Annotated in this window: 53 protein-coding genes (1 of these 53 cut by a window edge); 30 read left to right on the top strand and 23 right to left on the bottom strand. The window is 60.9% G+C overall.

All coding sequences use genetic code 11. From position 1 onward, the window contains the following. The coding region (locus tag ACUXUR_RS23245; RefSeq protein ID WP_445504728.1) for a flagellin at positions 1 to 612 on the top strand (612 nt) is incomplete at its 5' end. A gap of 83 nt (positions 613 to 695) precedes the next feature. Here the strand turns inward: ACUXUR_RS23245 and ACUXUR_RS23250 are convergent. The 8 genes from ACUXUR_RS23250 to xylB (ACUXUR_RS23285) form a co-directional block, all read right to left on the bottom strand. Continuing rightward, a complete protein-coding gene (locus tag ACUXUR_RS23250) occupies positions 696 to 1688 on the bottom strand; it encodes a hypothetical protein (protein ID WP_445504729.1) in 993 nt (330 codons plus the stop codon). Between the two features lie 69 nt (positions 1689 to 1757). Then, positions 1758 to 2174 carry a hypothetical protein gene (locus tag ACUXUR_RS23255; RefSeq protein ID WP_445504730.1) on the bottom strand — a complete coding sequence of 139 codons (417 nt, stop codon included), beginning with the start codon at positions 2172 to 2174 and terminating at the stop codon, positions 1758 to 1760. A 239-nt stretch (positions 2175 to 2413) separates the two neighbouring features. Next, positions 2414 to 3664, bottom strand: a complete 1251-nt coding sequence (locus ACUXUR_RS23260) for an AGE family epimerase/isomerase (protein ID WP_445504731.1) — start codon at positions 3662 to 3664, stop codon at positions 2414 to 2416. 19 nt (positions 3665 to 3683) lie between these two features. Then, a complete protein-coding gene (locus ACUXUR_RS23265; RefSeq protein ID WP_445504732.1) occupies positions 3684 to 4634 on the bottom strand; it encodes a carbohydrate kinase family protein in 951 nt (316 codons plus the stop codon). Positions 4635 to 4698: 64 nt separating this feature from the next. Next, entirely contained in the window at positions 4699 to 5637 is a 939-nt protein-coding gene (locus ACUXUR_RS23270) for an ABC transporter substrate-binding protein (protein WP_445504733.1), read from the bottom strand. 85 nt (positions 5638 to 5722) lie between these two features. Continuing rightward, complete coding sequence (locus ACUXUR_RS23275) at positions 5723 to 6754, bottom strand: ABC transporter permease subunit (RefSeq protein WP_445504734.1); 1032 nt, start codon at positions 6752 to 6754, stop codon at positions 5723 to 5725. Further along, a complete protein-coding gene (locus ACUXUR_RS23280) occupies positions 6751 to 8280 on the bottom strand; it encodes a sugar ABC transporter ATP-binding protein (protein ID WP_445504735.1) in 1530 nt (509 codons plus the stop codon). Before ACUXUR_RS23280 ends, ACUXUR_RS23275 begins: the two co-directional genes overlap by 4 nt. Positions 8281 to 8535: 255 nt before the next feature. Then, on the bottom strand, positions 8536 to 10020 hold the full coding sequence (xylB, locus tag ACUXUR_RS23285; protein WP_445504736.1) for a xylulokinase: 1485 nt from the start codon (positions 10018 to 10020) through the stop codon (positions 8536 to 8538). 181 nt (positions 10021 to 10201) lie between these two features. Here xylB (ACUXUR_RS23285) and ACUXUR_RS23290 point away from each other — a divergent pair, with 181 nt between their 5' ends. The 12 genes from ACUXUR_RS23290 (at position 10202) to ACUXUR_RS23345 (ending at position 23848) form a co-directional block, all read left to right on the top strand. Beyond that, complete coding sequence (locus ACUXUR_RS23290; RefSeq protein WP_445504737.1) at positions 10202 to 11875, top strand: GMC family oxidoreductase; 1674 nt, start codon at positions 10202 to 10204, stop codon at positions 11873 to 11875. A gap of 150 nt (positions 11876 to 12025) precedes the next feature. Further along, entirely contained in the window at positions 12026 to 13027 is a 1002-nt protein-coding gene (locus ACUXUR_RS23295) for an AraC family transcriptional regulator (RefSeq protein WP_445504738.1), read from the top strand. A 191-nt stretch (positions 13028 to 13218) separates the two neighbouring features. Beyond that, positions 13219 to 14646 carry an ABC transporter substrate-binding protein gene (locus tag ACUXUR_RS23300; protein ID WP_445504739.1) on the top strand — a complete coding sequence of 476 codons (1428 nt, stop codon included), beginning with the start codon at positions 13219 to 13221 and terminating at the stop codon, positions 14644 to 14646. Between the two features lie 108 nt (positions 14647 to 14754). After that, positions 14755 to 15636: a carbohydrate ABC transporter permease gene (locus ACUXUR_RS23305; RefSeq protein ID WP_445504740.1), complete on the top strand. Its 882-nt coding sequence runs from the start codon at positions 14755 to 14757 to the stop codon at positions 15634 to 15636. Next, a complete protein-coding gene (locus tag ACUXUR_RS23310; RefSeq protein WP_445504741.1) occupies positions 15633 to 16487 on the top strand; it encodes a carbohydrate ABC transporter permease in 855 nt (284 codons plus the stop codon). Before ACUXUR_RS23305 ends, ACUXUR_RS23310 begins: the two co-directional genes overlap by 4 nt. Before the next feature lie 3 nt (positions 16488 to 16490). Further along, positions 16491 to 16697 carry a DUF2160 family membrane protein gene (locus tag ACUXUR_RS23315; protein WP_445504742.1) on the top strand — a complete coding sequence of 69 codons (207 nt, stop codon included), beginning with the start codon at positions 16491 to 16493 and terminating at the stop codon, positions 16695 to 16697. 11 nt (positions 16698 to 16708) lie between these two features. Further along, a complete protein-coding gene (locus tag ACUXUR_RS23320; protein ID WP_445504743.1) occupies positions 16709 to 17752 on the top strand; it encodes an NAD(P)-dependent alcohol dehydrogenase in 1044 nt (347 codons plus the stop codon). Positions 17753 to 17764: 12 nt separating this feature from the next. Then, positions 17765 to 18835: an ABC transporter ATP-binding protein gene (locus tag ACUXUR_RS23325; protein ID WP_445504744.1), complete on the top strand. Its 1071-nt coding sequence runs from the start codon at positions 17765 to 17767 to the stop codon at positions 18833 to 18835. A 72-nt stretch (positions 18836 to 18907) separates the two neighbouring features. Further along, positions 18908 to 19633 carry an SDR family oxidoreductase gene (locus ACUXUR_RS23330; RefSeq protein WP_445504745.1) on the top strand — a complete coding sequence of 242 codons (726 nt, stop codon included), beginning with the start codon at positions 18908 to 18910 and terminating at the stop codon, positions 19631 to 19633. A 51-nt stretch (positions 19634 to 19684) separates the two neighbouring features. Beyond that, positions 19685 to 21169, top strand: a complete 1485-nt coding sequence (locus ACUXUR_RS23335) for a mannitol dehydrogenase family protein (protein WP_445504746.1) — start codon at positions 19685 to 19687, stop codon at positions 21167 to 21169. A 45-nt stretch (positions 21170 to 21214) separates the two neighbouring features. Beyond that, positions 21215 to 22684 (top strand): xylulokinase, encoded by a 1470-nt coding sequence (xylB, locus tag ACUXUR_RS23340; RefSeq protein ID WP_445504747.1) that lies wholly within the window; start codon positions 21215 to 21217, stop codon positions 22682 to 22684. A gap of 33 nt (positions 22685 to 22717) precedes the next feature. Continuing rightward, positions 22718 to 23848: a zinc-binding dehydrogenase gene (locus ACUXUR_RS23345; protein WP_445504748.1), complete on the top strand. Its 1131-nt coding sequence runs from the start codon at positions 22718 to 22720 to the stop codon at positions 23846 to 23848. Between the two features lie 21 nt (positions 23849 to 23869). On the opposite strand, the gene ACUXUR_RS23350 is transcribed toward ACUXUR_RS23345, so the two are convergent. Next, a complete protein-coding gene (locus ACUXUR_RS23350; RefSeq protein WP_445504749.1) occupies positions 23870 to 24442 on the bottom strand; it encodes a peroxidase-related enzyme in 573 nt (190 codons plus the stop codon). A gap of 122 nt (positions 24443 to 24564) precedes the next feature. On the opposite strand from ACUXUR_RS23350, the gene ACUXUR_RS23355 reads away from it, so the two are divergent. After that, complete coding sequence (locus ACUXUR_RS23355) at positions 24565 to 25365, top strand: enoyl-CoA hydratase (RefSeq protein WP_445504750.1); 801 nt, start codon at positions 24565 to 24567, stop codon at positions 25363 to 25365. A 14-nt stretch (positions 25366 to 25379) separates the two neighbouring features. Here the strand turns inward: ACUXUR_RS23355 and ACUXUR_RS23360 are convergent, their stop codons facing one another. After that, positions 25380 to 27020 carry an acyl-CoA synthetase gene (locus ACUXUR_RS23360; protein WP_445504751.1) on the bottom strand — a complete coding sequence of 547 codons (1641 nt, stop codon included), beginning with the start codon at positions 27018 to 27020 and terminating at the stop codon, positions 25380 to 25382. Positions 27021 to 27301: 281 nt separating this feature from the next. Continuing rightward, positions 27302 to 28531: an ABC transporter substrate-binding protein gene (locus ACUXUR_RS23365; protein WP_445504752.1), complete on the bottom strand. Its 1230-nt coding sequence runs from the start codon at positions 28529 to 28531 to the stop codon at positions 27302 to 27304. Positions 28532 to 28871: 340 nt separating this feature from the next. On the opposite strand from ACUXUR_RS23365, the gene ACUXUR_RS23370 reads away from it, so the two are divergent. From ACUXUR_RS23370 to ACUXUR_RS23395, 6 genes are all read left to right on the top strand, one after another. Beyond that, positions 28872 to 29783 carry a LysR family transcriptional regulator gene (locus ACUXUR_RS23370; RefSeq protein WP_445504753.1) on the top strand — a complete coding sequence of 304 codons (912 nt, stop codon included), beginning with the start codon at positions 28872 to 28874 and terminating at the stop codon, positions 29781 to 29783. A gap of 204 nt (positions 29784 to 29987) precedes the next feature. Continuing rightward, positions 29988 to 31088, top strand: coding sequence for an ABC transporter substrate-binding protein (locus ACUXUR_RS23375; RefSeq protein ID WP_445504787.1), 1101 nt, complete (start codon positions 29988 to 29990; stop codon positions 31086 to 31088). Between the two features lie 88 nt (positions 31089 to 31176). After that, positions 31177 to 32250, top strand: a complete 1074-nt coding sequence (locus ACUXUR_RS23380; protein WP_445504754.1) for an ABC transporter ATP-binding protein — start codon at positions 31177 to 31179, stop codon at positions 32248 to 32250. Beyond that, the gene (locus ACUXUR_RS23385; RefSeq protein ID WP_445504755.1) at positions 32247 to 33194 is read left to right on the top strand and encodes an ABC transporter permease; all 948 of its coding nucleotides are present in this window, start codon (positions 32247 to 32249) and stop codon (positions 33192 to 33194) included. Before ACUXUR_RS23380 ends, ACUXUR_RS23385 begins: the two co-directional genes overlap by 4 nt. After that, complete coding sequence (locus ACUXUR_RS23390; RefSeq protein ID WP_445504756.1) at positions 33184 to 33984, top strand: ABC transporter permease; 801 nt, start codon at positions 33184 to 33186, stop codon at positions 33982 to 33984. The genes ACUXUR_RS23385 and ACUXUR_RS23390 overlap by 11 nt, the downstream gene beginning before the upstream one ends. A gap of 36 nt (positions 33985 to 34020) precedes the next feature. Then, complete coding sequence (locus tag ACUXUR_RS23395; RefSeq protein ID WP_445504757.1) at positions 34021 to 35475, top strand: gamma-aminobutyraldehyde dehydrogenase; 1455 nt, start codon at positions 34021 to 34023, stop codon at positions 35473 to 35475. Here the strand turns inward: ACUXUR_RS23395 and ACUXUR_RS23400 are convergent. The 6 genes from ACUXUR_RS23400 to ACUXUR_RS23425 all read right to left on the bottom strand — a co-directional run bounded on the left by ACUXUR_RS23400 (position 35472) and on the right by ACUXUR_RS23425 (position 43076). Further along, a complete protein-coding gene (locus ACUXUR_RS23400) occupies positions 35472 to 36605 on the bottom strand; it encodes an adenylate/guanylate cyclase domain-containing protein (protein WP_445504758.1) in 1134 nt (377 codons plus the stop codon). The genes ACUXUR_RS23395 and ACUXUR_RS23400 overlap by 4 nt on opposite strands. Positions 36606 to 36611: 6 nt before the next feature. Then, on the bottom strand, positions 36612 to 36977 hold the full coding sequence (locus ACUXUR_RS23405; RefSeq protein ID WP_445504759.1) for a response regulator: 366 nt from the start codon (positions 36975 to 36977) through the stop codon (positions 36612 to 36614). Further along, the gene (locus ACUXUR_RS23410; protein ID WP_445504760.1) at positions 36977 to 40639 is read right to left on the bottom strand and encodes a PAS-domain containing protein; all 3663 of its coding nucleotides are present in this window, start codon (positions 40637 to 40639) and stop codon (positions 36977 to 36979) included. Before ACUXUR_RS23410 ends, ACUXUR_RS23405 begins: the two co-directional genes overlap by 1 nt. Continuing rightward, positions 40636 to 41628, bottom strand: a complete 993-nt coding sequence (locus tag ACUXUR_RS23415; protein ID WP_445504761.1) for an ABC transporter substrate-binding protein — start codon at positions 41626 to 41628, stop codon at positions 40636 to 40638. Before ACUXUR_RS23415 ends, ACUXUR_RS23410 begins: the two co-directional genes overlap by 4 nt. A 220-nt stretch (positions 41629 to 41848) precedes the next feature. Beyond that, positions 41849 to 42307 (bottom strand): homocysteine S-methyltransferase family protein, encoded by a 459-nt coding sequence (locus tag ACUXUR_RS23420; RefSeq protein ID WP_445504762.1) that lies wholly within the window; start codon positions 42305 to 42307, stop codon positions 41849 to 41851. Between the two features lie 67 nt (positions 42308 to 42374). Continuing rightward, positions 42375 to 43076, bottom strand: coding sequence for a Crp/Fnr family transcriptional regulator (locus ACUXUR_RS23425; protein WP_445504763.1), 702 nt, complete (start codon positions 43074 to 43076; stop codon positions 42375 to 42377). Between the two features lie 182 nt (positions 43077 to 43258). On the opposite strand from ACUXUR_RS23425, the gene ACUXUR_RS23430 reads away from it, so the two are divergent. The 5 genes from ACUXUR_RS23430 (at position 43259) to ACUXUR_RS23450 (ending at position 49057) form a co-directional block, all read left to right on the top strand. Beyond that, on the top strand, positions 43259 to 43486 hold the full coding sequence (locus ACUXUR_RS23430) for a hypothetical protein (RefSeq protein ID WP_445504764.1): 228 nt from the start codon (positions 43259 to 43261) through the stop codon (positions 43484 to 43486). Between the two features lie 45 nt (positions 43487 to 43531). Beyond that, complete coding sequence (locus ACUXUR_RS23435; RefSeq protein ID WP_445504765.1) at positions 43532 to 44152, top strand: class I SAM-dependent methyltransferase; 621 nt, start codon at positions 43532 to 43534, stop codon at positions 44150 to 44152. 356 nt (positions 44153 to 44508) lie between these two features. Further along, positions 44509 to 45390 carry a FecR domain-containing protein gene (locus ACUXUR_RS23440; RefSeq protein ID WP_445504766.1) on the top strand — a complete coding sequence of 294 codons (882 nt, stop codon included), beginning with the start codon at positions 44509 to 44511 and terminating at the stop codon, positions 45388 to 45390. Between the two features lie 65 nt (positions 45391 to 45455). Then, complete coding sequence (locus tag ACUXUR_RS23445; protein ID WP_445504767.1) at positions 45456 to 48206, top strand: EAL domain-containing protein; 2751 nt, start codon at positions 45456 to 45458, stop codon at positions 48204 to 48206. Between the two features lie 101 nt (positions 48207 to 48307). Beyond that, positions 48308 to 49057 carry an extensin-like domain-containing protein gene (locus ACUXUR_RS23450; protein ID WP_445504768.1) on the top strand — a complete coding sequence of 250 codons (750 nt, stop codon included), beginning with the start codon at positions 48308 to 48310 and terminating at the stop codon, positions 49055 to 49057. Between the two features lie 143 nt (positions 49058 to 49200). On the opposite strand, the gene ACUXUR_RS23455 is transcribed toward ACUXUR_RS23450, so the two are convergent. Then, positions 49201 to 49428 (bottom strand): hypothetical protein, encoded by a 228-nt coding sequence (locus ACUXUR_RS23455; RefSeq protein ID WP_047191162.1) that lies wholly within the window; start codon positions 49426 to 49428, stop codon positions 49201 to 49203. 428 nt (positions 49429 to 49856) lie between these two features. Here ACUXUR_RS23455 and ACUXUR_RS23460 point away from each other — a divergent pair, with 428 nt between their 5' ends. After that, a complete protein-coding gene (locus tag ACUXUR_RS23460; RefSeq protein ID WP_445504769.1) occupies positions 49857 to 50663 on the top strand; it encodes a DUF1194 domain-containing protein in 807 nt (268 codons plus the stop codon). 6 nt (positions 50664 to 50669) lie between these two features. Here ACUXUR_RS23460 and ACUXUR_RS23465 read toward each other — a convergent pair whose 3' ends face one another. Then, positions 50670 to 51776: an extracellular catalytic domain type 1 short-chain-length polyhydroxyalkanoate depolymerase gene (locus tag ACUXUR_RS23465; protein ID WP_445504770.1), complete on the bottom strand. Its 1107-nt coding sequence runs from the start codon at positions 51774 to 51776 to the stop codon at positions 50670 to 50672. A gap of 244 nt (positions 51777 to 52020) precedes the next feature. Next, positions 52021 to 52260, bottom strand: coding sequence for a hypothetical protein (locus tag ACUXUR_RS23470; RefSeq protein WP_445504771.1), 240 nt, complete (start codon positions 52258 to 52260; stop codon positions 52021 to 52023). 245 nt (positions 52261 to 52505) lie between these two features. On the opposite strand from ACUXUR_RS23470, the gene ACUXUR_RS23475 reads away from it, so the two are divergent. From ACUXUR_RS23475 to ACUXUR_RS23485, 3 genes are read left to right on the top strand one after another with little or no spacing between them, the layout of a single operon-like run. Further along, positions 52506 to 52742, top strand: a complete 237-nt coding sequence (locus ACUXUR_RS23475) for a hypothetical protein (protein ID WP_445504772.1) — start codon at positions 52506 to 52508, stop codon at positions 52740 to 52742. A gap of 2 nt (positions 52743 to 52744) precedes the next feature. Beyond that, a complete protein-coding gene (locus ACUXUR_RS23480) occupies positions 52745 to 53047 on the top strand; it encodes a hypothetical protein (RefSeq protein WP_445504773.1) in 303 nt (100 codons plus the stop codon). A gap of 5 nt (positions 53048 to 53052) precedes the next feature. Then, positions 53053 to 53556 (top strand): phage holin family protein, encoded by a 504-nt coding sequence (locus ACUXUR_RS23485; RefSeq protein WP_445504774.1) that lies wholly within the window; start codon positions 53053 to 53055, stop codon positions 53554 to 53556. Between the two features lie 61 nt (positions 53557 to 53617). On the opposite strand, the gene ACUXUR_RS23490 is transcribed toward ACUXUR_RS23485, so the two are convergent. Genes ACUXUR_RS23490 through ACUXUR_RS23500 form a run of 3 tightly spaced genes read right to left on the bottom strand, consistent with a single transcriptional unit; the run spans position 53618 to position 56729 of the window. Further along, complete coding sequence (locus ACUXUR_RS23490; RefSeq protein WP_445504775.1) at positions 53618 to 55498, bottom strand: DEAD/DEAH box helicase; 1881 nt, start codon at positions 55496 to 55498, stop codon at positions 53618 to 53620. A 52-nt stretch (positions 55499 to 55550) separates the two neighbouring features. Then, complete coding sequence (locus tag ACUXUR_RS23495; protein WP_445504776.1) at positions 55551 to 55889, bottom strand: hypothetical protein; 339 nt, start codon at positions 55887 to 55889, stop codon at positions 55551 to 55553. Positions 55890 to 55949: 60 nt separating this feature from the next. Then, on the bottom strand, positions 55950 to 56729 hold the full coding sequence (locus tag ACUXUR_RS23500) for an IclR family transcriptional regulator (RefSeq protein WP_445504777.1): 780 nt from the start codon (positions 56727 to 56729) through the stop codon (positions 55950 to 55952). Between the two features lie 175 nt (positions 56730 to 56904). On the opposite strand from ACUXUR_RS23500, the gene ACUXUR_RS23505 reads away from it, so the two are divergent. After that, positions 56905 to 57259, top strand: partial view of an ABC transporter substrate-binding protein gene (locus ACUXUR_RS23505; RefSeq protein WP_445504778.1) — the 5' end (the start) only. The gene runs 827 nt beyond the window's last position; the window shows 355 of its 1182 coding nt (coding positions 1–355); its start codon is at positions 56905 to 56907; its stop codon lies off the right edge, out of view.

A 57259-nucleotide genomic window follows, 5' to 3' on the forward strand; every position in this document is an offset into this window, starting at 1 on the left:
GCCAGCCCGGTGCAGGGCACGGTGACGGCAGTTGCCGCTCCGGACCCGGACGGAGCCGGCGCCGGCACCGCCACTGCAGGTGTGGTGAAGCTGGCCGTTCCCAGCTTCAAGGAAGGGGACAAGATCCAGTTCCGTTCCGGCGACGGCGCGGTCCAGGAATACACCCTCACCGCGACCGATACGGACATGGCGTCGCTGGTGACCAGCCTCACCAGCGATTTCGGTTCGGCGGACCTGACGTTTAGCGCGGGTGCTGGTGCCGATGCCGGCAAGCTGATCCTGACGGGTAATGCGGACGGCTCGAACGCCGTGACCCTGAGCTATGTGCCGGGCACCACTGGCCGGGCTCTGGCCACGATCGACGACGCGATCGCGAAGGTGACCGAGGGTTCGGCGATGCTGGGTGCCAACAAGGCCCTGCTCGAGACCCAGGAGGAGTTCATCAGCGTGCTCTCCGACTCGCTGACCGCCGGCGTCAGCACCTTCGTCGATGCCGACATGAACGAGGCCTCGACCCGCAACCAGGCGCTGCAGACCCAGCAGCAGCTCGGCGTGCAGGCGCTCTCCATGGCCAACCAGAACAGCTCGATGATCCTGCGTCTCTTCCAGTAAGAGCCGCATGACTTAAGCAAACCAGGGCCCCGCCTTATTCAAGGCGGGGCTCTTCTTGTGGTAAAATCTTGACTCTCGCGCCTTCAAGATCCGAACATGCCCTTGATTGTGCGTGCCAAACCACCCAGACCGATCTTCGCCATCCAGATCTCGAATGTGCTCGGATTGCCGGAGTTAGTGGCTTGGCCGCGGCTTTTCAGCCAGGTGCGTCGGCTCGTCGGGAGCTGCGCCATGTCGACATCCTTATAGCCGTGCGGCGGTGCGTAGGGCGCGGCATGTCCCGGATGGCTGACATACTGGGCTTCGCCCGGATCCATTACGAACCCCGGATCACGCTTGCTCGGGGCTTGGGACGCTCTCCGATAGATACGATTTCCATAGAACACGGTGCCCAGATACTGACCGTCGATGCGGACAATGTCGTTGTCGCTCCAGGGGAACCAGCCGATCCAGTTTCCTTTTTTGTCGAACAAGTAACGGTCGGTCTCCGAAAGGCGGAAGGCAATCCATTCGCCCGTTGACGAGAAATAGTATTTTGCCCCTGGCGTGGCTTCCTCGCTTTTCGGGCTACGCGCGGGTTTGACGCGCGGAGCTTCGGGGGCAGGAGCCTCCTGAGCATCCTTACTCTCCACCGGTCCAGTGGGAATGGATGAAAGCGGCGGCCGTTTTCCATCATCCTTGGGATTGAGCGGCAGGAGTGAGTGGGTCGATACCCAGCCGATCTCCCGATGCTCCGGAACGACATAGGCGCGACCGCCTTCGAGTTTTTCGATACGACAGGCAAATGTTCTTTTGTCGCCAGGCGGGCGGTACAGAGCAGTCGCTCCGACGTGCAATTCGTCGTCTTCCGCACCGTTTGACGATGGAGCTTCAAGGGAGCGTTCAGCTGCCGAACCAACCTCCACGGCGCTCTGATTGGCTGCTTTCGAGCGTTCAACGGCGGCAACGACGAGCCGGGCGACTTCGCGGTGGCGGTTGGTGACTGGCTTTGCTTCCGATCTTGCCCGCTCCGGATACCAATTGCCGCCGATATTGGCGAGCACCTCTGCCACGAGTTTGATTTCTTCTTCCGTCAATTCGCATTCCCCCACAGCGAATCAAGTCTATCGCGTCTCTTCCGGAGCCCGGCAGGCTTGTTGTTTGATCTATTGTCCCGATGATCCCGGCTTCGGCAGGGAGAGCGTTTGGGTGGACACCCAGCCTATCTCCCGTTGCGCCGGGACGAGATAGGCGCGACCGTGTTCCATTTTTTCAATCAAGCAGGTGATCGCTCTCTTCTCACCCGGCGGGCGGTAGACGACGGCTGCACCGACGTACAGCTGGTCGTCTCCCGCGAAGTTGAAGGCATTGGCCTCATCGAGATTTTCTGAAGGCGAGCCGTCCATCGATCCGGCATCCCGATCTGCGCCACTGCGTTTCTCAAGTTCGGACAGGATGAGCTGGGCGACGATGCGATGGCGCTTGCTGATCGTTCGAAGTGCGGGACGTGTGCGCTCCGGGTACCAGTTGCTGCCCACCTTCGCGAGCAACTCGGCGACGGCTTCTACTTTGTCTTCGCTCATACCTGTGAGAGCCCTGCTGATGGAAACATCACACGAATTGGGCATCCAATCTATAAGCTCAAGCTGTGTCGAGGCTGACTTCCAGAATTGAGAATTTCAGGACGTGGACAAAGGTCAAATAACGCGTTGAACATCATTGCGTGTTCTGTTGGGCGGAAAGGCGTTGTTGCCGTCAGCCCTGACAGTGGGGCCCAGGCGGAAATGCCCTCCCGGGGCATGCTGGAGGCCGCTTTGTCCTCTTAACCGTTCGCCTGCGAAATTACCCGCGTCAGGCTTCCCGTCGCGGGAAAGAGAGGGATAAGGCAGGCCTGCAGGGCATGATAGAGATCCGGTTTTCCCGTGAACAGAGTGCTCGCCGGCTGCAGGTCTTCGGAGAGTTCCGGATGCCAGCCGCCTCGCTCATGATCGATCAGGTGACGATCCGCAAAACCCCATAGGTGCCGATACCACGCCTCGTGAAACTCGCTGGGACTATGCTCGATGAGAAAGGCCGCCGCGCCGATGGCTTCGGCGCAGGGCCACCAGAGTTTCTGCGGCAGGCGCGGCCGGTCGTCCCAGTCAAGCGCGTAGAAGAAACCGCCCCTGTCGCGGTCCCAGCCGAGCTCAATGGATTGCCGGAATAATTCACGGGCAGCGTCTGGCATCCAGTCATGATGCTTGCCGCCGAGAACCCAGAGCTGAAGCAGAAGCCGTGCCCATTCGAGCCAATGGCCAGGCGTCGTGCCGTAGGGACGAAACACATCGTAGCCGCGGTAATCGCGGTCCAGAGCCCAATCCGCATTGAAGTGCTCAGCCACCCGGTACCCGAGCGATGCGGCATGACGGCCGATGATGAGGCTCGCGATGCGCTCAGCCTTATCGAGATAGGATTTCTCGCCCGTCGCCTCGAAAGCCGCCATCAAGGCTTCCGTCAGATGCATGTTGGAGTTCTGACCGCGATAGGAGCTGATCGGCGACCAGTCCCGTGCGAACTCCTCGGCGACCGCGCCGTGCTGCTCTTCCCAGAAGCGATTTTCGAGAACCTGCGTGATGTCTGCGAGAAGCCGATCGGCGAGCGGATGCCCGACAACTTTCGCACTGGAGGCCGCAAGCAGCACGAAGGCATGCCCGTAGGCCTGCTTCGTATCGTCCTTCGGTCCATCGTTGTCCAGCGACCAGACATATCCTCCCTTCTCGGAATCCCGGTGGTGGTCCCAAAGATAGGTCATGCCGTGATCGACGATCGTCTCGCATCCGGGGCGGCCGAGCAGGACACCGATGGAGAAGCAATGCACCATGCGGGTGGTGTTGTGGATCTGGCGAACGGGATTGCCGCCATTCATGGCGTGTCCCTCGCTGTCGAGATCAAAGAATCCCCCCGCCGGATCGATGCTGCGATACTGGAAGAAATCGAACAGGCTGTTGGCCTGGTCGGCAAGCCACTGGCGGTGGAACGGACGTGTGCGCCAGCTCGCGCCGGTCGCGGGAAGAGGAGGGGAGGGCATCTGCATGATAGTATCTGACCTCTGTTTAAGCGCGCTCTGCCATGAAGCGGGTGACTTCGTCCCATGCCGGCGGATTGGCGCCTCGCCGTGTGCAGACGATAGCCGCCGCTGCCGCCGCGAAATCGAGAGCTGCCGTGACTTGCGTCTCACTGAGTTCGGCAATGCCCTGCGATGTCAGCAAGCCATTCGCATCGAACCAGGAGAGCAGACCGGCATGGAAGGTATCTCCTGCGCCAACGGTGTCGACCACATCCACGCGAGGCGCAGCACGCTCGATGACGGATTCGCCGAAAATGGCCAGCGGACCCGCCGCTCCACGCGTTACGATCACGAGCTTCGGACCACGCTGAAGCCAGGCCCGAGCAGCCGCGACGAGGCTCTGACCCGGATTGAGCAGTTCGATATCCTCGTCGCTGGCCTTGACGATGTTGGCATAGGCAAGAAGCCGCTCGAAACGCTCTCGATAAATTTGCAGGTCGCCGACCACGCGAGGGCGGACATTGGGGTCGAGCGAGATCACGCGCGATCCGGCTTCACGGCGCAGCAGGGTTTCGATGGCGCTGGCGATGGGCTCGACGCCAAGCGCATAGGATGCAGCCGCAATGGCATTGATGTCGGAGGGCAGGTGCGACGGCAGGGCCTCCGGTCTGAGCGCGCGGTCCGCACTGTCCGGGGCGTAAAAGGAATATTGCGGCTGTCCCGAAGCACTGGTTGCAACGACGCTGAGCGTCGTCGGGTTCGGACAGCGCTGCAGATAGGATGCGCTCACGCCCGCCTCCGCGAGCTTGCCCGCCAGAAAGACGCCGAATGCATCTTCCGACAGGGTGGACAGGAAGGCGGCAGGGCGGCCCAGGCGGCCGATGCCGATCGCAACGTTGAAGGGGGATCCGCCCGCCACGGCCTCCGCCGCGAGGCCGGTCTGAGAGGGGCCTCCGATAAACAGGTCGATCAGGGCTTCGCCACAGACCAGGATCATTCTAGCTTCCCCATAGGAAAGCGGCGTCGGAACCTCCGACGCCGCACGATCAAGCACGCAAGGCTCAGGAGCGGGGTGCGGACCAGCCCTGATACTGATTGACGTTGTCGCGCGTGATCAGTTTCGAGGGCATTAACGTCACCGTGTTCTCAGGCTTCTTGCCGTTCATGGCATCGTTGCCCAGTTTGACGGCCAACTGCGCCATCGCATAGGGGTCCTGGCTCGATGAGGCCTGGATCATGGGGCTGCCGGGATCCTTCAACGCAGCCTCGATATCCGGTGCGCCATCGACCGAGGTGATGATGATGTTGCTGCGGTTGAGCTGTTTCGCGGCGAGATTCGTGCCGATGGCCTGAGGATCGTTGATCGCGAAAACCGCGTTGATGTCCGGGAAGCGGGTGAGGTGGCTCTGCATCACCTGAAGACCGCCTTCACGGGAGCCCTTGGCATCCTGATCGTCCGAGAGAACCTTGAGGCCGGTGTTCTTCGCGAACACTTCCTTGCAGCCTTTCACCCGGTCGATGACCGCCGAGACCTGGGGGCCGTTCTGAATGATGACGTTGCCTTTGCCCTGAAGCTTGTCGACGATGTATTGGCAGGCGATCTGTCCGGCCTGGACATTGTCGGTGGTCACCGTCAGATCTGCGCCTTTGGCCGCCGTGTCCACGGCGACGACCATGATGCCGGCGGCCTGCGCCTTCTTGATCGCAGGCTCCAGCGCATTCGGATCGCCCGGATTGAGGAGGATCATATCGACGCCGGCCGCGATGAAGTTGTCGATCTGGGTGAACTGCTTGTTGAGATCGTAATCGTAGCCGACCGCCGTCACCTTGACGTTCGGGTTGATCTTCTTCGCCTCGGCTTCCGCACCGCGGGCGAGCGCCACGAAGAACGGATTGCCCATGGAGCCGAGCGAGATGCCGATGGATTTCAGCTCCTTGGCTTCGGCGGAGCCGGCCATGAGGGCCGCGGCGGCAACGGCCGCGAGAAGAATGCGCTTCATATGTGTTCCTCCACGTCGTTTCGGTCTTTGTTGCGCCGCGTCGGCCCGACCAGCTCCGAACGCGGTATTCCTGCGGCACATATTTTCAAGTGCGCGCGGAGCCTTTCAGGCGATAGCGGTCGAGAGCCACCGCACCGATGATGACGAGACCCTTGATGATGAACTGCCAGATGTCGGAGACGCCGACGAGAATGAGACCGTTCGACAGGACCGCGATGATGAGCGCGCCGATGAGCGTACCCCAGATCGAGCCGATGCCGCCGACGAAGCTCGTGCCGCCGAGGATGACGGCGGCGATGGCGTCGAGTTCGTAGGACTGCCCGAGTTGCAGGCCGTTGGCTGCGTAAAGGCGTGCTGCCGACATCACGCCGCCGAGGCCGCTGGTGAGGCCGGAAATGCAATAGACGAAGAGAAGCACGGCCCAGACCTTGATGCCGGTCAGACGCGCTGCGTCCGGATTGCCGCCGACGGCGTAGATATGAACGCCAAGCACCGTGCGGCGCAGGATGAACCAGGACACCAGCACGACCACGATGGCGATCACCACCAGCCAGGGAATGCCGAAAAGATAGCCGTTGCCGATGAAGGCGAAGGGAAGTTCAGGGTTGAACTGCGTGGTGTCGTTGCCGAGCAGGCGCGCGAAACCGCGCACGGCGGTCAACGAGCCGAGCGTCACGATGAAGGGCGGGAGCCGTCCAAAGGCGATGAGGGCCCCGTTGATGAATCCCAAGGCAAGACCCATCAGCAGAGCGGCCGGGATGCCCAGCATGCCCCAGTCGGGGATCTTCGATCCCAGAACCGCAACCATCGCGGCAGCGGCAAGGATCGAGCCGACCGACAGATCGATGCCGCCGGTGAGAATGACGAAGGTCATGCCGGCCGCAAGCACGGTATTGATCGAGGCTTGCTGCGCCACGATGGAGAGATTCTGGAAGCTCAGGAAACGACCCGACATGAGCTCGAAGACGATGCCGAGAATGATGAGCACCGGCAGCATGCCGATGGCCTGCAGGGTGGATCGCCATGCAAGGCGTCGCTGCAGGCTCCGCGTACCTGAATCGACGACAGCCGCTCCTGAAGTCTGGAGAGATGCGCTGGTCTCGTTAGGAGATGTCATGCGGCGGCTTCCTCTACCCCCGTCGCGATGGCGACGATGTTTTCCTGCGTGATCGGCGGATGACCCGCCCCACCGACCTCACCGGCGATCCTTCCTTCGCGCATCACCAAGACGCGGTCGCAGATACCCACGATTTCCGGAAGTTCGCTGGAGATGACGATGACGCCGACGCCACCGCGCACGAGTTCGTCGATCAGCCGATAGATCTCGGATTTCGCGCCGATGTCGACGCCGCGCGTCGGCTCATCGAGAATGAGCACCCGGGGCTTGGTTTCGAGCAGGCGCGAGAGCAGAACTTTCTGCTGATTGCCGCCGGATAGGCTGCCGACGGGGACTATATCTCCCGCAACACGGATCCCGAGAGCTTTGATGGCAGAAGCTGCCCGTGCCTTGGCCTTTTTGAGATTCAGCACTTTTCCGGCACGTGAATCCCGCCCCAGCACGTTCAGATTGACGTTCTCGCGCACAGTCATGTCAAGGAAGAGGCCAAGGTGCTTCCTGTCCTCGGTCAGATAGACGATGCCAGATTCGATCGCATCCTCGGGGCGATGGATCGCGAGAGGCTTTCCCTGAAGGGTGATCTCGCCGCTGGTTCGGCGGTCGGCTCCGTAAATGAGGCGGGCAAGCTCGGTGCGCCCGGCCCCGACGAGCCCCGCAATTCCGAGCGTCTCGCCCAGATGAAGATCGAAGGAGCACGCGTGTACGCGCTGGCCATCTCCGACATTGCGGACGGAGAAGATCACCGGACCCCTGCTGCCTTTCGCATCATGGTCTTTCTTGTAGAAGGAGGACAGATCGCGGCCAACCATCATGCGGACCAGACGCTCAGCCGAGATCTCATCGCGTTCGAGCGTGCCGACATAGGTTCCATCCCGCAGCACCGAAACGCGGTCAGCGAGTTCATAGACCTCTGCCATGCGGTGGCTGATATAGATGATGGCCATGCCTTCCGCCCGAAGCTGCCGCACGAGCGCGAACAGGGCTTCCGTCTCTCGGGACGAGAGGGACGTGGTCGGCTCGTCCATGATCAGGATGCGGGCATTGGCGATGAGCGCGCGGGCAATCTCCACCAGCTGCCGTTCGGCCATCGACAATTCGCTGACCTTCGTCGAGGGACCGAATGTCACCCCCAGCTTGGCGAGCACGGTGCGGCAGGCATTCTCCATCGAGCCGCGGTCGATCATGGGGCCGCTGCGATGCTCGCGTCCCAGCAGCATGTTCTCGGCAACCGACAGGTTCGGGGCGAGGGAGAGTTCCTGATAGATCGTCGAGATGCCGTGATGGAGGGCGGCGAGGGGAGAGTGGATGTGCACCGGCTTGCCGTCGATGCGGATCTCTCCGCCGCTATCGGCATGATAGGCCCCTGAGAGAATCTTCATCAGGGTCGATTTGCCGGCTCCGTTCTCGCCCATGAGGGCATGGATCTCACCGGGGTAGATCGTGAGCGACACATCGGAGAGGGCTCGCACGCCGGGGAAGGTTTTCGAGATCCCCGACATTTCGAGGATCGGAGATGATCCTGTCATAGATCCTCCCTGGGCAGCATCCCGCCAGTGTGGGCGACGGGAGTTTCATCTGGAAGGAGAGAGGCGTCGGAAGGCCGCTCATGGACAGCAAGGAGCACGCCGTTCCCGGCTGCGCCAGGAGCGGCTGCGGTGGAATATGGGGATGTGACGACAGAGCCCCGGTCCACGGTTCTTTCCTCCCTGACGTCCTCGGCTTGATGATGAGGCGGTTTGTTCGTTCAGGATGAAAAAAGATTAGGGCCGCTCAAATCACTTTCAATCGCCGCCCGTCAGGGCGTGTTTGAACTCCGGCTTGAGGGCACGATAGAGGCGACGGAAGCTCGCGATCTGTGGGCGATAGAGTTCCACGAGGTGAGATTCCGGTTCGATCGTCTCAAGCACTGCAGGCGCTGAGCAGACAGCCTCCGGGGGCTCCCCGGTTGCTGCCAGTCGCGCCAGCCGCGCGGCGCCGAAGGCAGGCCCTTTGTCGCCGCCTTCATAGCGGACAAGGGGGATGTTCAGGACATTGGCGAGAATGCGTGTCCAGAAGACACTGCGGGATCCGCCGCCGATCAGGCCTACGTAAGAGAGTTGCGTGCCTGCGTGCTCGAGGCACGCCTTGGCATCGGCGAAACTGAAGGCGACACCTTCCAGAACGGCCTGGACCAGATCCGCCTGTTGCGTCTCGGGAGAAAGTCCGAAGAAGACGCCGCGCGCATAGGCGTCGTTGTGGGGCGTGCGCTCTCCTGCGAGATAGGGCAGGAAGAGCATGGAGGATGGCTTGCGGTAGACCTCTTCGGTCTGCCGCAGAAGGTCGGCGATATCCGTCTTGAGCAGTCCCGCCGCCCAGGCAAGGCAGCTTGCTCCATTGAGCATCGCCGCCATCTGGAACCAGCGATCGGGAAGAGCATGGCAGAAGGAATGCACCAGGGCCTCGGGTGCGGGGCTGAATGCCCTCGTCGTGACGAAGAGTTGGCCCGACGTCCCGAGCGAGATGAAGGCCGCCCCGTCCTCGATGGCCCCCAGCCCGACCGCGCCCGCCGCCACGTCGCCCCCGCCACCGGCGACGACGATCTCGCCGCTCAAGCCCCATTCCCTCACCAGGTCCGGGCGCAAGCTGCCGGAGGGGTCAGATCCCTCGAGCAATGCGGGCATGTAGGAGCGATCCAGCCCTGTTGCCGCGAGTGCCCCGTCGGACCAGGATCGCGCGGCCTCGTCCAGCCACCAGGTGCCTGCCGCATCCGACATGTCGGTTGCGAGGCGGCCTGTCAGTTTCAGCCGGATGTAATCCTTCGGCAGAAGAATCTTGCGGGCAGTCCGAAAGGTCTCCGGCTCATGCCGCTGAAGCCAGAGGAGCTTCGGAGCCGTGAGGCCGGGCATCGGGAGCACACCCATCGCTCGGGAAAGGTCGGGGTACTTGCTCTGAAGCTCTTCCGCCTCCTGGAGAGAGCGGCCGTCGTTCCAGAGAATGGCCGGACGCAGGGGCTGATCATTGTCACCGAGCAGGACGGCGCCGTGCATCTGTCCCGAAAGTCCGATCCCCTTGATGTCCGAGAAGGCTTCCGGAGCCCGGCGACGCAGGTGCGAGGTGGCGGCCTGGACTGCTTGCCACCATCCTTCGGGATCCTGCTCGGACCAGAGATCGCGTGGGCGGGAGATCGCAAGAGGGATCTCCGCCTCGGCGATGGCAAGCTGGCGCTCATCGACGAGGATCGCCTTGACCGCCGAAGTGCCGATATCGATGCCGAGATAGTGGGACACGCCTGCGCTCCATGAAGGCCGTCAATAATGCTGACCCGGCTTGTCTGCGACCCATACTTTAATTTCGCATTGCGATCAAAAAAGTACAGATCGGGTGCAGTTATGGCTGTAGTCGGCAATAGATCGGCATCGTAGGCTTCCGATCACATCCTTCGTTGAGGGAGAAGGAGGTCGGCACCTCATGGCGGATTCAGGTCTAACACCGAGCTACGATTTCATCATCGCTGGCGGAGGCTCCTCTGGATGCGTGGCGGCCACGCGGCTCGTTCGCGACTTCGGCTATCGCGTGCTTCTGATCGAGCGAGGACGGGCTAAGACGACCTCCATCATGCGCATGCCGGCGGGCTACATGAAATATCTCGCCCGGGATGACTTCCTCGAGATGCACCAGACCGAGCCCCAACAACGTCTCGGCGGACGGGCGCCCATTGTGCCTCAGGCCAAGGTTCTCGGCGGTGGCAGCGCCGTGAACGCGATGGTCTATATGCGCGGTCAGCGGGAGGACTACGACGGATGGGCGGCCTATCTCGGAGAGGGGTCCGGCTGGTCATACGCCGATGTGTTGCCTCACTTCAAAGCGCTGGAGCGGAACACCAAGTTCAACAATGCCTATCATGGTATAGACGGAGACCTGTTGGTCTCCGATCCGGGCAGCCTGTGCGACATGACCGAGGATTACATCCTCGCGGCACAAGGGCTGGGCCATCCCTATAACCCGGACTTCAACGGCGAACGCCAAGCCGGCGTCGGCGTGATGCAGCATACGATGGGCCGTGCGGCCAACGGGCGGATGGTGCGCTGCGACGCCGTATCGGCGTTCCTGTCCCAGGTCATGGCCGATCCGCGCCTGACCGTCGTCACCGACGCCCTGGTGACGAAAATCCTGATCGAGTCCGGTCGCGCCACCGGCGTGGAATACAGCATCAACGGCGATCGGGTGCGCGCCTATGCGGACCGCGAAGTGCTGGTGGCGACCGGAACGTACAACACCGCGAAGCTGCTCATGCTGTCGGGCCTCGGTCCGGCCAACGATCTCAGGGAGCATGGTGTCCGAGTCGCGGCCGACCTCCCTGGGGTGGGGGCCAATCTGCAGGATCATCACGAGGTGCCGCTGATCGCGTCCACCACGCGGCCGAGCGGATATTTCGGTCAGGACAAAGGCTGGCGCATGGTGCGCAACGGCCTGCAGTATATTCTGTTCGGCACCGGGCCGGTCACGACGACCGGGATCGAAGCCTGCCTGTTCTACGATCCGGATGGCGGCGAGCGCCCAACCATTCAACTGTATTGCGCACCCATCGTTTATCTCGACCGGGACGTATCGAGCGCCAAGCCGACCTATGGCGTGACGCTGACCTCATGCCTGCTGCGGCCGAAAGCGCGAGGAAGCGTGCGGCTGCGCTCCTCAAATCCTGCGGACAAGCCTGTCGTCGATGCGAATTTCTTCGGCCATTCAGACGATCTGCGCCTAACGCTGGCCTCGCTCCGACATGCCCGAAAACTGCTGGCGACAAAACCGATCGGTCCGAAGATTGCGCAGGAACTGCTGCCGGGGGCCGATGTCGAAAGCGATGACGCTCTTATCCAGTACTGCGGGAAAACGGTCAAAACCAATTACCACCCTTCCGGTACGGCCCGAATGGGCCCCGATGACGACCCGATGGCCGTGCTCGACAACAGAATGCGGGTTCGCGGCATTGATGCCCTGCGCGTGATAGACTGCTCTGCTATACCGTTCATTCCATCCGCGAATACCAATGCGGCAGCATTGATGCTTGGGCATCGTGCGGCTGAGTTCGTGGCGACCTCGAATAACCAGCTTGCCGAGGATCGACACTACGAAACCTTATCCTAAAACTAAGACTGGCTCCTGAAGCTTGCGACAAGCCGACGTATTCGGCTCAACCGGACAACCGCGGATCCGTCAAAGGAGACGTGGAACGATAACCGCCAAAGAGCGGACATAAGAGGAAACGGCCTGCTGTACCTATGGAGGGCGGCAAGAATGGAACGCAAATCAGTCCCTGTGTACGAGGTTATTGTCTTTCCGCCATCCGCATCGTTCCGATGGAACGTTCATGATTATCCCCACCACCTGGCGAAGTGGCATTACCACGTAGAATATGAGCTCCACCTGATCCAGAATTCTTCCGGCACCATGATGATCGGCGATTATGTCGGTCCCTTCGAGCCCGAGTGCCTTGTCCTGACAGGCCCGAATTTGCCTCACAACTGGTTGAGCGACACCGGCAACCTGACCATTCCAGATCGGGACATGCTGATTCAGTTCAGCCCCGAATGTGCCGACCGCATCTGCACGAATTTTCCCGAGTTCGAGGAGGTGCAGCGGTTTCTGTCGGAGGCCGCATTCGGCCTGTTGTTTTCGGGAGAGACGGCCCGAAAGGGGGCTTCTCTGCTCCGGCAGGTCGGCCGCGCCCAAGGGGCCCAGCGCATGATCCTGTTCCTGGAACTCCTGGCGACCCTGGCCAGGAACCCTTCGGAGCGGAAAACGCTCTCTCACCGCGCTCCCGCCGCAACCATACCGTCGCGCCCGTCAGAGAAGGCGGAGCGCGCCATCAACTACATCCACAACAACTACTTCTCCGATATCCATCTGACGACCGTTGCTCAGCTTTGCGGCATGGAGCCGAGCGCCTTCTCCCGCTTCTTCAAGAAACAGACCGGTCATACCTTTGCAAAATACGTCAACCAGACGCGCATCTATTCGGCCTGTACGCTGCTCGCCCACACGGATCGATCCGTGACCGAGATCTGCTTCGATGTCGGCTTCAACAATATCGCGAATTTCAACCGCCAGTTCGTGAAGTTCTGCGATCAGACTCCGTCTGCGTACCGGCGAACGGCGCGTCGATGCACGACGCCTGCTCCGGCCTCGATCCAGGACAGCATTTTTATGCCCGTCAGATACGGATCCAACGCCTCTCTGGACAAAAAAGTACAGATCCCGATGAACAGAGGCGTGGAAGCCTTGGCTGGCGCTCAATAGATTTTCTGCAGAGGCCGCGCGGGACATGCGTGCGACTTCCGAGAGGCAAATTCAGAAGAACATGTTCTGATTTGCTCGCCTCGCCTGACAAAACAATACGGCTCGCCCCCGAAGGAGGGGCGTCGCATCTTTGATCTCGAGGGTAACGACCGCAGGTCTTCCTTGAGAAGGAGTTCGGGAGGGAAAACGCGATGTATCACTTCAAAAGCCTGATAGCTTCGACACTCACGGCGGCATTGCTCTCAAGCACGCCGGCATTCGCCGATTTCTGGTCGGATGCGGCGAAAGGAATGGAGGGCACGACCATTCGAGGCATCTCCGAGAGCACGCCTCCGTCCAACTATGCCAAGGATGTGCTGGGTCCTGCCTTCACGAAGGCGACCGGCATCAAGGTCGAGTTCGAGGCGACATCCTGGGATCAGATGTACGATAAGGCGATCAAGGACATGGAGGCCAATACCGGCATCTACGACTTCGTCTATATCGAGCAGGACATCATCTACAGCTATCTCGCCCGCAACTTCCTGGTTGATCTCACGCAAGCGCTGAACGAGAACCCCAATCTCAAGTCGCCGACCTTCGATCCGGCGAAGTTCACGAGCTTCATCGACAATTTCAAGAACGACAAGGGCGACCTGTTCGGCGTTCCGATGGAAGCCTTCATCAAGATCTACCTGTACCGTAAGGATCTGTTCGACGATCCCAAGATCAAGGAAGCCTATAAGGCCAAGTACGGAACGGATCTCGCACCGGCCAAGGATCACAAAGAGTATCGTCAGATAGCCCAGTTCTTCACCGAATGGGGCAAGGCGAATGGCCAGGAGCTCTTTGGAACCACCGTTCAGGCCGCCTCCGGTCATCCCGCGTCAGTCTATGAGTTGGTCGAAAGCATCTTCCCAACCTTCGGCATCTATAACTGGGGTATTGACACCAAGACCTATGGCGCTTCGGTGGCCAATGGCGGGCGTATGAACAGTCCTGAGGCCAAGGCCGCTCTGACCTGGTGGATCGGCAATCTTGCTTACGCACCGCCGGAATCGACATCGAGCACTTGGGACGAGGTCGCGGCAACCTTCGCAGCGGGCCGGGCCGCCCAAGGGCTGGTCTATGGCGAGAATGCTGCCTGGATCGCGACTGACGACAAGAAGTCGACGGTGGTCGGCAAGGTCGGTGTGGCGCTTCCGCCTGTGGAGCCTGGCGTCATGGAGCAGGCCGCCTCGGGACAAGGATACATCGGCTACTATGACGGTGGCGCCTTCGGCATCCCGCATTCGTCGAAGAACAAGAAAGCCGCTCTTCTCTGGCTGCAGTATATCGGCCAGGACTCCGTCCAGACGGATTGGGCGCTTGCCGGCTCTCGCATCACGCACAAGGCGACCTACGACGATCCGAAGGTGCAGGCGCAGGACAAGAAGGTCGACGGCTACTACACTTTGATGCGCGAGAAGGGACCGCTCTTCCGCGGCGCTCCTCCTTTCCCGTTCCACAACCAGGTCCGCGAGGCGATCGCTCCCTTCATCTATCAAGCGATCACTGGCGAGCTGAAGCCTGACGAGGCGCTCGACAAGGCCGCCGCGGCAGCCGATGCCGAATTGAAAAACCTCGGCTACCGCAAGTAATGCGCCCTTCCTTTTGGGCTATCAAGGCCACCGTGCTTTTGGTGCGGTGGCCATCAAATCCCAAATTCTCCGGTCGAGTTTGCGTGACCGGATGGTAGGAGCATCAGGATGCGTGCGAATTCGGTGGGATGGCTGTTTCTCGCGCCGACCCTCCTCATTTTGTTCGTCTTCGGGGTCGTTCCGTTCCTCTATGTTCTCGTCATCGGGTTCATGAACTGGAACAGTTTTGCAGCGAATCCCGAAATGCAGTTTGCCTGGGCCGAGAACTTCAGGCGCCTCGTTTTCGATGATCAGTTTCTGTACTCGCTCTGGCTGACGCTCAAGTTCGCCTTCTTCGCGGTCCTCAGCGAGATCGTGCTCGGCTATTTTCTCGCTCAGCTCTTCATGAAGGACTTCCCGGGCAAGGGCTTCTTTCGCACCATCCATACGCTACCGCTCGTGATCGCCCCGATCGCCGTCGGTGCCACTTGGCGCCTTCTGACGGTGCCCGGCCTCGGGCCGTTGCCCTTTTACCTGAACCGGTGGTTCGGGTATGAGTTCAACATCAGCCGGTATATCGACCAGGCCTTCTTCACGACGGTCGTCATGGACGTGTGGCATTGGACTCCGCTCGTCACGCTGACGCTGCTCGCTGCGCTGTCGTCCCTGCCGAAGGAGCCTTTCGAGCAGGCCCAGATCGACGGCGCGAACCGTTTTCAGATCTTCTGGCATATCACCCTGCCGCTGCTGAAGCCGGCCATCCTCGCGACCGTGTTCATTCGCATGATGGATGCGCTGCGCACCGTCGACGAGGTCTGGATGCTGACCGGCGGCGGGCCGGGCGCTGCCACGCGGTATATCGGGCTTCACATCTGGCGTGTCGTCTTTCCGAAGACCGACTACGGCTATGGATCGGCGATGTCGCTGATTACACTCTATCTCACGATCGTCATGTGCTGGATGCTCTATGCGGGTCTGGTGGCACGGCGCGATTTGAAGAGGGCGGAATGATGCGCCGGTTACGCAAGAGAGCTTCTGCATCGCTCGTGTCCATTCTGTTCTGGACGCTGTCGAGCCTCATCACGCTGGTCCCGATCTACTGGATGTTTGCAGTCTCCGCAAAGAGCCGCGTTCAGCTGTTCGGAAGCCCGAGCTTCGTCATTTCGAGCTTCTTCACGGAGAACTACACGGGCACACTGGCAGATCAGGCCTTCCAGCGGTATATGTTCAATTCCGTGGTGGTCGCCACGGCGAACGCATTGCTCGTCGCCACCCTGGCCCTGCTCGCAACCTATGCTCTGTCCCGGTACAAGCTGCCGGGTAAGGAGAATATCTTCTTCTGGACCATCACGAACCGCATGGCGCCTCCGGCGGTGTTCCTTCTCCCGCTGTTTCTCCTCTATACTCAGGTCTTTGTCGTGGCTGACGTGAAGCTGTTCGACACGAAGATCGGCCTGATCTTTCTGTACTGCGTCTTCAATCTCCCCTTCGCAATCTGGACCTTGAGAGGGGTGATCGACGGAATTCCGAAAGAACTCGACGAAGCCGCCTTCGTGGACGGAGCCAATACGTGGCAGGTCTTGACGAAGGTCATTCTGCCTCTGGCGAAGCCGGGTCTCGCGGTGACCGGAATTCTCACCTGGGTTTTCGCGTGGAACGAGTACCTGTTCGCGGCAACGCTGACCAGCGTGCATGCGCGCACCATCACGACGGGCCTTGCCGAGTTTGTGACCGTCACCGGCACGAACTGGGGAAGAATGGCAGCGACTGCGATGCTGACCCTTGTGCCGGCTCTTCTCGTGCTTGGTTTCGCGCAGCGTCACATCGTGGCCGGTCTCACCTTCGGCGCCGTCAAGGAGTGATGCATGAGTGACGACATCGACACACCTGTTGTGGAGCGCCGTGGCTTCCTTCCGATTGAGACGAATGCCTTTGATCGGGTCTTCATCGCGGTTCTCCTGTTCGTTGCCTTGCACCTGTTCTGGATGCGCTTCCTCGAGGCCGATCTTCCCCTCATGGTGGCGACGGTTCTGTCGCTGATCCTCGGGGTCATCATTGTCATGCGCGGGTAGGAGGACTTTCGATGAAAGCGCTCGTTCTTGAGGAAAAGGGAAAGCTCGCCCTTCGTGATCACGTCGTCGAGGAGGAGCTGGGGCCGCGCGATGTCCGTATCCAGCTGAAGGTCGTGGGCGTCTGCGGCAGCGACGTCCACTACTACACGCATGGCGCCATCGGTCCGTTCGTCGTTCGGGAGCCGATGGTCCTCGGCCATGAGGCGGCGGGTGTCATCACCGAAGTCGGATCCGCTGTCCGCGAGTTCAAGGTGGGCGATCGTGTCTGCATGGAGCCCGGAATTCCTGATCCGGCGAGCCGTGCAACGAGGCTTGGCCTCTACAATCTCGATCCTGCAGTCAGGTTCTGGGCGACGCCACCGATCCACGGCGTTCTCAGGCCCAGTGTCGTCCATCCTGCCGATTTTACCTTCAAGCTGCCGGACAACGTGTCTTTCGAGGCAGCCGCCATGGTCGAGCCCTTGGCCGTTGGGGTGCATGCCGCGATCAAGGCTCGGGTCAAGCCCGGTGACATCGCTGTCGTCGTCGGAGCGGGGCCGATCGGCCTAGTCACGGTTCTCGCGGCGCTCGCTGCCGGCTGCGCCCGTGTCATCGTCAGCGATGTCGATGATGACAAACTGGCCATTGCCGCGAAACTGGGGCCTGTCACCCCGGTCAATGTGCGCAACCGCGATCTCGCGGAGGCGGCACGCGCGGAAACGGACGGGTGGGGGGCCGATATCGTCTTCGAGTGCTCCGGCAACGAGAAGGCCGCGGCCGATGTCTTCGATCCGCTCTGTCCGGGCGGCTGCGTCGTCTATGTCGGCATTCCGCTGGAGCCCATCGCTTATGACGTGGCCAAGGCCCAGGTGAAGGAAGCCCGTGTCGAGCACGTGTTCCGTTACGCGCATGTCTTCCCGCGCTGCATCGCCATGCTATCATCGGGTTCTATCGACGTGAGCCCCCTGATTACCCGCACCTTTCCCTTCTCCAAGAGCATCGAGGCCTTCGAGTACGCGGCCTCGGCCCCTAAGGGGGAGGTGAAAATCCAGATCGATATGCAAGATCAAGCCTGACGAGGATAGAACATGGCGCCAGTCTCCATCAGCAATGTCAGGAAGCGTTATGGATCTGCCGAGGTGATCCACGGCGTTTCCGTGGATATCAACGACGGCGAGTTCGTCATTCTCGTCGGCCCTTCGGGCTGCGGGAAATCAACTCTGCTGCGCATGGTCGCCGGTTTGGAAGAGATTTCCTCCGGTGATGTCCGGATCGGCGGAAGGGTCGTGAACGACAAGCCGCCGAAGGACCGGGATATCGCGATGGTGTTCCAGAACTACGCGCTCTATCCTCATATGACCGTCTACGACAACATGGGCTTCTCCCTCAGGCTGAAAGGGCGGCCTGCGTCGGAGATCGATACGAAGGTCAAGCGTGCGGCGGCCATTCTCGATCTTGAGAAGCTGCTCGACCGGTATCCGCGCCAGCTTTCAGGTGGGCAGCGCCAACGCGTCGCCATGGGCCGCGCCATCGTGCGCGATCCGCAGGTCTTCCTCTTCGACGAACCGCTCTCCAACCTCGATGCCAAGCTGCGCGTGCAGATGCGTGTGGAGATCAAGGAGCTGCACCAGCGGCTGAAGACCACCACGATCTATGTCACGCACGACCAGATCGAGGCCATGACCATGGCCGACAAGATCGTCGTGATGCACGATGGCGTAGTGGAGCAGATCGGCGCGCCGCTGGAGCTCTACGATCGGCCCAGGAATCTGTTCGTGGCAGGCTTCATCGGCTCTCCGGCGATGAACTTCATCGACGGGCAGGTCTCGGTCGTCAATGGCCAGCCGATTGTGAAGACGCATGACGGCATTTCTCTTCCGGTCTCTATTGCTCCGGCACAGCTCAAGGATGGGCAAAGGATTGTCTATGGCATCCGCCCGGAGCACATCACCTTGGGCGGAGGCGGGCACGCCGCAAACGTTTCGGTGATCGAACCGACAGGGTCGGAGACGCAGGCCTTCATGAAGCTCGGCACGAACCCGCTGGTCGGCGTCTTCCGGGAACGCTTCTCGGTGCATCCGGGCGAGCGCCTCGATATCCGGCTCGATCCCGAGAAGGCGCATCTCTTCGACAAGGACACCGGGCAGAGATTGGCCTGAGACTGCGAGCCTCATGACGGGCTCCATTGTCGTCGCGGATGGCGGATTGACGTGCTGGTGAGGAACGGATCCATGGAATTCGAAGGCAAGAGCGTTCTCGTGACGGGAGCTGGCAAGGGCATCGGCCGGGCAACGGCCAAACTCCTGGCCGAGCGCGGGGCCAAAGTCGTTGCGATGACCCGGACGAAGGAGGATCTGGATAGCCTGGAGAGCGAGATCGGCTGCCGGTCCATCGTCGTCGATCTCGCTGATGCAGCGGCGACGCGAGAGGCGGCGCGAGCCGCTTTGCCGGTCGACTATCTGGTGAACTGCGCCGGAACGACGGCGCTCGATCCTTTCCTCGACGTGACGACGGAGACATTCGACTGGATCTATGCGGTCAATACCCGTGCCCCCATGATCGTGGCCCAGGAATACGCGCGGGATCGGATCGCGCGCGGGCTGCCTGGGTCGATCGTGAATGTCTCGTCGATTTCATCCTTCATCGGATTTGCCGATCATGCCGCCTATTGCGCCTCCAAGGGTGCCCTCGATGCCCTGACGCGCGTGATGGCGAACGAGCTCGGACGCCATCAGATCAGGGTGAATGCCATCAACCCGACGGTCACGCTCACGCCGATGGCGACGAAAGCCTGGAGCGATCCCGACAAGGCAGGACGCATGCTCTCGCGCATTCCGCTCGGGCGGTTTGCCGATCCTGACGATGTCGCGGAGGTCATTCTCTACCTGCTGAGCGATCGCGCTGCGATGCTGAACGGTCTTGCAATGCCGGTCGATGGCGGCTTCATGATCAACTGATCCCAGCCCTGCTTGCCGGTATCGGGCTGTTAAACAATAGGTTCAGGTCAGATGACTCAATCGCTCTCCCTTGCCCAACTCGCATCGCTTCCCGAGGCGGTTGCCCGACCGCGCTATGCGCGGGAGGCGTTGCGTCCAGGCATTCTCCACATCGGTGTCGGGAACTTTCATCGCGCCCATCAGGCGGTCTATCTGGACGACCTGTTCAACAAAGGCAGGGACCTGGACTGGGCGATCATCGGCGCAGGCGTACGCGCGGGCGATGCCGCGATGCGACGTGCTCTCGAACCGCAGGATTGGCTCACCACCGTGGTCGAGTTGGAGCCGGGAGCCAACCGTGCCCGCGTCACCGGTTCCATGATCGGTTTCGTGCCCGTCGGAGAGGATAGCGGGGCCATCGTCGATGCGCTCGACGATCCATTCATCAGGATCGTGTCGCTGACCGTCACCGAGGGCGGCTATTGTATCGATCCGGCGACTGGAGCCTTCAATCCGGACCATCCGGAGATCCGCTACGACGCCTCGCATATCGATTCACCGAAAGGTGTGTTCGGCGTGTTGCTCGCTGCCCTGAAGCGGCGCCGCGAGCGGAAGATGACTCCCTTTACGATCATGTCGTGCGACAACATCCCCCACAATGGCCGAGTGACCATGGATGCGGTCGCGGGCCTTGCCGATCTGATCGATCCTTCGCTTGCGGCTTTCGTGCGCGAAGAGGTGGCGTTCCCCAACAGCATGGTCGATCGCATCACCCCGGCCACGACCGACCGGGAGCGCGCCATTCTCGAGGAGCGGTTCGGCATCAGGGACAACTGGCCCGTCTTCTGCGAGCCTTTCCGGCAATGGGTGCTCGAAGATCATTTCCCCACGGGGCGGCCGGCGCTGGAGGAGGTGGGGGTGACCTTCACGCCTCATGTTGCGGCGTTCGAGCTGATGAAGCTGCGCATTCTCAACGGCGGACACGCGGCCATCGCCTATCCCGCGGGCTTGCTCGGAATCCACTTCGTCCATGATGCCATGGCGGATTCTCTCGTGCGCGGGTTCCTCGACAAGCTGGAGACGGAAGAGATCATTCCCCATGTGCCGCCGGTGCCCGGCGTCGATCTGTCCGAATACTACCATCTCATCGCCAGCCGCTTCGCCAATCCCGATGTCGGCGACACGATTCCCCGCCTGGCGCAGGACGGATCGAACCGGCAGCCGAAATTCATCCTGCCCTCGACCCGTGAACGGCTGAAGGCCGGAGCCGACGTGACGGGGCTTGCCCTCGAATCGGCTCTCTGGTGCCGCTACTGCGCGGCGACCACCGATGCGGGTGAGCCGATTGCACTCAACGACCCGAACGCCGAACGCCTGACGCCTGCCGCTCTCGGGGCCAGGGACGATCCGAGGGCTTTCCTTGCCTTACGCGATATCTTTGGCGATCTCGCCGAGGCGCCGCAGTTCCGCTCACGGTTCGAGACCGCGCTCAATTCTCTCTGGCGGGATGGCACGCCCGTCACGCTGCAGCGCTACCTGGGTGGCAATCTCGCCTAATGCGAGCATCTAAAACCGAGGGTGATCTGACGGAGATCGTCGCCGATGTATATGGGAATCGATTTAGGCACCTCCAGCGTCAAGGTCATCCTCATCGATGAGGCGGGCACGCTTGTCGACGAAGCGGCGGTACCGCTCACATTGGCGCGGCCACGACCGCTCTGGTCGGAGCAGGATCCTGAACGATGGTGGGATGCGACACAGGCCGCCGTCGGAACCCTGAAAAGTCGCCGATCCCTCGATGCCGTGGCGGGCATTGGCCTGTCGGGACAGATGCACGGCGCTGTTCTGCTCGATTCCAGCGATCAGGTTCTTCGTCCCGCCATTCTGTGGAACGACGGGCGCGCCGGAGCGGAGTGCCGGGAACTCGAGCAGCGTGAGCCGGCAAGCCGGGAGATCACCGGCAATCTGGCGATGCCCGGCTTCACCGCGCCGAAGCTCATCTGGGTTGCGAAGAACGAACCGGACATCTTCGCGCGCACGGCGCGGGTGCTGCTTCCGAAAGACTGGATTCGCCTGAAGCTGACGGGCGAGGCGGTCAGCGACATGTCCGACGCTGCCGGCACTCTCTGGCTCGATGTCGGCAAGCGGCAATGGTCGCCTGCGATGCTCGAAGCGACGGGGCTCGGTGAGAGGCATATGCCGCGTCTCGTCGAGGGCACCGAAGTGTCGGGCGTTCTCTCTGCGGAAGCGGCTGCGGCGCTCGGCCTGCGTCCCGGTATTCCGGTCGCGGGAGGCGGCGGCGACAACGCAGCGGGAGCCGCAGGCATTGGTGTCGTCCATCCTGAAATGGGCTTCGTGTCGCTCGGCACATCAGGTGTGATCTTCGTTGCCGATGCGACCTTGAAGAAGGATCCGGAGCGGGCGGTTCATGCGTTCTGTCACTGCTTTCCGGGCATGTGGCACCGGATGGCGGTGATCCTGTCTGCGGCCGCCACCTTGTCATTCGCAGCCCGTCTTGCAGGCGCCGCTGATGAAGCGTCGCTTCTCGCCGAGACGGAAGCGGCAGGTCTTCCGGCCCAAAGCCGCCTCGTCTTTCTGCCCTATCTCAGCGGCGAACGGACGCCTCACAACGACCCGACAGCCGCGGGCGTCATCTTCGGACTCGATGGAACGACGACGCGGGCGGATCTGGGCCGGGCAGCCCTTGAAGGGGTGGCTTTTGCTTTGGCCGATGGATTGGACGCTCTGCAAGGCCGTGGCGGGACGATCGGCGGTCTTTCCGTCATCGGCGGAGGGGCGCGTTCGAAACTGTGGGGACGGATTCTGGCAGCCGCCCTTCAGCGGCCTCTCACCTATCATCGGGGAGGCGAGGTGGGGCCGGCCTTGGGCGCAGCCCGGTTGGCCATGATCGCTGCCGCTGGTGCGAGCCTCGACGAGGCCTGTCCTCCGCCGCCGGTTTCCCATGTCATCGAACCGGAAGCTGCATTGGTGGAGTTGCTCGAGCCTCGACGTGCCTTGTATCGCCGGTTGTACTCCGACCTGAAATCGACCTTTGCGGCTTCAGTGTCGTGAACAACGGTCCTACGGAAGACAGGAGACGCGAAGATGGCATTGAATGAAGAGGACACCCCAGTCGGATTGCGGGAGCCATCCAACAGGAAGATGACGGCCATCGTCTGCCATGGACCCGAGGATTACCGTGTCCAGCAGGTAGACCGGCCGGTGCCCGAAGAACGGGAGATGGTCCTTCGCATTGCGGCCTGCGGCATCTGTGCGAGCGATTGCAAATGCTGGTCGGGCGCGAAAATGTTCTGGGGCGGAGACAATCCCTATGTGAAGCCGCCGGTGATCCCTGGGCATGAATTCTATGGCGTGGTCGATGAGCTGGGTGCGGGAGCTGCGGAGCACTTTGGAGTTGCCGCCGGCGACCGCGTGATCGCGGAACAGATCGTTCCTTGCGATCAATGCCGGTTCTGCCGCTCCGGGCAGTATTGGATGTGCGAGGTCCACAACATCTTCGGCTTCCAGCGCGTGGTGGCCGATGGCGGGATGGCGGAGTACATGCGCATTCCACGCACCGCGCGCGTGCACAAGATCGACGAGGGGATCTCGGCGAACGATGCCGCGATCATCGAGCCTCTGGCCTGCGCCATTCACACGGTCAATCGCGGCGATATCCAGCTCGACGACGTGGTGGTGATTGCAGGCGCCGGGCCGATCGGTCTCATGATGGTTCAGGTGGCGAAGCTCAAGACGCCGAAACTGCTCATCGCCGTCGACATGGTCGAGGAGCGGCTGCAGCTCGCGAAATCCTTCGGTGCGGATGTCGTCATCAATCCTCGCGAGCAGGATGCATTGGCTGTCGTGCGGGCTCTGACCGATGGATATGGGTGCGACGTCTATATCGAGGCGACGGGGTCACCGAGCGGCGTCGAGCAGGGCCTCAATCTCATCCGAAAGCTCGGTCGCTTCGTCGAGTTCTCGGTCTTCGGAGCGCCGACGACGGTCGATTGGTCGATCATCGGCGACCGCAAGGAGCTCGACATCCGTGGCGCTCATCTTGCGCCTTACTGCTATCCGATTGCCATCAATCTGCTGTCGCGGGGACTGGTGACGTCAAAAGGCATCGTCACTCACAGCTACCGCCTCGAGGAATGGGATACGGCCATCGCGGTCGCGAACTCTCTGGACAGCATCAAGGTGCTCATGGATGCATCAAGCCAAGAGAAAGGATGAGGGTGAGAGGGGCGCGACCGCTCAAGTCCTGCCCATCATGTAGAACTCTTCGTTCGGGCGCATGTTGGTGACATTGGCGAGGCGGTTCGACATACCGAAGAAGGCGGCGATGGCAGCGATGTCCCAGGCGTCGTCCTCGCTGAAGCCGTGGGCGCTCAAAGTCTCAAGGTCGGCATCGCCTACCGCATAGGCCTCGAAAGCCACCTTCATGGCGAAATCGAGCATGGCTTTCTGGCGGTCCGTGATGTCGGCCTTCCGGTAATTGATCGCGACCTGATCCGCGATCAGCGGATCTTTCGCCCGAATGCGCAGGATCGCCCCATGCGCGACGACGCAGTACTGGCACTGGTTGGCGTTGCTCGTCGCCACCACGATCATCTCACGCTCGGCCTTGGTGAGGTTCCCCGGCTTGTCCATGAGAGCGTCGTGATAGGCGAAGAAGGCGCGAAACTCGTCGGGACGCCATGCAAGAACAAGGAAGACGTTCGGAACGAAGCCCGACTTTTCCTGTACGGCCAGGATGCGTGCCCGGATATCCTCCGGCAGATCGGCGATCTCCGGCGTCGGGAAGCGGCTGATTGGCGCCTTGCTCATGGGGCTCCCTTTCTGTGATGTCGCTGCGGCGTGGCATCGACCGATGCGACTTGTTTGACCTCAGCTTATTCGGCTTGGCTCAGGCGGACAACGTGCTTAAATTCGGATCAGGAGAGACAATCATGAGCGCGCAGCAGACTATCCCCGAAGAGCCCATTCTGATCCGCGACGACCAGGAAGGGGTCGCGACCCTGATGCTGAACCGGCCCGGCCAGTACAATGCGCTGTCGGAGGAGATGCTGCAGGCGCTGCAGCAAAGCCTGGACGCACTTGCCGCCGATGAGGATGTGCGCTGCGTGGTGATTGCTGCCGCGGGCAAGGCCTTCTGCGCGGGACACGACCTCAAGCAGATGCGCTCCAATCCGCGCCAGGAATACTACGAGGATCTGTTCCAGCGGTGCGGCCGCGTCATGCAGAGCATCGTGAACCTGCCGGTTCCGGTGATCGCCCGTGTGCATGGCATGGCAACGGCTGCGGGGTGCCAGCTGGTCGCGTCCTGCGATCTCGCCGTTGTGGCCGAGAGTGCCACCTTCGCCGTCTCCGGCATCAATGTCGGCCTTTTCTGCTCCACGCCGGCGGTGGCTCTTTCGCGCAATGTCGCGCCCAAGCAGGCCTTCGAGATGCTCGTGACGGGGCGCTTCATTTCGGCCGCCGAGGCGCTGTCCTACGGCTTGATCAACCGCGTTGCGCCGGATTCCGAACTCGACGCGGCCGTGGCAGAGCTGACATCCGCGATCTGCTCCAAGAGCCCTGTCGCAATCCGCACCGGAAAGGCCATGTTCGGCCGCCAGCGCAGCATGAGCCTGGAGGAGGCCTATTCTTTTGCAGGCCAGGTGATGGCCTGCAACATGATGGCCGAGGATGCCGCGGAAGGCATCGATGCCTTCATCGAAAAACGTAAGCCTGTGTGGAAGGGGCGCTGATCGCGTCCCTTCCTTCACGTCTGGCTTGCGTAGGCGCGCGCCATCTCACGCAGCTGGAATTTCTGGATCTTGCCGGTAGAGGTCTTCGGCAGCTCAGTGAAGATCACTGTACGCGGGCATTTGAACGAGGCGAGGTGCTGCCTGCACCAGGCGATGATCTCCTCCGCCGTCACGGATTGATCGGGTTTCAGCTCCACGAAGGCGCAAGGGGTCTCGCCCCATTTCTCGTCCGGCATCGCGACGACGGCAACCGTCTGAACTGCGGGATGCTTGTAGATCGCATCCTCTACCTCGATGGAGGAGATGTTCTCGCCGCCGGAGATGATGATGTCCTTGGAACGATCCTTCAGCTGGACATAGCCATCGGGATATTTCACGCCGAGATCGCCGGAGTGGAACCACCCGCCTGCAAAAGCCTTCTCGGTCGCGCTCGGGTTCTTCAGGTAGCCTTTCATGACGACATTGCCGCGGAACATGACCTCGCCGAGCGTCTGTCCATCCGCCGGCACGGGCTGCATCGTGTCCGGGTCGAGCACGTCGAGCGCTTCCAGCACCGGATAGCGCACGCCCTGGCGAGCTTTCTTAGCGGCATATTCCGCAGGCGAAAGCTTATCCCAATCCTCATGCCATTCGTTGACGACGGCGGGGCCATAGACCTCCGTCAGGCCATAGAGATGCGTGACGTCGAAGCCCGCTTCCTTCATGGCTGCCAGAACGGCCTCCGGCGGGGGAGCAGCCGCCGTCATGAAGCGGACCGTTTGCGGGAACATGCGCTTCTCAGCAGTGGGCGCGTTCAGCAGTGTCGACATGACGATGGGCGCGCCACAGAGATGAGTGACCTTGTAGTCTGCGAGAGCGTCGTACATGGGCTTTGCGCGCACGGCCCGCAGGCACACGTGAGTGCCGGAGACGATCGAGAGCGACCAGGGAAAGCACCAGCCGTTGCAGTGGAACATGGGAAGCGTCCACAGATAGACCGGGTGCTGCCCCATTCCGCCGGTGACGATATTGCCCATGGCGAGCAAGTAAGCGCCGCGATGGTGATAGACGACGCCCTTGGGATCGCCCGTCGTGCCGGACGTATAGTTCAGGGTGATCGCATCCCATTCATCGCCCGGCAGGCTCCAGGCGAATTCCGGGTCTCCTTCGGCCAGGAAATTCTCATATTCGAGATCGCCCAGGCGCTCGCCTGAACCGGTGAATTCCGGGTCATCGTAGTCGATGACGAGCGGCTTGACGGAAGAGAGTTCGAGGGCCGCCTTGACGACGCTCGAGAACTCGCGGTCCGTGATGAGAACCTTCGCGCCGCTGTGCTCGAGAGAGAAGGCAATGATCTTGGCATCGAGGCGCGTGTTGAGCGTGTTGAGAACCGCGCCTGCCATCGGCACGCCGTAATGGCATTCGAGCATGGCGGGTACATTGGGCAGCACCGCCGATACCGTATCGCCGCGACCGATGCCGCGCCGGGTGAGCGCCGAGGCGAGGCGACGGGAGCGGGCATAGAAGTCGCGATAATTGCGCGTCAAGGAGCCATGGATGATGGCCGTCCGGTCCGGGTGAACGCCTGCGGCACGTTCCAGAAACGTCAGAGGCGTCAGCGGCTGGTAATTTGCGGGATTCTTGTCGAGGTTCGTGTCGTAAACAGTCGAAGTCACGGGCGTTTCCCTGATGTCTGCTTATGAAGATCCCTGAGCCGCGGGCCCGGTCGGATGGTTCTGTTGGGCCGGAGCCTATCAAATGCACGCGCACCCGTCTCGGGTGTTCACGATGAGCGTCCCTTAGCAATAAGGCGGTAACCTAGAGCCCGATTCCACTTGCGTGGAACCGGGCTTTCTTCCTTGTTTGCCGCATTTTCTGACGGCGAACCGGATCCACTTTATCCGCGCGATGCGCTCAAGCAGCAGGGCCGTCTGCACGGCGGCCCCGTCCGGAGTGTTTAATGTCCGGCCTTGACGAGCGGGCACTCGCTCTCCGACAGCGGGCGGAAGGCTTGGTCGCCTGGGATCGTGCGAACTAGCTTCAGGTAGTCCCAGGGCTCACGGGATTCCTCCGGCTTCTTCACCTCGAAGACATAGAGGTCGTGCACCATGCGGCCATCCTCGCGCACCTTCCCGTTCTTGGCGAAGAAGTCGTTGACCGGCAGCTCCTTCATCTTCTTCGCGACCGCCTGCGCCTCATCCGTGCCCGCAGCCTCGATGGCCTTCAGGTAATGGATGACCGACGAGTAGACACCGGCCTGTCCCATCGTCGGCATGGCCTTGTGACGCTCGTAGAAGCGCTTCGACCAGGCGCGGGTCTCGTCATTGAGGTCCCAGTAGAAGGCCTGGGTCATCAGGAGGCCTTGGGCCTGCTCCAGGCCGATCGCATGCACGTCGGTGATGTGCATGTAGAGGCCTGCTAGCTGCACGCCGGAATCCGTGAGACCGAACTCGTGCGCCTGCTTGATTGCATTCACGGTATCGGCGCCGGAATTGGCAATACCGACGATCTTCGCGCCCGAGCTCTGGGCTTGGAGGAGGAAGGAGGAGAAGTCATGATTGCCTTGCGGGTGCTTCACGCTGCCCACGACCTTGCCGCCGGCCTTGGTGACGGCCTGAGCCGTGTCCCGCTCCAGAGCATGGCCGAAGGCATAGTCCGCCGTCAGGAAGAACCAGGGGCCGCGGCTTGCCAAAGGCTGCCCCGTGCCGACGGCGAGGCCATAGGTGTCATAGGTCCAGTGAATGCCGACAGGGGAGCAGAACTTGCCCGTGAAGTCCGATGAGCCGCCCGTGGAAGCAATGATCAGGCGGTTTTTTTGGCGACCGATCTCCTGGACGGCCAGCATGACCGAGGATGTCGGGAGGTCGACGATCGTGTCCACCTTGTCCTCATCGATCCAGCGGTTCGTGATGGCGGAGCCGACATCCGGCTTGTTCTGGTGGTCGCCCGCGACCACCTCGATGGGCTTTCCAAGCACCTTGCCGCCGAAATCCTCGACCGCCATGCGGGCCGCGATGGTCGAGCCGGAGCCTGCCATGTCCGCATAGATGCCGGATTGATCGTTCAGCACGCCGATCTTGACCACATCATCAGAGATTGCCTCTGCCGCCTGTGCCGAGGCGAGCGGGAATGCCGTGGACCAGGCGCCAATCACGGCTGCCAGCACAATGGGATGCCTGTGAAGCATCGTTCTCTCCTTGGATCGTGTTCCTACGCAGGAAACAAACGCTGCAGCTCGTCCTTGTCAACGGAAAAGTTCTGTTTAACGAACGAGAGTAGGGTGTGAAAGTCACGATTCTTATTATGTTGATGCAAAACGTCCTCGGCTGCCTGGCGATATTCCTATCAACTTTGGGGCGCGTGATATGTGGAGAGCCATTTCAAACATGAAACTGTTCGTCATAAAGAACTAAGGGCTTGAGCTGCAACGCTTATATCTGGACGCAGCGGCCTCTGGAGCGTGGCTTTTCAAAAGGAGCAGGAACGAGCAAGAATGGGGGCGGTCAAAACCAAGCCCCTGAGCCCCGATGGCCTTCTCTCTCCGGCAGGTTCGCTATTTCGTCGCCATTGCGGAAACGGGATCCATTTCCGGGGCGGCGCGCCATCTGTCGATCTCGCAATCCACGATCACAGAGGCCGTGCAGGAGCTCGAGCAGGATCTCGGCTTCAAGCTCGTGGAGCGCGCCACCTACGGCATGAGCCTGACTCTGAAGGGCTATCAGTTCCTGCGCCACGCAGAGAAGATCCTCGCGGAAGTGTCCAATGCGCGGCGTGTCCTCAGTGAAGGCACGGCGCCTTCCGAAGGGCGTCTCAATTTGGGCGTCACGCCGCTGGTCGCGAGCTACATCCTGGCCGATCTCCTTGCCCGTTTCCGGCGTGCCTTTCCGCTTCTCGAAGTGAGCGTGGTGGAAGATGGGCGTGATTATCTCGAACATCTCCTGATCGGCGGAGAGCTCGATATCGCCGTCATGGTGCTGCCGCCGCGACCGACGTTGCTCTCCCTTGAAGCCGAGATCGTGGAGGCCTCCCGCTATCGCCTCTGGCTTCCTCTCGGACACCGGTTCGCTCAAGCAGCGGAGGTCAGCCTGCGGGATCTCGCCGAGGAGCCGCAGATCCTGCTCGCCATCGACGAAATCGACGAGGCGCCCAAGCACGCTTGGCAGCAGCTTGGCCTTCGCCCGCCCACGGCTTTCCGCACGCGCTCGGTGGAGGCGGTGCGAAGCCTCGTGGCAACGGGCGCAGGCCTCGCCGTCCTGCCCGATCTTACCTATCGCCCCTGGTCTCTCGAAGGCGACAAGATCGAGGCGCGGCGTATTCAGGAGGATCTGCCGGCGGTGTCAGTGGGTGTGGTGTGGCGGCGCGGCTCACGCCTGTCGCCCGCGGCCTCCCAGTTCCTCTCCGTCGTGCAGACCTATAGGACCCACCGACAGCGCGCCTGACCTATCGGAAATTCCGATAGCCGAATTCTCTCGATTGAAGTGGCGCAGCTTGGCGACTTGAGACACTCTTTCCCTAAGGTAAGAAGGCCCAAGCCTATGGGGCCCGCCTGCTTTTCAGATGGGGTTAGAGGGAAGGGGAGGCGCATCATGCGTCGCATCGTCTTCAAGACCGCTGGAATCTGCTTGGCGGCGTCGATTGGTGTCATGCCTGCCGTCGCACAGGTCAAACAACTCGGCAAGGCCGAGGGGGCTGTCGATATCATCGCATGGCCCGGCTATATCGAGCGGGGCGAAACCGACAAGAAGTACGATTGGGTCACGAGTTTCGAGCAGAGGACCGGCTGCAAGGTGAATGTGAAGACCGCCGGCACCTCGGACGAGATGGTGGCTCTCATGAACGAGGGTGGCTTCGACCTCGTCACCGCATCGGGCGATGCGAGTCTGAGGCTCATTTCGGGCAAGCGCGTGCAGCCGGTCAATACGAGCCTCGTCCCAAGCTGGAATACCGTCGATCCGCGTCTCCAGAGCGCGCCCTGGCACACGGTCGACAATGTGCATTACGGCGTGCCCTATCAATGGGGCTCGAACGTGCTGATGTACAACACCGACGTGTTCAAGGAAGCGCCTAAGAGCTGGAATGTGGTGTTCGAGGAGCAGACGCTTCCCGACGGCAAGTCCAATAAGGGCCGCATCCAGGCCTTCGATGGGCCGATCTACATCGCCGATGCGGCGCTCTACCTGATGAAGCATCAGCCGGATCTCGGCATCAAAGACCCTTATGAGCTCACCGAGAAGCAGTACAAGGCGGCGCTCGACCTGCTGCGCAAGCAGCGTGCGCTCGTGCAGCGCTACTGGCACGATGCCATGGTGCAGGTGGACGACTTCACCAATGAAGGCGTGGTCGCTTCCTCATCCTGGCCGTTCCAGGTGAACCTCCTGCAGAGCCAGAACAAGCCTATCGCCAGCACCGTTCCGGAAGAGGGCGCGACCGGGTGGGCCGACACAACGATGATGCATGTGGATGCGCCGCATCCGAACTGCGCCTATCTGTGGCTCGAGCATTCCTTGAGCCCGAAGGTGCAGGGCGATCTCGCCTCCTGGTTCGGCTCCGTGCCCTCCGTTCCCGCCGCGTGCAAGGGCAACGAGCTTCTCGGTGCCGAAGGCTGCGAGGTCAACGGCATAGGCAATTTCGAGAAGATCAAGTTCTGGCGCACGCCGGTTGCGAAATGCGCAACTCAGTCCGAAGGCTGCGTACCCTATTATCGCTGGGTGACGGATTACATCGCCATCCTCGGCGGGCGGTGATGCCCTGACGCGGAGGCGCTCGAGCTTCAAGAGTGCCTCCTTTCGATAGAACAGGAGGCCTGATCGCTTGACCTCCGGAGCGCCTCTTATGTCCGTTCACACGCGTCCGCAAGACACCGTCGCGGCTCAATCCCTTGCGCCTGCACCGGCTCACGCTGTGCGCTTCCAAAGTGTCGCCCGCCATTTCGGCGCCGTGCGCGCCGTCGACGGGCTCGATCTCGATATCCGTATCGGCGAGTTCTTCTCGATGTTGGGTCCCTCCGGCTCGGGCAAGACCACGTGCCTTCGCCTGATCGCCGGCTTCGAGCAGCCCGATGCGGGTGAAATCAGCATCTTCGGTGAGCCGGTTGCCGGTGTTCCGCCTTATCGCCGCGCGGTGAACACAGTATTTCAGGATTATGCGCTGTTTCCGCATCTGAATGTCCTCGACAACGTGACTTACGGCCTGCGCGTCCGCGGCATGGGACGAACGGAGCGGGAGAAACTCGGACATGAGGCACTCGCGCTCGTCAAACTCGTCGGCTTCGAGGCGCGCCGTCCGCAGCAGCTCTCAGGTGGTCAGCGCCAGCGTGTTGCGCTTGCGCGCGCCCTGGTCAACCGCCCCAAGGTGCTGCTGCTCGACGAACCGCTCGGTGCGCTCGATCTGAAATTGAGAGAGGAAATGCAGGTAGAGCTGAAGGCTTTGCAGCGCAGCCTCGGCCTCACCTTCATCTTTGTCACGCACGATCAGGGCGAGGCGCTCTCCATGAGCGACCGCGTGGCCGTGTTCAATGCAGGCCGTATCGTACAGGTGGGCACGCCGGAGGAGATCTATGAGCGGCCCCAAGTGCGCTTCGTCGCTGAATTCGTCGGCGGCTCCAACGTGCTCGAGCCCGCCGTGACCGCGCGCCTCGGTGGCCCCTCGAGGCTCGTGAGCCTCCGGCCTGAAGCGATTGCCGTTCGTCCCGCCGGATACGCAGTCGAGCTGGGTCGCCTTCATGCGGACGGCACATGCATCGAAGTGCAATATCAGGGTGCGATGCGGCGCATGATCGTGGATTGCGCAGGTGCGCGCCTCTGCGCACTCGGGCCTGCGTCGGATATGCGCGACGTGAGGCCTGGCGAGCCGATCCGCCTGTCATGGCCGCCTGCCGCCATGCACGCGATGGAGGATGAACGATGACGGCTGGTGTCCTCGATCTTCTGATCCCGCGCGAGAGCCTGTCACGACGCTTCTCCGATGAGCTCTTCAGGCGCCGAGGTCTTCTGCTCACCCTTCTTCTCGTGCCGCCGCTGTTGTGGCTCGGAATCGTCTATGTGGGCAGCCTGATCGCGCTGCTTTTGCAGAGCTTCTTCTCCATCGATGAGTTTTCGGGAACCATTGTTCGCGAATTCACGCTGAAAACCTACGCCGAGTTGCTGCAACCCGCCAATCTCGATGTCATTCTTCGTACTGTGGCGATGGCCGCCGCCGTGACTCTGGCCTCCGCGATCCTTGCCTTTCCGATTGCCTATTACGCAGCGCGCCATGCCTATGGGCGCATGAAAGCTGCCTTCTATCTCGCGATCATGATGCCGCTCTGGTCGAGTTATCTCGTGAAGGTCTATGCCTGGAAACTGCTGCTCGCGAAGGAAGGAGCGGTGGCATGGGCGGCGGATCGGATCGGCGCAACGCCTGTGATCGATGGCCTGTTGAGCACCCCATTGATCGGTGGTCCGTCCTTATCCGTCAGCTATATCGGCCAATTTCTCGTCTTCATCTATCTCTGGCTGCCTTTCATGATCCTACCCGTCCAGGCGGCGCTGGAGCGCGTACCCGTCAGCCTCACCGAGGCGTCAGCCGATCTCGGCGCATCGCCGGATCAGACATTTCGCACGGTGATTCTGCCTCTCGCCATGCCCGGCATTGCGGCGGGCTCCATCTTCACCTTCTCGCTGACGCTCGGGGATTACATCCTGCCGCAGATCATCGGTCCTTCGACGCTGCTGTTGGGCCAGGCGGTCTATGTGCTGCAGGGCACGGCGGGCAACATTCCGCTCGCTGCGGCCTTCGCAGTCGTGCCGATCATGGTGATGGCATTCTATCTTCTCGCGGCAAAGCGGCTAGGGGCGTTCGATGCATTCTAAGGCTTCCCTCGGCTTGAAGATCAGCGCCGCCGTCGGGCTTCTCTTCCTGCACGCGCCGCTCGCGTTCGTGATCCTCTATGCCTTCACCACGGAGGAGCGCAACTATCAGTTCCCGCCGCCGGGGCTGACGTTGAAATGGTTCGGCGTTGCCTGGTCGCGCCCTGACGTCTGGAACGCGCTCACGCTCTCGTTTCAAGTCGCGGCGGTTGCGACCCTCATCGCCCTTATACTTGGCACGCTTGCCGCCGGTGCGCTGGCGCGGACCAGGTTCTTCGGGCGCGAGGTCATCTCGCTCCTCATCATTCTGCCCATCGCGCTGCCCGGCATCATCACCGGTATTGCGCTGCGCTCCGCCTTTAACCTGATGGATGTGCCTTTCTCGTTCTGGACCATTGTGGTGGGGCATGCCACCTTCTGCGTGGTAGTGGTGCATAACAATGCAGTGGCGCGCCTGCGACGCATGTCTCCCTCCATCGTGGAGGCGTCCTACGATCTTGGCGCCGACAGCTTTCAGACGTTCCGCTATGTGATCTTGCCCAACTTGAGCACGGCGCTGCTCGCAGGCGCGATGCTCGCCTTCGCCCTGTCCTTCGACGAGGTGATCGTCACCACCTTCACCGCAGGACAGCAATCGACGCTGCCGATCTGGATGCTCAACGAACTCGTCAGGCCGCGCCAGCGGCCCGTTACTAACGTCGTTGCCGTCATTGTGATCGTCCTCACTTTCCTGCCCATTCTCGCGGCCTATTACCTGACCCGCGAGGAGGCCAGTGCATCCAGCCGCCCATAACGGACAAACCGATCAGGACATTGTGAGGAGGACACCATGAATACAGGCAATCTCTTGAAACCATCCGATGTCGAAATGCTGATCGGTGGCCGTTTCGAGGCGGGATCCGAGGATGCGGAGACGATCCTCAATCCCCGCACCGGCGAGACAATCCTGAAAATGCCCGAAGCATCGTCCGACCAGATCGACGATGCGGTCTCGGCAGCTGAAGCCTCCTTCGCCTTCTGGTCACGCACAACGCCTGCCGAGCGCTCAGGACTCCTGCTGAAGCTTGCCGATCGCATCGAGGCGGAATCGGAGTCATTCGCGAGCCTTGAATCGTTCAATTGCGGCAAGCCGCGCCATCTCGTGCTGCGTGACGAGATCCCGGCGATCGTCGATTGCTTCCGCTTCTTCGCGGGCGCGGTGCGCACCATGCAGGGTGCCGTTGCGGGCGAATACCTGCCGGGCCATACCTCCATGATTCGGCGCGATCCTATTGGCGTCGTGGCTTCCATTGCGCCATGGAACTATCCGTTGATGATGGCGGCGTGGAAGCTCGCTCCAGCTCTGGCCGGCGGCAATACGGTCGTGATCAAACCCTCCGAGCAGACGCCGCTGACGACGCTGAAGCTCGCCAAGATCATCGCCGATGTCTTCCCTCACGGCGTCGTGAACGTGGTGGTGGGACGCGGCGAAACGGTGGGACAGGCGCTCATCTCCCATCCAAAGGTCTCGATGATTTCGCTCACCGGCGACGTCGCCACAGGCAAGAAGGTTCTCACCGCTGCTGCCAATTCAGTGAAGCGCACGCATCTGGAGCTCGGCGGCAAGGCGCCGGTCATCGTGTTCGACGATGCGGACCTCGCCGAGGTGGTCGAGGGCATCAAGGTCTTCGGCTACTACAATGCGGGCCAAGATTGCACGGCCGCCTGCCGCATCTATGCGGGTTCCAAGATCTATGATCGTTTCGTCGCGGATCTCTCTTCTGCCGTGTCCGGCCTGCGACTTGGCCGTGAGAATGATGATGAGAATGATCTCGGGCCGCTCATCTCGCCGCGCCAGCGCTCGCGCGTTGCTTCTTTTGTGGAACGTGCTGCGGATCTCAAGCACATCGAGATCACAGCCGGCGGCAGGGAGGGACGCGGCAGCGGCTTCTTCTACGAACCCACCGTCGTTGCCGGAGCCCTCCAGGAGGACGAGATCGTTCGCCGTGAGGTGTTCGGTCCTGTCGTCTCCGTGACGCGCTTCGACGATGTGGATCAGGCAGTCGCCTGGGCGAACGATTCCGATTACGGCCTTGCCTCGTCCGTGTGGTCCAGGGATGTGTCGAAGGCCATGAGCACGGCCTCGCGTCTGCAATATGGCTGCACATGGGTGAATTGCCATTTCATGCTGGTCAACGAGATGCCCCATGGTGGCTTGAAGCGGTCCGGCTACGGCAAGGACATGAGCATGTACGCGCTGGAGGATTACACAGCCGTACGCCACGTGATGGTGAAGATGGGCTAGGCGCTCGCGCCTTCAGGTCTGAGCCCTTCGATATTATAAATCGGAATCGGGCGGCTCAGACCCTTCAGATTGAAGTCGCCGAGAGAGGTTGATGCCGCCAGGTTCTCCGCCTCTGCAGCGACGCGCTGCGTGACCAGGATCTGGCCGTCCCGCGCTTCCGAGCACAGGCGCGCGGCCACATTCGTCACGGTGCCGATGGCGGCGTAATCGAAACGGCCTTCGAAGCCGATCCGTCCCATGGTCGCGTAGCCTTGCGCGATGCCGATACCGAATCCGATGGAATAGCCCCGAATCTGCCAGTCACGCGCCAGCATCTGAATATGCTCGCGCATGGCGATCGCAAGCTTCACGGCACGAGCGGCGGGATCGGGGCAGGGAATGGGATCGTTGAAGAAGATCATCATGCCGTCGCCCGTAAACCGCTCAAGCGTTCCCGCAGCCTCGTGAATCAGCGGCCCGAGAGTCGAGTGATAGGCATTCAGAAGGTCCATCACCTCCTCGGGCGCAGCGATCTCGGCAAATCTCGTGAAGCCGCGCAGGTCGCAGAAGAGCACCACAATCTCCCGGCGGTGATGCTGAAGGATTTCGGCCTGGCCACCCTTCGAGGCGATCATGTCCGCGATCTGGGGCGGCAGGAAACGCCTGAGATCGCGTAACCGTTCGAGTTCCTGCACCTGCTGCTCGACGCGGTCTTCCAGATGTTGGTTCAGGGCTGCAAGTTCTGAAGCCTGTGCCTGGACAGTGTCGTAAAGAGTCTTGATCCGCAGCAGCGATCGCACCCGCGCGACGAGCGTCGCAGGCTCGAAAGGTTTGGTGAGATAATCATCCCCCCCGGCGTCGAGACCTGCGACCACGTCCTTGATGCTGGATTTCGCCGTCAGCAGAATGATGGGAATGGCGCGAAGGGCTTCATTGCCCTTGAGCCGTTGCGTGACTTCGATGCCGTCCATCTCCGGCATCATGATGTCGAGCAGGATCAGGTCGGGGCGCAGTCGATCTGCTTTCTCGACCGCCTCGCGTCCATTGCTGGCCGTCTCGATCTCATACCCTTGAGCCTCCAGGCGCACGCGGACGATCTCGATGTTTTCCTCGATATCGTCGACGACCAGGATGAGAGGGCGATCGCGCATGGACCGTCATTCCAGAAGTTCGCGCACCTTCGCGAGGATTTGGCGCGGGCTGAAGGGTTTCGCGATATAACCGTCGCATCCGGCAGCCCAGGCCTTCTCCTCGTCTCCGGACAGCGCATAGGATGTGACGGCGATGATCGGAGGTGGATCGATGGATTGATCGGCCTTGATATGCCGGATCGCCTCATACCCGTCGAGAATGGGCAATTGGATATCCATCAGGATCAGATCGGGCTTGAATTCCGCCGCAGCCGTGATCGCCGCCCGGCCGTCATGCGCCTCGCAGATTTCAAATCCGGCATTGGTCAGGAGATCGCGCAGGATCCGTCGATTGTCCTCCGTGTCCTCGACGATCAGGATCCGCTTGCTCATCAGGCGGCCTCCGTCACAGGGCGGGCCTCCAGCGGGAGGTCGATGGTGAAGGTGGAACCTTGTCCCACAGTCGAGTGAACATGGATCGTGCCGCCGTGCATCTGCACGATGCGCTTGGAGATAGCGAGTCCGAGCCCTGTTCCGGTGCCGCCATTCACGGCATTGGAGCCTTGCTGGAAGGCCTCGAAGATGAGTTTCTGATCCTTTGGCGTGATGCCGATGCCAGTGTCCTTGATGGCGATTTTCAGGCGTCCGGTCACCACCTCGGCCGAGACCTCGACGGAGCCTTGATCCGTGAACTTGATGGCGTTGCCGACAAGGTTGACGAGCACCTGGGTCAGGCGACGCTCGTCGCCGCTGCCACAGGGGAGACCCTCTGGAACCGAAACGCGAAGGGAAAGCCCCTTTGCCTTGGCGAGCGGCTCCGCTGTGGTGACGACGGCGTGGATAAGATCGGAAATCGAATAGGGCTCTGCGGCGATCAGAAGCTCTCCGGCCTCGATCTTCGAGAGATCGAGGATATCGTTGATGAGGGCGAGAAGGTGACGGCCATTCACCTGCACACGCGTGAGCACGCCGTGCGCCTTGTCGGGAAGACTGCCGTAGAGGCCATCGATGAGGAGTTCGGTGTAGCCAAGGACGGCATTGAGCGGCGTGCGAAGCTCATGGCTCACATTCGCCAGGAATCGGGACTTGGCCTGGCTTGCTTCCTCCGCGTGCTCCTTGGCCTGACGCAGGGCCTCGTCACGGGCGTGGCGCTCGGTGATGTCGCGCACCACGCAGATCAGCCCGCCATCCTGGATGATGGTGAGCGAGACGTCCTGCGGGAAGAGCGTGCCGTCACGCTTCACGCCCACTGCCTCGCCGCTCCAGTGACCATCCTGAAAGACCTTGGGGAACGCGACTGCTTCCAAGTATGCGCGTTCCTCGTCCGTGTAGAGCTGCTTCCAGCTTTTCCCGATAAGCTCCTCCGGGCGGTCATAACCGAAGATCTTCACATGAGCTTCGTTGAGATACTGATAATGATAATCCGCATCAAGGATCGCCATGCCGTCCATGGCTGCTTCCATGGCGGCCAGGTGGCGACGCAGAACATCCTCGAACCGCTTCATATCGGTGATGTCGAAATAGGTGAGCATGCGCCCGCCATCCGGCAGTGCAATGATGCGGTACTGAAGAACGCGGCCGCTCTTGAGGCGCATCTCGGTCGTGACAGGAGCGCCGCTTCTGATTTCGCCGATGCGTCGTGCCTTGTAGGCGTCCCATTCTTCATCCGTGACATCGTAGCTGCCGAGTGTTCGGCTCTTCTCCATGTCCTCTTCCAGGGAACGGGGCTTTTCATAATAGCTCGCGGGCATCTCCCAGATCTCGCGATAGGCCCGGTTGGCGAGGCGGATGCGGAAGTCGGGGTCGAGAAACAGGATGCCATACTGGATGGTGTCGAGAACGGCGTTGAGATCGCGCAATGCCGCTTCGGTTTCCTTCTTGGCCAGCTTGAGCTGCGCCTCTCTCTGTTTCAGCTCGGTGATGTCATTGAAGGCGAACAGCAGGGCAGGGGCGGATTCATAATCGGCGTAGCTTGCGTTCACCAGGGCCCAGAACTGCTTCCCATCGTGGCGCTGGAGGAGAACTTCCACGTCCTGGACGCGGCCTTCCTGCGATAGAATCTTGAGGATGCGCTCGCGATCGGCAGGATTTGCGTAATAGTTCGGCGCGGGCGTTCCCCGCAACTCCTCGGGTTTAAGGCCGATGGCCTCTGCTGTGCGGGCATTGGCATACAGGATCCGCCCGTCCGACATCCGGGTCACCACCAGCGGGAAGGGCGCCAGTTCCAGAAGGCGTCGCTGGCGCTGCTCAGCGAGCGCGATGGCATCGAGGGCCCGCTTCTGCTCGGTGATGTCCACATAGGTGAGCATGCGCCCGCCATCCGGCAGGGCCACGCAATGATAGCGCAGCACGTGGTTGTTCGGGGACTGGATCTCGATAGGAGCCTGATCGCAGCGCCGGATATCCTCCATGTTACGCTCGACGAAGGCGTCTTCGTACCCGAGGTCGATGCCGAGGGCCTGGCTGTGATGGGCAATCACATTGCGGATCGGCGTTCCCTTGGCGATCTGCGCCTCGGGCACGGCCCACATCTCCTTGTAGGCCCGGTTGGCAAGGCGGATCTTCAGGTCGGGGCTCAGGAATAATATGCCGTAATCGATGGTATCGAGGAGAGCGTTGAGTTCCCGATGGCGTGCCAGTTCCCGCTCGGCCTTCTCACGCTCTGCAAGCTCATGGGCCAATTCATCATTGAGCTTGGCGAGGCTCGCGCTTCGCTCGTTGAGCGCCGTCTCGCGGGCATCGATCTGCCGGGCCATCGTGGTGAAGGCGTCCGCCAGCTCACCGATTTCGTCATCACGGCGAAGATTGAGATGCGTCTTGAACTCCCCCTTGGCGACAGAACTTGTGGCGCGCACCAGGAGGCGCAAAGGAACGGCGATCTGGCTCCTGAGCGTCGAGCTCAAGATGACGATTTCGAGGATCAGTGCCAGGGCACCCATCAGGAGAATGAGGCGAGCCGTCTGCCACGCGCTCTCGGATGCGAGATCCAGAGGATAGACCGTGGCAAGGGTCCATGCAGGACCGCTGAGCTTCGTGACGGCAATCACCTGATTGTCGCTTTGATCGCGGATGACGGTCTGCTGTGGCGGGCGCTCCAGCGTCAATCGGTGAATTTCCTCGAGCTTGGCGTCACCGGTTTCGGAAATCGGCAAAGAGCCGCTGCGCGCCTGAATGGCATCCATGAAGCGGGGATGGGCGATGATCCGCCCTTCTTCGGAAAAGAGAATGTTATATGTGCCGCCCAGATCCGTGCTGACGGCTCGGCCGATCAGGTCATGAACGAGAATGTCCTGGCCGATCTGGATGGCCGGACGTCCATCCAGAAGGGCCGGGCGCGTGACCGATACGAGCCAGTCGTTGATACCGTAATCGAAGTAGAGTTCGGACCAGCGCTCCTTGACAGAGTCGGCGATCGCGCCGGTGCCTGCAACGAGGACGTCGTCCTTCTTGGCGGAGAGGAGGTTCAGCTTGCCCGAGATCTCCCAATCCCCCGCCCGCAAAGCCCAGGGCTGATCCGGCCAGTACATGATGACGGCGCCTTCCGGCGTCATCACATAGAGATTGGCGAACTGGCTCTTCCACGCAGGACCAAACTGCGTGATCAGATCGAAGGCAACGACAAGCCGGCGCTTGAGATCGCGCTCGATCATCACGTGCTTGCCGATGAATCCTGTGACGCCATAGGTCTTGAAGACATTTTCCGTCAGCCGCGTGGTTCCGTCGGGATGCTGCTCGAACAGGTTGGCAAAGCGCTGCTCCGCTCCTTGCGGGTCCATCTGGCTGATCTCGCGCAGATAGGCATCCGAGAATGTCCGAATATTGCTGCTGGCGAGGTCGAAGATCGCGCTTTCACGGACGCGTCTCTGTTCGACATACTGCTCAAGATTCTCAATGGCCTGTTGCTCGAACCCCGTCTTCACGTGCCAGTAGCTCATGATGGTGGCAGCTGCGACGACGAGGCTGATGCGGATCGCGATCTTGCGGAGCGTCAGCAGAGTGAGGGAACGCTTCGGACTCGTAATCTTTCGAGGCTCAACATGCTCGAAGCTTGTCATGGGACGGCTCTGGCGAGGGGCGGGAGGTCCTTGATGCCAAGCCTTCGGGCAATCCTGTCGTTAAAGAACAGCTCGCCTTCGCGATTATATGAAAGAGGAATGTCGCTGGGCTGAACGCCTTCGAGAATGCGAAGCGTTGCCTGGCCCACCCAGCGCCCCTGTTCCTGCGGGCTCTTCACCACTCCAATAAGGCTGACGGAGGTGAGCCACTCGAAATCCGTCCCGCTCGGGATTTCACTCTTCTCTTCCGCGAGGCGGGTGGCGTCGGCGAGATTCCAATCAGGCAGAGCTCCGACGCCGAGGATCATCAGCATGTCGACTTCCTTCTGAGCCTGCAGGAAGGCCTCCTTCCAGGCCGCATGCGTTTTCACGAAGTAAATCTTGTCGTAGGTGATTCCGAAAAGCCGTTCGTGATAGGTAAGCTCCTTGCGCTTGACCTGCGTATCCTCAGACAGAAAGCCGAGCTTCGGCCCCCGTGCGTGCCTCCGCAGCAGCTTTACGATTTGCGGGATCGGCGAGACCTCGACCATGCCCGTGGTATTGCGGTAGGGCAGGCCATAGGTGGAGGCGTCCCAGTTCAAGCCGCAGAAGACGACCGGGATCGAGGAATCACGCAAATAGGGCTGCACGAGGTATTGCGCGGCAGGGTCGTCGCTGGTCGTGACGACATGAGGCTTGAACTCGTCGATGAGACGTTTGGCTTCCAGGGCCGAGGCTCTAATATCGCTGTCGGAGGGGTGTCGCTTCGTGTCCATATGGAACACGCGCAGCTCGATATCCTTGCCCGTCAGCGTCTCCCGGAGAGCCGCCACGATCCGATCATTCCATTCGTTGCCCGCGTGGTAGGAATCGATGTGCAGCACCTTCTTCGACGCTTCCTGCGCTTGAACGCCTTCGGTTGCAGGAAGAACAGCCAAGGCGCAGACAAGGATGCGGGCGAGGGCTGCTCTCCGCATCCGGAATCCTGCATGCTCGAAACGTCGTGACATGGCATAATCCGATCGTGTGAACGTTCGATTGCCGTTGGCGGACACTTGTCCTTCTCACATGGTGCCGCGGGCCTATGCCTTGCTTGTGAGTTTCGCTTCTTAAACCATACTATGCCCCGAAACCGCTGCTCCCAACTCTTTTGCGTGATCACACCCCTTAAGGGGTAGTATTGATATAGTGATTCTTTCTTGGCGCTGGAGCTGAACGGAGCATCAAGGCTTATGAGACCTTTCGCAGTTTTTGTGCATGGTTTGAGGCGAGCCCGAAGCGCGGATTGCAGGCCTCGCAAGCGGCGACGATGTGGCTGTGGTCCGTTCCGCAGCATCCTCCCAGGACACAAAGCTGCGTCATCTTCCGGCGCAGCGATTGATAGTGACGCCCGAGCGCGGCAAGGTCGCCCGCATCCAGCGCGGTGGCGGCATCGAGTTCGGCATGGCTCAGGGTGGTGGCGTTGGCCCTGATGCCTTTGACCCGCTTAAGCCATGTATCCTCTGTCCCCACGGTGCTATCGAAATGCGTCGGGTGCGCACAGTTGACCATGGAGTAGATCGGGCCCGAACCGGCGGCTGCATACACTCGTTCGATTGCCTCCTGCAGGGTATCTCCGGAGGGCAAGCGGCCATCGGTCAGGAAATCTCCGCCGGAGAGTTGCGGCAGGTTCGATCGATACAGGGCCATGCTTCGCCTCTCCTCAAAACCATGTCCGGATTTTGAATGAAGAAGACATTCCGTTCTGTGATCCGGATCACACGGGATCATGCGTCGCAATGCTGCCGTCGTTCGCATGCGAACGATACAGACAGGATGGATGGAGCACGCGAATGCGGTTGCGACCCAACTCCACCCAGCCGCGGCGGCGCCAATCCTGAAGCTGCCGGTTCACGCTTTCGCGGCTTGCCCCGACGAAGATGGCGAGCTCCTCCTGGCTCACATGCAGCTCGCAGCCGTAATCCTCACTGAGCGCCACGAGACGATGGGCCAGCCGGGTTTCCAGCGGCAGCAGCGCACGTTCCTCCATTTGCCCGCTCATCCAGCGAATGCGCTCGCACAGGAGTTCGATGATCCTAATCGCGACGGACGGGCGCTTTTCGAGAAGGTTGAAGAAGTCGCGCCGAAGGACCGTATAGAGATCCGTCGGCTCAACCGCCACGGCATCGGCGGTTCGCGGGCGGCCGTCAAGAAGGGCAACCTCGCCGAAAACGTCGCCGGGACCGAGGAGATTGAGCGTCAGACGCCTGCCCGAGGAACTCCCTGTCGCGATGCGGATTCTCCCGCGACGCACGGCATAGAGCGCATCGCCTGGATCCCCTTTGAGAAAAAGTGTCTCTCCTGGATCGAGGTGCCGCGACACGCACAGTACCGCGATGGCTTCAATGGCGTCGTCTCCAAGACCTGCGAAGAAGGGATTGGCCTTGAGCAGAAGCGCCAGATTGTGCGGTCCAGCCATTGGGAGGCCTTTCGTGAAGGACGACGGAGCGTCGCCTGCAATGTGATCAAGGTCACAGAAGAGAAGGCCCAAGTCGCGCATCATCAATCGTGACGATGGTGGCCGGGAATGCCTGCCTTTTTCGCCAAGGATCGGACCTCGATCCGGTCCAGTCTAGCATCATAAGTGCTGGGAGGCATGCCATGACGCAGAACACTGCTTCACTGAACGGCTCGCTGAACTCGCCGTCAGGTTGGATTATGCGAGCCATCATTGAGAGTGCCACCCAATCCATCCGCTATTTCGTTGCGTCGATGAAAGAGGCTGCTGCTCATGAGGGGGATCGCCGGCAGCTCTACGCATGCATGCTGCAGGACATCGGACTCGAACCCTTCGACGCCCATTACGGCTGGCGCGGCTCAGGGCATTAGTGCTCGCGACCCTTTCCAGACGCACCTTCTCACGGAAGAACGAAGATGAGCCTGTATTCTCGCTATATCGGACCCAAGATCGTCAGCTGCCTTTGCGCGATGGAAGACATCACGGCGGAACGGGAGCGGGTTATCCCTCTCGCATGCGGTGTGGTGCTCGAAATCGGCATGGGGCCCGGTCTGAACCTGCCGTTCTACAATCCCCTCAATGTGACGAAGGTCATCGGTGTCGATCCGAATGATGCCTTCCTTCACCTCGGTGAAACGCGGCATCGCAACAGCCCGGTTCCTCTGGAAATCGTCCGTGCCCCGGCCGAGACGCTGCCCTTGGGAGATGCATCGATCGATACGGCCGTGATCACCTACACGCTGTGTTCGGTCGACGATCCCGAGCAGGCGCTCAAGGAGATTAGGCGCGTTCTCAAGCCCGAAGGCAGGGTGCTCTTCCTCGAGCATGGGCTGTCGCCGGAGGAGGATGTGGCGCGCTGGCAGCATCGGCTCAATCCGATCTGGCGATCCCTGGCGGTCGGCTGCAACCTCACGCGGCCGGTAGCGGCACTGCTCCAGCAAGCCGGCTTTTCCATCCAGGACATGGAGGAGTACTATCTGGGTGGGGCTCCGCGCGTGATCGGCTTTCACTGCCGCGGCATCGCTCAGGTCAGCTGACTCTACAAATCCTCCATCCTGTCCTATCTCTTCATTACAGCGCTGATCCGTTGACCGATGCTGTCGAACCGGTCGGTTTTTATTTTGCTCCAGTGCTGAGAATTTCGCGTGCCAACAGTGATAAAGCAGCATGTACAGTGTATTTTGTAAGCTTCCTGTCATTTAATCCGTATCTTCTTACTTACCTTGGGACATGCAGGTATCGTGACGATGCGACTTGCGGGAGCGAGGACGCATTCCGAAGCACTCGCTAGTTGCGGGAATCATAATCGACAGGAATGGCAGTATGTTATATTATTTATTGCCTGGTCAAAGATATTGCATCCTTCCTGCCAATAATGATTGCCGCACCTGCCATGATGCTGATTCCGCTGCGCCGCCTGTTTATCTTTCCCCTTCTTCTGCTCTTGAGTGCAGCTCCCGCACTGGCCGAGGATTGGGTAATTGTTAAGGTCACGGGCGAGGCGTGGATTTCAAACCCGAATGCACCTGTTGCCAGAGCGACGGCTGGAATGAGCGTTCCGGATGGCGCAACTTTCTCGACGAGCGACAATGCCCGCGCTCAACTGGAGCGGGGAGCCGAGAGTATTCTGGTTAGCCCCAATACGGTGATCACGCCGCAATCCTATACATTCTTCGGCACAAGCACGACGATTCAACAGCAGGTGGGCAGGATCGAACTTGAGGTTGAGAGACGCAACGTCAGGCATTTCTCGGTGAAAACCCCGTTTCTGGCAGCCGTCGTGAAAGGAACGCACTTCACGGTCTCCGTGTCCAGGGGCGGCGCGGACGTGCAGGTCGCGCGCGGATTGGTGGAAGTCTCCGATCTCAGGACTGGCGCCTCGGCAGATGTCCGTCCCGGTCAAAAAGCCATTGTCGGCGGGCCGGAAGGACACGGTCTTCGCGTGACTGGCGCAAGCGACACACCAGAGGTCAGAAGGGGACGGTCCCAGAATTCCGATGATGAGAACACCGGAACGAAGGGGCAAGCCGGCAGCAAAGGCAGTTCCGGGTCTACCCGTTCGGACAGTAATGCTGGCGGCAGCAATGGCGGCAAGGGCAGTTCCGGATCCGGCGGTTCAGGCAGTAATGCCGGTGGCAATGCAGGCGGTTCCGGCAACGGCGGTCATAACGGTAACGGCAAGGGCGGTAGCAATGGCAATGGTGGAGGCAGGAGCGACGCAAACTCAGACAACGGACGGGGAGGCGGCTCCTCCGAGGGCAATGGGAAGCGCTAGGGCATTCCACAACGTGGAAGGTTCCCGACAGCCGCGGCTTATCCTCTTTCCCTTGTGAGGGGCACGTGTTCCGACACGCAATCATCATCGGTTCCATCGCTTTCCTTGCAGGCTTGCTTCACAACGGAGGCACCCTCAAGCCCTTGAAGGATGGGCTTACAGAGCTTCGCTTTTCTGCCGCTCACCGAGATCCAACCGGCGGGATCGTACTGGTGGAGATCGATGCCAAGAGCATTGCCGAAATCGGTGAATGGCCGTGGCCCAGGCGCATTCATGCCGATCTGATCCGATCCATCGATCGCTTCGCGCCTTCCGAAATTGCACTCGACATTGATTTCAGCGCGCGGTCGAACGAGGTGGATGACAGCGCACTCGAAGCTGCTTTGCGGGGTGCGAAAAGCTCGGTTATCCTCGCCACGTTCAATCAGCCTGCGTCGTCGGACGCCCAAGATGACCGCACCATCGCCAGCCAGCCGCTTGTGCGTTTTCGGGATCATGCTTGGCTTGCGAGCGTCAATATAGAGCCGGATTCCGACGGGCACGTTCGGCGCTACCCCTATGGCGCCATGATCGATGGGAAGCTTCTGCCGTCGCTTGCCACGCTCTATGGCAGCGTTTCTCCGGGCACCGAGTCGTTCATTATCGATTTCAGCATTTCGGCAAGTGAGATTGATCGCATCTCGGTCATCGATCTTCTGCAAGGGCATATCGAGGCTCAGCGTTTGAGAGGAAAGAGAGTCATCGTCGGTGCTGGCGCGATTGAGCTGCGCGACGTCTTTCAGGTGCCTCACTATGGCCTGATCTCCGGATCGCTTCTCCAGGCGATCAGTGCGGAGACGATCGTGCAGGGACGGGCGCTTGAGGAAACGGGGCAAAAAACCGAATTCGTCGGCTTGATCATGCTGGCGGTTCTGGTTTGGGCGTCAAGACGCTCCAAATGGCACCACGCTCTCACCGCGCTGATCGGCTGCGCCGTTGTGGTGGAAATCTGCGCCTTCGCCCTGCAGGCTTTGCGTGCCGTCAGTCTCGATACCTCGGCTTGGCACGTCGCTGTTCTAGGCTTCATGGCTGTCACGGTCGGACGGGAGATCGACCTGCGTCGTCTTCTCCTCGCACTTTCAAACACAGAGCGTCATAACCTGAAGATTGTGCTCGACCAGGTCGTCTCGGACAATTTCGACGGCATCATCGTGGTCGATGACGAAGGAACCATCCAATCGATCAGCCGCTCCGCAGCACAGATCCTCAAGCCGGGACGCCGCAACTGGATCGGGCTTCCTGTCAAGGAACTGGCACCGGTTGAAATGCTGATGGCAATGAGAGACGCCATCGCCGATTGCGCTCACCGAGAATGGCGCGGAACTGCGCTGCGTGAGCTGCGCCTGCAGGGTGACGGTGCCGACGAGCGGGTGCTCGAATACGTCGTGACTCCCTCGCGTTTGCAGGAGAGTATAGAGGCGACCGATGGCAGACCTGCGGACCGTTTCGTCGTTTGTCTGAGTTTCAGGGATGTCACAGAACGCAGGCGTGCCGAGCAGCGTCTGGAATATCTTGCTCACTATGACACACTGACCGGACTGCCCAACCGCAACCGTTTCACGGAGTGCCTCCACGAAGTACTGAAGGCGAAAACTGCAGGAGCGCCTTCCGGAGCTGTTCTCTATTTCGATCTCGACCGCTTTAAGACCGTCAACGATACCTTCGGGCATGGCACTGGGGACCTTTTGCTGCAGGCCGTAGGTCGTCGAGGACTCGAGCTCGTTCCACTTCCGCATGTTTTTGCACGCTTCGGTGGAGATGAGTTTGCCGTGTTCTGGCGTGAGCCGATCACGAAGGAGAATCTCGAAACCCTTGCGCGGCGCCTGATCGAACAACTCAGCGATCCTTACGATATCACTGGCAATCGTCTGATGATCGGCGTCAGCGTCGGCATTGCAACGATTGATGAAGCGGCAAGCGAGCCCGATCTCGTCATGAAACAGGCAGATGCCGCGCTCCACAGGGCAAAGAAGGCTGGACGCGGGCTTCATTGCTTCTACGAACCGTCGATGGAAGTGGAACTGCGGGCCAGACAAAAGCTGGAGATGGAGCTTTGGGATGCCCTGGCGCGACAGGAATTCCAAGTGGTCTACCAGCCGCAATTCGACCTCGGCAGCCGAAAGCTCGTTGGTGTGGAAGCGCTTTTTCGCTGGCCTCATCCGGAGCGCGGAATGGTGCCGCCCGACGAATTTATCCCTATTGCGGAAGAAGTCGGCATGATGGAAACGCTCGGCGAGTGGGTTCTGTACGAGGCATGCCGCGAGGCCGCTCGGTGGCCCCAGTCTATCAAGCTTTCGGTGAATGTATCGCCAGTCCAATTCACACGTGGCAATTTCGCCATGTCTGTCGCGAAAGTGCTGGCCGATACGGGCCTGCCGGCAGACCGGCTGATGCTTGAGCTCACTGAATCGCTCTTTATTCAGGAAAGCGGTACGGTTCGCAGCGTCATGGCCGAGTTGAAGTGTTCCGGAATTGGATTTGCTCTCGATGATTTCGGAACCGGCTACTCCGCGCTCGGCTATCTGCGGAAATTTCCCATCGAGGCCATCAAGATCGATCGTTCATTCGTTTCCGGAGTTCCGGACGATGTGGAAGCGATGGCAATCGTGCAGACTATTGTTGCCCTGGGCCGAGGCCTTGGAATTCGCCTGATCGCCGAGGGGCTGGAAACATCGGATCAGATCCGCGTGCTCCAGGAAATCGGATGCCAGGAAGGTCAGGGTTACGGTCTGGGTCGCCCCCAGTCGGCCCAAGTCATCATGGCGCTGCTCAGTTAAGGTTCTCAACCGAATTAGAAGACAGGGCTCGACTGCTTCGGCTGCATTATCAGAGCGGCCTGAAGACTCGCTCCCTCCACGTTCTGCCCTAAATCCGCCCTGTGCAGGACGAACCTCTTCCAACGCGTCGGCGTACAAGGCTTCTTCCGACCATTCTCGGGCGGCTCGCCCTCACTGCTGCACTTGGGCTTGCAGTCCTGGCGGGACTGGTCTGGGGCGAAGTCTTTGTCGTCCCGAGACATCTCAATCCGTTCGCGCCCTTGCGGGTGGCGGATGAGGTGAACTGGCTGACGCGGATAAAGCTCTCGCGTCTCGAGAGCAGCGGGACGCAATGCCTTGGAGTGCTGGCGGGGTCGGATGTTTCCTACAGACCCGTTTCGGATCGTGAGAGCAGGGATGGCTGTGGCTTGTCCAGTGCGGTTGAGATGACGGAGGCTTCGCACGCCTTAAGCCGGAGCTTCACGGCTTCATGTCCTCTCGCTGTCGCCTGGGCGCTCTTTGACCGCCACGTCGTCGGACCATCTGCTCGCAGACATCTCGGGCAGGATGTGGTGCGCGTCGTCCATTTCGGCACTTACGCCTGCCGCAACATCAATCACCGCACTGAAGGTCGGCGCAGCGAACATGCGACCGCCAATGCAATCGATCTCGCAGGCTTCGTGCTGGCAGACGGACAGCAGATCACGGTGAGAAGCGACTGGGCGGGAAGTGATCCCCGCCGCGCGGCTTTTCTGCGGGACGTCCGAGATGGCGCCTGCAGGCTCTTCGACGTCGTGCTCAGTCCCGATCACAACGAAGCCCATCGCGATCACTTCCATTTCGACATGGGTATCCATCGCGCATGCCGATGAGAAGAGACCGGCGTCTTATCGCATTTCATGGAAAGCGACCTTGGCTTTTTCAATGACGCGGACCTCCGGGTCACATCAGCCGATGTGCTCCTTCAAGAAGTCAGCATCGGGTTGGTCTCCGCGTCTGGGATCAATCCGATGCTTCAGTTGACGGCGTATGAGGGAGTGTCGCCCATCAGGGCCGCCTTGGCGGCCAGAAGCAGCGCCTCGCCGAGCTCGCGGGCATGCTCGGGCGTCATCGCCACCGGCAGCTGCCGGCGCACGCCGCGCTCGTATTCCTCCGGCGAGGTCGCCATCTCGATCACCATCATCGCATCGCGGCCATCGAGCGTGCCGACCGAGAAGCTGGTGAGCGCGCCGATCAAGTCCATGTCAGGTTTCATTGGTTTTGCCCCTACGGTGTTGTTGGGACAAACCTACTGAAATCTCCATGCCGTGTCTGCTCTCCGGCCAGAGAGTGGATTGTGTTACGTTGCTGAAAAGGCAGGGAAAATCGCCAGCAGGACCCAGACCCTGCGCCATTGTGAAATCACGATACAGCGCGAACGCCACATTAGCGTTTCTTATTCGAAACCTTGATGGCAACCTGCCGTGCCTCGAGCCCTGATTGCCCTTTAAAGGACAAGTTCGTCCCTGAGGCTTCCCGAACCGTTCGTTCGGCAGTGACGGTCTTCGACCGGATGGGTGAACAGGTGCGATTTTTATTCGCGACCCAGCGTATCAAAGTCCAGCTTGGTGCGTTGAGAAAGAGGTAACTTGGGCATTGGTCAACTGACCGAGGGCAGGGGCGGAGGTCATCATGCTTCGTCGTTTCTGGTGTACTCTCGCGTGCCTTATTCTCACCGGCGGTTTTCTCGATGGGGCACCGGCCTCCGCTGAGCCTCCACTCGATTTGGCTCTTGTCATCGCTGTTGACGTGTCTTCCTCGATGGAAGCAGGGGAGCAAGGCCTGCAGCGCTCCGGTTTTGCAGAGGCTTTTCGATCCACGCTTGTCCATGAGGCCATCCAGAACGGCACAGCGGGGCGAATCGCTGTCACCTATGTCGAGTGGTCCGGAGCCAAGGATCAGGTGGTGCTCGTTCCCTGGACGGTCATCGATGGTCCGGAAAAAGCGAATGCCTTCTCCAACTATCTCTCCAGCAAGCCAGTGCGCCAAGCAGGCATGACATCAATCTCCGGAGTAATCGACTTCAGCCGCAATCTGTTCACGGACCTCGGCAAAATCTCCTCGCGCCGCGTGATCGACATCTCGGGGGATGGCCCCAACAACGACGGGCGCAAGGTTGAACTCGCGCGGGATGAGGCAATCGCGGAAGGCATCACGATCAATGGCCTGCCAATCATGTTCGGTCGCGCCTCGAACAGCCCCGAGATGGAGGGGCTGGATGTGTATTATCGGGAATGCGTGATCGGCGGCGTCGGGTCCTTCATGATCCCTCTGCACGACCCGGAGCAATTCGCCATGGTCATCCGCACCAAGATCATGCGCGAGGTCGCCGGACGTGAGAATCCGTCTCCACAAGTCCTTCCGGCGCAGTCGCGCATGAACTGCGTGACTGGCGAAAAGAAAAGCGAAGACGACCTCAGCGTCGAAAAAGATCCGTGAGTGTCCTCAGTTCATGAGGCCGGCGGCCTTCAGCGCCCTTGTAATGACAGCGCCGACATCCGGGATGGAGATAGGCGCTTGCTTCCTGCGCTCCTGCGAAGCAGTGACAGATGGCGAAATCTTTCCGGCTGACATGGGCTTCGACACGGTGCTTGCGGGCTTCTTCGATATACCGCGCCCGGTGAGGCCCCAAAACTTCGCGATGTGATAGCTCGATGAGATCCCGGCCTCGAGCAGGAACGGGCCTGCAGTGCCGTAATTGTTCTCGCCGTCTCCCGTGGCGAGCGGCGTGCCATGGGCCATCCCGGTGATGACGTATTCCTCGACTACGTCATCACCGGAATCGTTTGTCCAGACGCGACGCGGATAACCATCCACGATGTCGTTCCTGCTGGGACCTCTCGAAAGGCCATGGACATTCGTCCATTGCTTGATGATTTCGCCTGCATTGAGGGGCTTCACGGTAGCATCGGCACTGCCATGCCAGACAGAGACCTTGGGCCAAGGCCCGCGATGCGGAGAGGCCCGGCGTACCAAATCGCCCCATTCCTGGGCAGGGCGTGTCTGCCCTTGGAACATGCACTCGAACGCTTCCGAGACACTCGTGGCGCATCGATAGGGGAGGCCCGCAATGATGGCCCCACCAGCGAAGACGTCCGGGTAAGCGGCCAGCATGGTCGCCGTCATGGCGCCGCCTGCCGAAAGACCGGTCACATAAATACGGTCACGGTCGACGCCGTGATCGCGAATGGCGCGCTCCACCATCTGGCGGATCGAGGCGGCTTCGCCCCGGTCGCGTTCAATGTCCCCGGTCTGGAACCAGTTGAAGCAGCGATTCGGGTTATTGGCATCCTGCTGCTCGGGGAAGAGCACGACAAAGCCGTACCGCTCGGCCAGAACCGACCAGCCGGAGCCGTAATCATAGCCCGCAGCACTCTGTGTGCAGCCGTGAAGAACCACGACGAGGGCAGGGGAGGCCTCGAGTTCCGGCGGCGCATAGGTGAACATGCGCAGATTGCCGGGGTTGGGGCCGAAGCTTTGTGTTTCCGTCAGGCGGCTTGGGGCCGTCGCGGAAGGTTCCAGCGAGGCTGCGGTTGCGGCCGAGGCCTTCATCAACCTTTCCCATTGGCTTCGGTAGCGAGCCAATTGGTGAATCATGCTTCCCAAGCGCTGCATCAGGCTTATCCTTCAGGTTTCCGAATGTCAGATAACGCCTTACAGGAGCTCTTGTTGCGATGCAAAAAAGATATTTTGCGATGCAGCAAAAATATCCCGATCGCATAGGATTGTTGCCGCGAGGCGATGCTGGAACGTCAACTAACGTCTCGCGGTGGAGTTCAGAGGGGAGGTCAGCGCTTCAGTTGACGGCGTATGAGGGAGTGTCGCCCATCAGGGCCGCCTTGGCGGCCAGAAGCAGCGCCTCGCCGAGCTCGCGGGCATGCTCGGGCGTCATCGCCACCGGCAGCTGCCGGCGCACGCCGCGCTCGTATTCCTCCGGCGAGGTCGCCATCTCGATCACCATCATCGCATCGCGGCCATCGAGCGTGCCGACCGAGAAGCTGGTGAGCGCGCCGATCAGGTCCATGTCAGGTTTCATTGGTTTTGCCCCTACGGTGTTGTTGGGACAAACCTACTGAAATCTCCATGCCGTGTCTGCTCTCCGGCCAGAGAGTGGATTGTGTTACGTTGCTGAAAAGGCAGGGAAACTTGTTCCCCAAGCCGCGGAGCGTCGGGAGGCTTGGCCATATTGATGAAGATCAAGGCTGCTTGTGCTGGAGCCGGGTAGAAGAACCTTCAGTGGCTCTTTCGGCCCGCCGTCCATCCGTCTTAAGGGAACAGACCATGCCGGATCTCGCAAAACTCGCCGAGGATCTCAAGCGCACCCGGGATGAGATCCGGCTGACAATCCATCTCGGCTCGAAAGAGGTGCAGGACGAATGGTCCGAACTCGAGCAGCGTTGGAGCTCCTTCGAGAGCAGGGCTGAGCTCGACAGGAGCGTCAAGGATGTGGGTGATGCCTTGAGAATCCTCGGCTCCGAGCTGAGGGAGGCCTATGCGCGCCTTCGACAGGCGCTCTGATCATGGCGCGCTCTTCTCATATTCATCATGAGCTTGCCTCTCTTCATGCAGAGCTGAACAAGCCGTCACATGCCGCCACCAAGACGAAGTCGCATTCCGCGAAGCACAACGTGAAAAGCGATCTTGTCGAAGAGGCCGATCCATCCTTCACTGCGGATCTCGAAGAGCAGCTGAAGGAACTGAGCAAGGCTTTGTCCGAGTACACCGGCAGCGCCGAAGATTTTATCGCCGCGCATCCGCTGGCGTCCGTGCTGGGCGCTGTCGTCCTAGGGGTGACGATCGGACGAATGATGGAAAGGGCTTGAAAACCATGATGGACAGCGTCGTCCGCAATCTTCGCGTCCTCTGGCGCGCCGAGTCGATCATTGCCGACATCCGCTTCCGGCAGATGATGACCCGTTCCTCCTTGAGGGGAGCTGCGGCTCTTCTCGGACTTTTCGCGTATTTCATGGGCAATCTCGCCGTGTTCTTCGCGCTCGACCGGACGTTAGGCTCCGTCTGGGCTGCCGCCATCATCGCCCTTGGCAACCTCGTTGTCGCCGTCGTGCTGTTGGTGTTTGCTGAAAAGTCGAAGCCAGGACGGGAGATGGAGCTGGCGCTCGAAGTGCGCAATTCAGCGATCCAGGCACTCGAAGGGGATGCAGAAGCCATTCAGGAACAACTCACGGAACTGCGCGATGAGGTGCGCGGCATGAAGCAAGCCGTCGTGGGTTTCGTGCGGCACCCGATCGACTCCGTTCTGCCGTCGATGCTCGTGCCGCTGGCAGGAGCCGTGATAAAAAACCTTAAAAAATCTGCCGCGAGCGAATCCTGAATTCGTCCGCATCAATAGAAAGAGGCCGGAGCGCTTTCGCGTTCCGGCCTCTTTTGCGTTCTTAGTGGCGCTTATCGGAGGTGCGCTTTTTGTCTTTCGGCTGCTTGTAATCCTTCGGGCTTTTGTGCTCGCGAGGCGGCTTGCCTTCTTGAGTGCGTTTGCCCTCTCGCGGACCTTTGCGCTCCGAAAACTCGCCCCTGTCCTTCGGACCCTTGCGCTCGGAGAATCCGCCTTTCTCCTTTGGACCTTTGTGCTTAGGCCCATCCCAGGACTTTCCGCCATGCGGCGCATCGGCGGGCTCGATGCGGATATCCTCGTCATTGGCCTTGCGCACGGCAGCGGCGAATTTCGGCGCGTGGGACTTGGCGATCTGGAATTTCGATTCCCTGTCGAAGATCTTGATCGAGCCGATCTCCTTCTTCGTCACATGGCCGAGACGGCAGATGATGGGCAAAAGCCAACGGGGATCGGCATTGTTGCGGCGCCCCACGCTCATGCGGAACCACACCATGTCTTCCGACGCGCCGTATGCGCCATCTTCCGAAGCGCCGCGCCCCCATTCTTTTCCACCGCGCGCGCGCTCATCCTGGCGTTCGCGCTTGTCCTTGCGCTGACGCGGCCCACGATCCTCGCCGGGATCGAAAATCTCTTCGGGGGCGGGCAGGCGTGAACGATGGAAGCGCGCCAGGGCATTGGCAATCTCCTCGGCGGATTTCTGCGCGAGCAGGACGCGAGCCATGGCAAGATCTTCTTCCGTCGTCTCTTCGGAGAAGATGGGATCCTGCATCAGGCGCTCGCGATCGAGCGTGCGGATGTCCTCCGCCGAAGGAGGACCGGCCCAGGCCGCGTCGATGCCGGCCATGTCGATCAGGCGCTCGGCCTTGCGACGGCGCGTATAGGGCACGAGCATCACGCACACGCCCTTGCGACCGGCACGGCCCGTACGGCCGCTGCGGTGCAGGAGCGTTTCGTGATCGTTCGGCAAGTCGACGTGAATGACCAGGCCGAGATCGGGCAAGTCGATGCCGCGAGCGGCAACGTCGGTGGCAACGCACACGCGGGCACGTCCATCGCGGAGGGCCTGAAGAGCATGGCTGCGTTCGCTCTGGCTGAGTTCTCCGGAGAGAGCAACAGCGGCGAAGCCGCGTTCCATCAGGCTCGCATGCAAGTGGCGCACGGCCTCACGGGTATGGCAGAACACCATTGCGCCGCGGCTTTCATAGAAGCGCAGCACGTTCACGGTGGCGAGCTCCGTCTCGTTCGGCGCGCAGCGGATGGCACGATACTCGATGTCACCGTGCGGCTCGTTCTCCACCAATGTGTCGATGCGGTGCGCATCGCGTTGATAGCGGCGCGCCAGTGCCACGATGTTCTTCGGCAAGGTGGCGGAGAAGAGCAACGTGCGGCGCTGCTCGGGCGTGGCGTCGAGGATGAACTCGAGATCCTCGCGGAAGCCGAGATCGAGCATCTCATCCGCTTCGTCGAGCACCACGACCTTCATCTTCGATGTATCGAGGCGTCCGCGCTCCAGGTGATCGCGCAGGCGGCCCGGCGTGCCGACGACGATGTGGCAGCCATCTTCCAGGGCCCGCTGCTCGCGGCGCACATCCATGCCGCCGACACACGACACGACACGGGCACCGGCCGGGCCATAGAGCCAGATCAGCTCGCGATGGACCTGAAGCGCCAGCTCACGGGTCGGCGCAATGATGAGCGCCAGCGGTTCGCGCGGCGCACCGAGGCGCTCCGCATCGCCGAGCAGGGTGGAGGCCATGGCCAAGCCATAGGCGACCGTCTTGCCGGAGCCAGTCTGGGCAGACACGAGAAGATCCCGGTCGAGGGCGTCGTCTCCAAGAACGGCGGCCTGGACGGGGGTGGGGTCGTTATAGCCACGATCGGCAAGGGCGCGTTCGAGGCTGGGATTGGTCTTGGGGAAAGGCATGGGAATGGGGCTGAACCGGTTCGAGGGAGCTCAAAGGCTCCGATAAATGTGATCAGCCGGAGGTGGTGCCGTCGTCTATTTCGTCGATGGACACCAGGAAAACGACATCGATGTTGATGCCGTCAGAGTCTTCGTCGTCTTCGACCTCGTCCTCATCCTCTTCGTCCAGAACCTCATAAAACGCATCGATTTCGTCCTCGGATGCGGGTCTGGTTGTCAAGGCAGCTGAGCCGTCCCAAAGGAAGCGGCCCTCGCTCTTAAACGACTTTAAGTCATCTTTAAAGCTCTCGCTCAAAAAGAGCTCCTGGGCCTGCTCCTGATCGGCATTGGTCACGGCAACCGCCTTGCCGGCAATCTCCAGGGTAACCATGGCATGTCCTTCATCGCGCAAGCTGGCCTCTTTGCTAACGCGCATCTGGGCATTTCGATCAATCCGGCAGAGCTTTAAGCTCTACAACGTGTAACGCAGGGCCTCGCTGGCGGATCTCAGGGACGGCAGGAAGCGCTCCTCCATCTCGGAGGCCGGCACGCGTGCAACCTGCGCGCTGATGTTGAGGGCAATGGTGACCTGGCCGTTCTTCTGGACCAGGGGCACGGCAATGGAGCGAAGGCCGAATTCCAACTCCTCGTCGACGAAGGCATAACCTTTCTGGCGTGTCGTCTCCAGCACGGCGCGGAATTCATTCTTGTCCGTGATGGTTTTCGGGGTTCGAGGCTCCAGGCGCACCCGCTCGAGATAGTCCTCGATGGTCTCAGGAGGCTGGTGGGCCAGGATCGCCCGTCCGAGCGACGTGCAATAGGCGGGCAGGCGGCTGCCCACGCCCAAGCCGATGGACATGATGCGGCGTGTGGCCGAGCGGGCGATGTAGACGATATCGTCGCCATCCAGAATGGCCGCGGAGCTCGACTCGCCCGTCTCCTCCGAGATCCGCTCCAGAAAGGGCTGCAGGCGCGTGGCAAGCGCCGTGGAGGAGAGATAGGCATAGCCAAGCCTGAGGATGCGCGGGCTCAAGGAGAAATAGCGCCCATCGAAATCCGCGTAGTTGAGCCGGGTGAGGGTGCGAAGATATCGGCGGGCGGCCGCGCGGGTGATGCCCGTGATCTTGGCCACATCGGACAGGGTCAGGCGGGGCCGGTTGGCATCGAAGGCTTCGATGACCAGAAGGCCTTTCTCAAGGCTCGCGACGAAATCGCGGTCCTCGCCGCTCTGACTGTCGATCTCCTGAGCCATGCTGCTCTCCAAAGAGGGTGTTCGACTCATGTGGACTTGACACCGTGCCCCTGAATCGTCCTTGATGTTCGGTATGGTAATCAATGTTCGCAATGCGCACAAGCTGATAACGCCATAAGCCAAGGGACCGCGATCCACCCAAAGAGATCTGCGGCTCAGAGGGAAGGAAACGAGGATGACAGCAGGCAAGAGAATTCTGGGCGCGGCCATCGGCGCATTGCTGATGAGCTCCGTCTCCGCATACGCCGAGACCGTCAAGGTCGGCATCATCGGCCCGTTCTCGGGTCCGTTCGCCCTGCAGGGAAAGAACTTTCAGGCGGGTGTCGAAGCCTACATGGCGCTGAACGGAAAATCCGTGAAAGGTCATGATGTCGAAGTCATCTATCGCGACCTTCCGGCGGCAAACCCTGCGCAATCCCGCGCCCTGGCGCAGGAACTGGTGGTGAAGGAGAAGGTGCAGTATCTCGGCGGGGTCTACTTCACGCCTGACGCCATGGCGATCACGCCCTTGCTCGCCCAGGCCAACACGC

The organism is Microvirga medicaginis (assembly GCF_052658925.1).

Bases quoted from the DNA above. Each gene is read 5' to 3' on its own strand.
- ACUXUR_RS23460 (WP_445504769.1), top strand. From the start codon at position 49,857: ATGCTTCGTCGTTTCTGGTGTACTCTCGCGTGCCTTATTCTCACCGGC.
- ACUXUR_RS23290 (WP_445504737.1), top strand. From the start codon at position 10,202: ATGGCGGATTCAGGTCTAACACCGAGCTACGATTTCATCATCGCTGGC.
- ACUXUR_RS23385 (WP_445504755.1), top strand. From the start codon at position 32,247: ATGACGGCTGGTGTCCTCGATCTTCTGATCCCGCGCGAGAGCCTGTCA.
- ACUXUR_RS23255 (WP_445504730.1), bottom strand. From the start codon at position 2,174: ATGAGCGAAGACAAAGTAGAAGCCGTCGCCGAGTTGCTCGCGAAGGTG.
- ACUXUR_RS23260 (WP_445504731.1), bottom strand. From the start codon at position 3,664: ATGCAGATGCCCTCCCCTCCTCTTCCCGCGACCGGCGCGAGCTGGCGC.
- ACUXUR_RS23405 (WP_445504759.1), bottom strand. From the start codon at position 36,977: ATGAGCAAGCGGATCCTGATCGTCGAGGACACGGAGGACAATCGACGG.
- ACUXUR_RS23325 (WP_445504744.1), top strand. From the start codon at position 17,765: ATGGCGCCAGTCTCCATCAGCAATGTCAGGAAGCGTTATGGATCTGCC.
- ACUXUR_RS23280 (WP_445504735.1), bottom strand. From the start codon at position 8,280: ATGACAGGATCATCTCCGATCCTCGAAATGTCGGGGATCTCGAAAACC.
- ACUXUR_RS23490 (WP_445504775.1), bottom strand. From the start codon at position 55,498: ATGCCTTTCCCCAAGACCAATCCCAGCCTCGAACGCGCCCTTGCCGAT.
- ACUXUR_RS23455 (WP_047191162.1), bottom strand. From the start codon at position 49,428: ATGGACTTGATCGGCGCGCTCACCAGCTTCTCGGTCGGCACGCTCGAT.
- ACUXUR_RS23480 (WP_445504773.1), top strand. From the start codon at position 52,745: ATGGCGCGCTCTTCTCATATTCATCATGAGCTTGCCTCTCTTCATGCA.
- ACUXUR_RS23380 (WP_445504754.1), top strand. From the start codon at position 31,177: ATGTCCGTTCACACGCGTCCGCAAGACACCGTCGCGGCTCAATCCCTT.
- ACUXUR_RS23435 (WP_445504765.1), top strand. From the start codon at position 43,532: ATGAGCCTGTATTCTCGCTATATCGGACCCAAGATCGTCAGCTGCCTT.
- ACUXUR_RS23420 (WP_445504762.1), bottom strand. From the start codon at position 42,307: ATGGCCCTGTATCGATCGAACCTGCCGCAACTCTCCGGCGGAGATTTC.
- ACUXUR_RS23430 (WP_445504764.1), top strand. From the start codon at position 43,259: ATGACGCAGAACACTGCTTCACTGAACGGCTCGCTGAACTCGCCGTCA.
- xylB (WP_445504747.1), top strand. From the start codon at position 21,215: ATGTATATGGGAATCGATTTAGGCACCTCCAGCGTCAAGGTCATCCTC.
- ACUXUR_RS23315 (WP_445504742.1), top strand. From the start codon at position 16,491: ATGAGTGACGACATCGACACACCTGTTGTGGAGCGCCGTGGCTTCCTT.
- ACUXUR_RS23425 (WP_445504763.1), bottom strand. From the start codon at position 43,076: ATGGCTGGACCGCACAATCTGGCGCTTCTGCTCAAGGCCAATCCCTTC.
- ACUXUR_RS23415 (WP_445504761.1), bottom strand. From the start codon at position 41,628: ATGTCACGACGTTTCGAGCATGCAGGATTCCGGATGCGGAGAGCAGCC.
- ACUXUR_RS23395 (WP_445504757.1), top strand. From the start codon at position 34,021: ATGAATACAGGCAATCTCTTGAAACCATCCGATGTCGAAATGCTGATC.
- ACUXUR_RS23270 (WP_445504733.1), bottom strand. From the start codon at position 5,637: ATGAAGCGCATTCTTCTCGCGGCCGTTGCCGCCGCGGCCCTCATGGCC.
- ACUXUR_RS23410 (WP_445504760.1), bottom strand. From the start codon at position 40,639: ATGACAAGCTTCGAGCATGTTGAGCCTCGAAAGATTACGAGTCCGAAG.
- ACUXUR_RS23300 (WP_445504739.1), top strand. From the start codon at position 13,219: ATGTATCACTTCAAAAGCCTGATAGCTTCGACACTCACGGCGGCATTG.
- ACUXUR_RS23470 (WP_445504771.1), bottom strand. From the start codon at position 52,260: ATGAAACCTGACATGGACCTGATCGGCGCGCTCACCAGCTTCTCGGTC.
- ACUXUR_RS23320 (WP_445504743.1), top strand. From the start codon at position 16,709: ATGAAAGCGCTCGTTCTTGAGGAAAAGGGAAAGCTCGCCCTTCGTGAT.
- ACUXUR_RS23370 (WP_445504753.1), top strand. From the start codon at position 28,872: ATGGCCTTCTCTCTCCGGCAGGTTCGCTATTTCGTCGCCATTGCGGAA.
- ACUXUR_RS23355 (WP_445504750.1), top strand. From the start codon at position 24,565: ATGAGCGCGCAGCAGACTATCCCCGAAGAGCCCATTCTGATCCGCGAC.
- ACUXUR_RS23475 (WP_445504772.1), top strand. From the start codon at position 52,506: ATGCCGGATCTCGCAAAACTCGCCGAGGATCTCAAGCGCACCCGGGAT.
- ACUXUR_RS23335 (WP_445504746.1), top strand. From the start codon at position 19,685: ATGACTCAATCGCTCTCCCTTGCCCAACTCGCATCGCTTCCCGAGGCG.
- ACUXUR_RS23295 (WP_445504738.1), top strand. From the start codon at position 12,026: ATGGAACGCAAATCAGTCCCTGTGTACGAGGTTATTGTCTTTCCGCCA.
- ACUXUR_RS23330 (WP_445504745.1), top strand. From the start codon at position 18,908: ATGGAATTCGAAGGCAAGAGCGTTCTCGTGACGGGAGCTGGCAAGGGC.
- ACUXUR_RS23375 (WP_445504787.1), top strand. From the start codon at position 29,988: ATGCCTGCCGTCGCACAGGTCAAACAACTCGGCAAGGCCGAGGGGGCT.
- ACUXUR_RS23500 (WP_445504777.1), bottom strand. From the start codon at position 56,729: ATGGCTCAGGAGATCGACAGTCAGAGCGGCGAGGACCGCGATTTCGTC.
- ACUXUR_RS23305 (WP_445504740.1), top strand. From the start codon at position 14,755: ATGCGTGCGAATTCGGTGGGATGGCTGTTTCTCGCGCCGACCCTCCTC.
- ACUXUR_RS23390 (WP_445504756.1), top strand. From the start codon at position 33,184: ATGCATTCTAAGGCTTCCCTCGGCTTGAAGATCAGCGCCGCCGTCGGG.
- ACUXUR_RS23465 (WP_445504770.1), bottom strand. From the start codon at position 51,776: ATGAAGGCCTCGGCCGCAACCGCAGCCTCGCTGGAACCTTCCGCGACG.
- ACUXUR_RS23310 (WP_445504741.1), top strand. From the start codon at position 15,633: ATGATGCGCCGGTTACGCAAGAGAGCTTCTGCATCGCTCGTGTCCATT.
- ACUXUR_RS23275 (WP_445504734.1), bottom strand. From the start codon at position 6,754: ATGACATCTCCTAACGAGACCAGCGCATCTCTCCAGACTTCAGGAGCG.
- ACUXUR_RS23400 (WP_445504758.1), bottom strand. From the start codon at position 36,605: ATGCGCGATCGCCCTCTCATCCTGGTCGTCGACGATATCGAGGAAAAC.
- ACUXUR_RS23440 (WP_445504766.1), top strand. From the start codon at position 44,509: ATGATGCTGATTCCGCTGCGCCGCCTGTTTATCTTTCCCCTTCTTCTG.
- ACUXUR_RS23485 (WP_445504774.1), top strand. From the start codon at position 53,053: ATGATGGACAGCGTCGTCCGCAATCTTCGCGTCCTCTGGCGCGCCGAG.
- ACUXUR_RS23350 (WP_445504749.1), bottom strand. From the start codon at position 24,442: ATGAGCAAGGCGCCAATCAGCCGCTTCCCGACGCCGGAGATCGCCGAT.
- ACUXUR_RS23365 (WP_445504752.1), bottom strand. From the start codon at position 28,531: ATGCTTCACAGGCATCCCATTGTGCTGGCAGCCGTGATTGGCGCCTGG.
- ACUXUR_RS23345 (WP_445504748.1), top strand. From the start codon at position 22,718: ATGGCATTGAATGAAGAGGACACCCCAGTCGGATTGCGGGAGCCATCC.
- ACUXUR_RS23265 (WP_445504732.1), bottom strand. From the start codon at position 4,634: ATGATCCTGGTCTGTGGCGAAGCCCTGATCGACCTGTTTATCGGAGGC.